This window comes from Streptomyces sp. NPDC014882, assembly GCF_043081325.1.
In the GTDB taxonomy this organism is placed as follows: Bacteria; Actinomycetota; Actinomycetes; order Streptomycetales; family Streptomycetaceae; genus Streptomyces.
Genome location: NZ_JBIBWL010000017.1, coordinates 1 through 57,448 on the forward strand (window position 1 = coordinate 1; position 57,448 = coordinate 57,448).

The 57,448-nt window shown below is 72.1% G+C and carries 44 protein-coding genes and 3 pseudogenes (1 of these 47 cut by a window edge); 24 read left to right on the top strand and 23 right to left on the bottom strand.

All coding sequences use genetic code 11. From position 1 onward, the window contains the following. Positions 1-192: 192 nt before the first annotated feature. From pulA to ACF09K_RS29780, 6 genes are all read right to left on the bottom strand, one after another. Complete coding sequence (pulA, locus tag ACF09K_RS29755; protein WP_392248408.1) at positions 193-5,595, bottom strand: pullulanase-type alpha-1,6-glucosidase; 5,403 nt, start codon at positions 5,593-5,595, stop codon at positions 193-195. Positions 5,596-5,782: 187 nt separating this feature from the next. Further along, the gene (locus ACF09K_RS29760; protein ID WP_392248409.1) at positions 5,783-7,156 is read right to left on the bottom strand and encodes an alpha-amylase family protein; all 1,374 of its coding nucleotides are present in this window, start codon (positions 7,154-7,156) and stop codon (positions 5,783-5,785) included. A gap of 284 nt (positions 7,157-7,440) precedes the next feature. Then, a complete protein-coding gene (locus tag ACF09K_RS29765) occupies positions 7,441-9,135 on the bottom strand; it encodes a glycoside hydrolase family 13 protein (protein ID WP_392248410.1) in 1,695 nt (564 codons plus the stop codon). A 304-nt stretch (positions 9,136-9,439) separates the two neighbouring features. Then, the gene (locus ACF09K_RS29770; RefSeq protein WP_392248411.1) at positions 9,440-10,351 is read right to left on the bottom strand and encodes a sugar ABC transporter permease; all 912 of its coding nucleotides are present in this window, start codon (positions 10,349-10,351) and stop codon (positions 9,440-9,442) included. Positions 10,352-10,364: 13 nt separating this feature from the next. Further along, positions 10,365-11,369: a carbohydrate ABC transporter permease gene (locus tag ACF09K_RS29775; RefSeq protein ID WP_392248412.1), complete on the bottom strand. Its 1,005-nt coding sequence runs from the start codon at positions 11,367-11,369 to the stop codon at positions 10,365-10,367. A 96-nt stretch (positions 11,370-11,465) separates the two neighbouring features. Then, positions 11,466-12,737: an extracellular solute-binding protein gene (locus ACF09K_RS29780; protein ID WP_392248413.1), complete on the bottom strand. Its 1,272-nt coding sequence runs from the start codon at positions 12,735-12,737 to the stop codon at positions 11,466-11,468. 380 nt (positions 12,738-13,117) lie between these two features. Between ACF09K_RS29780 and ACF09K_RS29785 the strand changes: the two genes are divergently transcribed. Next, positions 13,118-14,152, top strand: a complete 1,035-nt coding sequence (locus tag ACF09K_RS29785; RefSeq protein WP_392248414.1) for a LacI family DNA-binding transcriptional regulator — start codon at positions 13,118-13,120, stop codon at positions 14,150-14,152. A 243-nt stretch (positions 14,153-14,395) separates the two neighbouring features. Next, a complete protein-coding gene (locus ACF09K_RS29790) occupies positions 14,396-15,226 on the top strand; it encodes a phosphatase PAP2 family protein (RefSeq protein WP_392248415.1) in 831 nt (276 codons plus the stop codon). A gap of 221 nt (positions 15,227-15,447) precedes the next feature. Here ACF09K_RS29790 and ACF09K_RS29795 read toward each other — a convergent pair whose 3' ends face one another. Then, positions 15,448-18,444: a bifunctional [glutamine synthetase] adenylyltransferase/[glutamine synthetase]-adenylyl-L-tyrosine phosphorylase gene (locus ACF09K_RS29795; protein WP_392248416.1), complete on the bottom strand. Its 2,997-nt coding sequence runs from the start codon at positions 18,442-18,444 to the stop codon at positions 15,448-15,450. Between the two features lie 168 nt (positions 18,445-18,612). Here ACF09K_RS29795 and ACF09K_RS29800 point away from each other — a divergent pair, with 168 nt between their 5' ends. Next, positions 18,613-19,056, top strand: coding sequence for a VOC family protein (locus ACF09K_RS29800; RefSeq protein ID WP_392248417.1), 444 nt, complete (start codon positions 18,613-18,615; stop codon positions 19,054-19,056). 45 nt (positions 19,057-19,101) lie between these two features. On the opposite strand, the pseudogene ACF09K_RS29805 reads toward ACF09K_RS29800, so the two are convergent. Continuing rightward, positions 19,102-19,233, bottom strand: a pseudogene (locus ACF09K_RS29805) (site-specific integrase); the annotation flags it as partial. A gap of 242 nt (positions 19,234-19,475) precedes the next feature. On the opposite strand from ACF09K_RS29805, the gene ACF09K_RS29810 reads away from it, so the two are divergent. Beyond that, on the top strand, positions 19,476-20,195 hold the full coding sequence (locus ACF09K_RS29810) for a pentapeptide repeat-containing protein (RefSeq protein WP_392248418.1): 720 nt from the start codon (positions 19,476-19,478) through the stop codon (positions 20,193-20,195). 488 nt (positions 20,196-20,683) lie between these two features. After that, positions 20,684-21,469 (top strand): hypothetical protein, encoded by a 786-nt coding sequence (locus ACF09K_RS29815; protein WP_392248419.1) that lies wholly within the window; start codon positions 20,684-20,686, stop codon positions 21,467-21,469. 253 nt (positions 21,470-21,722) lie between these two features. Here the strand turns inward: ACF09K_RS29815 and glnA are convergent, their stop codons facing one another. Continuing rightward, on the bottom strand, positions 21,723-23,084 hold the full coding sequence (glnA, locus tag ACF09K_RS29820) for a type I glutamate--ammonia ligase (RefSeq protein ID WP_392248420.1): 1,362 nt from the start codon (positions 23,082-23,084) through the stop codon (positions 21,723-21,725). Positions 23,085-23,403: 319 nt separating this feature from the next. Here glnA and ACF09K_RS29825 point away from each other — a divergent pair, with 319 nt between their 5' ends. After that, the gene (locus ACF09K_RS29825) at positions 23,404-24,588 is read left to right on the top strand and encodes a globin domain-containing protein (RefSeq protein ID WP_392248421.1); all 1,185 of its coding nucleotides are present in this window, start codon (positions 23,404-23,406) and stop codon (positions 24,586-24,588) included. Between the two features lie 147 nt (positions 24,589-24,735). Here the strand turns inward: ACF09K_RS29825 and ACF09K_RS29830 are convergent, their stop codons facing one another. Then, a complete protein-coding gene (locus ACF09K_RS29830) occupies positions 24,736-25,440 on the bottom strand; it encodes a class F sortase (RefSeq protein ID WP_392248422.1) in 705 nt (234 codons plus the stop codon). Between the two features lie 129 nt (positions 25,441-25,569). Further along, positions 25,570-26,061 carry a sortase gene (locus ACF09K_RS29835; RefSeq protein WP_392248423.1) on the bottom strand — a complete coding sequence of 164 codons (492 nt, stop codon included), beginning with the start codon at positions 26,059-26,061 and terminating at the stop codon, positions 25,570-25,572. 360 nt (positions 26,062-26,421) lie between these two features. On the opposite strand from ACF09K_RS29835, the gene ACF09K_RS29840 reads away from it, so the two are divergent. Next, positions 26,422-26,955 (top strand): DUF4232 domain-containing protein, encoded by a 534-nt coding sequence (locus ACF09K_RS29840; RefSeq protein WP_392248424.1) that lies wholly within the window; start codon positions 26,422-26,424, stop codon positions 26,953-26,955. A gap of 275 nt (positions 26,956-27,230) precedes the next feature. Here the strand turns inward: ACF09K_RS29840 and ACF09K_RS29845 are convergent, their stop codons facing one another. Further along, a complete protein-coding gene (locus ACF09K_RS29845) occupies positions 27,231-27,668 on the bottom strand; it encodes an RrF2 family transcriptional regulator (protein ID WP_392248425.1) in 438 nt (145 codons plus the stop codon). A gap of 243 nt (positions 27,669-27,911) precedes the next feature. Here ACF09K_RS29845 and ACF09K_RS29850 point away from each other — a divergent pair, with 243 nt between their 5' ends. From ACF09K_RS29850 to ACF09K_RS29860, 3 genes are all read left to right on the top strand, one after another. After that, positions 27,912-28,571, top strand: a complete 660-nt coding sequence (locus ACF09K_RS29850; protein WP_392248426.1) for a DUF3105 domain-containing protein — start codon at positions 27,912-27,914, stop codon at positions 28,569-28,571. Further along, positions 28,568-29,182: a DUF305 domain-containing protein gene (locus ACF09K_RS29855; protein ID WP_392248427.1), complete on the top strand. Its 615-nt coding sequence runs from the start codon at positions 28,568-28,570 to the stop codon at positions 29,180-29,182. The genes ACF09K_RS29850 and ACF09K_RS29855 overlap by 4 nt, the downstream gene beginning before the upstream one ends. A gap of 296 nt (positions 29,183-29,478) precedes the next feature. Beyond that, on the top strand, positions 29,479-31,524 hold the full coding sequence (locus ACF09K_RS29860) for an NAD(+) synthase (RefSeq protein ID WP_392248428.1): 2,046 nt from the start codon (positions 29,479-29,481) through the stop codon (positions 31,522-31,524). Between the two features lie 52 nt (positions 31,525-31,576). Here ACF09K_RS29860 and ACF09K_RS29865 read toward each other — a convergent pair whose 3' ends face one another. Further along, positions 31,577-31,855, bottom strand: coding sequence for a DUF397 domain-containing protein (locus tag ACF09K_RS29865; protein ID WP_392248429.1), 279 nt, complete (start codon positions 31,853-31,855; stop codon positions 31,577-31,579). Then, positions 31,827-32,690, bottom strand: coding sequence for a Scr1 family TA system antitoxin-like transcriptional regulator (locus ACF09K_RS29870; RefSeq protein WP_392248430.1), 864 nt, complete (start codon positions 32,688-32,690; stop codon positions 31,827-31,829). The genes ACF09K_RS29865 and ACF09K_RS29870 overlap by 29 nt, the downstream gene beginning before the upstream one ends. Before the next feature lie 171 nt (positions 32,691-32,861). Here ACF09K_RS29870 and ACF09K_RS29875 point away from each other — a divergent pair, with 171 nt between their 5' ends. The 7 genes and pseudogenes from ACF09K_RS29875 to ACF09K_RS29905 all read left to right on the top strand — a co-directional run bounded on the left by ACF09K_RS29875 (position 32,862) and on the right by ACF09K_RS29905 (position 39,677). Continuing rightward, a complete protein-coding gene (locus tag ACF09K_RS29875) occupies positions 32,862-33,242 on the top strand; it encodes an ATP-binding protein (protein WP_392248431.1) in 381 nt (126 codons plus the stop codon). 98 nt (positions 33,243-33,340) lie between these two features. Next, the gene (locus tag ACF09K_RS29880; RefSeq protein WP_392248432.1) at positions 33,341-34,411 is read left to right on the top strand and encodes a DUF6215 domain-containing protein; all 1,071 of its coding nucleotides are present in this window, start codon (positions 33,341-33,343) and stop codon (positions 34,409-34,411) included. Between the two features lie 349 nt (positions 34,412-34,760). Beyond that, on the top strand, positions 34,761-35,000 hold the full coding sequence (locus ACF09K_RS29885; protein ID WP_392248433.1) for a hypothetical protein: 240 nt from the start codon (positions 34,761-34,763) through the stop codon (positions 34,998-35,000). Between the two features lie 73 nt (positions 35,001-35,073). Continuing rightward, complete coding sequence (locus tag ACF09K_RS29890) at positions 35,074-36,348, top strand: PucR family transcriptional regulator (protein WP_392248434.1); 1,275 nt, start codon at positions 35,074-35,076, stop codon at positions 36,346-36,348. Positions 36,349-36,563: 215 nt separating this feature from the next. Next, positions 36,564-38,162 carry a CocE/NonD family hydrolase gene (locus ACF09K_RS29895; RefSeq protein ID WP_392248435.1) on the top strand — a complete coding sequence of 533 codons (1,599 nt, stop codon included), beginning with the start codon at positions 36,564-36,566 and terminating at the stop codon, positions 38,160-38,162. A 99-nt stretch (positions 38,163-38,261) separates the two neighbouring features. Beyond that, positions 38,262-38,846 carry an ATP-binding protein gene (locus ACF09K_RS29900; protein ID WP_392248436.1) on the top strand — a complete coding sequence of 195 codons (585 nt, stop codon included), beginning with the start codon at positions 38,262-38,264 and terminating at the stop codon, positions 38,844-38,846. Positions 38,847-38,858: 12 nt separating this feature from the next. Continuing rightward, a pseudogene (locus ACF09K_RS29905) lies at positions 38,859-39,677 on the top strand (IS5 family transposase). A 19-nt stretch (positions 39,678-39,696) separates the two neighbouring features. On the opposite strand, the gene ACF09K_RS29910 reads toward ACF09K_RS29905, so the two are convergent. From ACF09K_RS29910 to ACF09K_RS29930, 5 genes and pseudogenes are all read right to left on the bottom strand, one after another. Continuing rightward, a complete protein-coding gene (locus tag ACF09K_RS29910; protein ID WP_392248437.1) occupies positions 39,697-40,911 on the bottom strand; it encodes an MFS transporter in 1,215 nt (404 codons plus the stop codon). A gap of 239 nt (positions 40,912-41,150) precedes the next feature. Then, on the bottom strand, positions 41,151-42,080 hold the full coding sequence (locus ACF09K_RS29915) for an SMI1/KNR4 family protein (RefSeq protein ID WP_392248438.1): 930 nt from the start codon (positions 42,078-42,080) through the stop codon (positions 41,151-41,153). A 298-nt stretch (positions 42,081-42,378) separates the two neighbouring features. Next, positions 42,379-43,437: an endonuclease/exonuclease/phosphatase family protein gene (locus tag ACF09K_RS29920; protein WP_392248439.1), complete on the bottom strand. Its 1,059-nt coding sequence runs from the start codon at positions 43,435-43,437 to the stop codon at positions 42,379-42,381. A 306-nt stretch (positions 43,438-43,743) separates the two neighbouring features. Continuing rightward, positions 43,744-44,346: pseudogene (locus ACF09K_RS29925) on the bottom strand (TetR/AcrR family transcriptional regulator); the annotation flags it as partial. Between the two features lie 369 nt (positions 44,347-44,715). Next, a complete protein-coding gene (locus ACF09K_RS29930; RefSeq protein ID WP_392248440.1) occupies positions 44,716-46,308 on the bottom strand; it encodes an MFS transporter in 1,593 nt (530 codons plus the stop codon). Positions 46,309-46,476: 168 nt separating this feature from the next. On the opposite strand from ACF09K_RS29930, the gene panB reads away from it, so the two are divergent. From panB to ACF09K_RS29945, 3 genes are all read left to right on the top strand, one after another. Next, positions 46,477-47,343, top strand: coding sequence for a 3-methyl-2-oxobutanoate hydroxymethyltransferase (gene panB / locus ACF09K_RS29935; RefSeq protein ID WP_392248441.1), 867 nt, complete (start codon positions 46,477-46,479; stop codon positions 47,341-47,343). A gap of 271 nt (positions 47,344-47,614) precedes the next feature. Further along, on the top strand, positions 47,615-48,643 hold the full coding sequence (locus ACF09K_RS29940; protein WP_392248442.1) for an ATP-binding cassette domain-containing protein: 1,029 nt from the start codon (positions 47,615-47,617) through the stop codon (positions 48,641-48,643). Further along, complete coding sequence (locus tag ACF09K_RS29945) at positions 48,640-49,467, top strand: ABC transporter permease (RefSeq protein WP_392248443.1); 828 nt, start codon at positions 48,640-48,642, stop codon at positions 49,465-49,467. The genes ACF09K_RS29940 and ACF09K_RS29945 overlap by 4 nt, the downstream gene beginning before the upstream one ends. Positions 49,468-49,475: 8 nt before the next feature. On the opposite strand, the gene ACF09K_RS29950 is transcribed toward ACF09K_RS29945, so the two are convergent. After that, entirely contained in the window at positions 49,476-53,177 is a 3,702-nt protein-coding gene (locus ACF09K_RS29950) for a BTAD domain-containing putative transcriptional regulator (protein WP_392248444.1), read from the bottom strand. A 182-nt stretch (positions 53,178-53,359) separates the two neighbouring features. Between ACF09K_RS29950 and ACF09K_RS29955 the strand changes: the two genes are divergently transcribed. Then, positions 53,360-54,160, top strand: a complete 801-nt coding sequence (locus tag ACF09K_RS29955) for a site-2 protease family protein (protein WP_392248445.1) — start codon at positions 53,360-53,362, stop codon at positions 54,158-54,160. On the opposite strand, the gene ACF09K_RS29960 is transcribed toward ACF09K_RS29955, so the two are convergent. Continuing rightward, positions 54,150-54,329, bottom strand: coding sequence for a hypothetical protein (locus tag ACF09K_RS29960; protein WP_392248446.1), 180 nt, complete (start codon positions 54,327-54,329; stop codon positions 54,150-54,152). The genes ACF09K_RS29955 and ACF09K_RS29960 overlap by 11 nt on opposite strands. A 97-nt stretch (positions 54,330-54,426) precedes the next feature. After that, positions 54,427-55,143, bottom strand: a complete 717-nt coding sequence (gene npdG, locus ACF09K_RS29965) for an NADPH-dependent F420 reductase (RefSeq protein WP_392248447.1) — start codon at positions 55,141-55,143, stop codon at positions 54,427-54,429. A gap of 138 nt (positions 55,144-55,281) precedes the next feature. Between npdG and ACF09K_RS29970 the strand changes: the two genes are divergently transcribed. Further along, the gene (locus ACF09K_RS29970) at positions 55,282-55,881 is read left to right on the top strand and encodes a hypothetical protein (RefSeq protein WP_392248448.1); all 600 of its coding nucleotides are present in this window, start codon (positions 55,282-55,284) and stop codon (positions 55,879-55,881) included. 61 nt (positions 55,882-55,942) lie between these two features. On the opposite strand, the gene ACF09K_RS29975 is transcribed toward ACF09K_RS29970, so the two are convergent. Continuing rightward, positions 55,943-56,173, bottom strand: coding sequence for a hypothetical protein (locus ACF09K_RS29975; protein WP_392248449.1), 231 nt, complete (start codon positions 56,171-56,173; stop codon positions 55,943-55,945). A gap of 57 nt (positions 56,174-56,230) precedes the next feature. On the opposite strand from ACF09K_RS29975, the gene map reads away from it, so the two are divergent. Together map and ACF09K_RS29985 are read left to right on the top strand one after the other, a co-directional pair. Further along, the gene (map, locus tag ACF09K_RS29980) at positions 56,231-57,088 is read left to right on the top strand and encodes a type I methionyl aminopeptidase (protein WP_392248450.1); all 858 of its coding nucleotides are present in this window, start codon (positions 56,231-56,233) and stop codon (positions 57,086-57,088) included. A gap of 152 nt (positions 57,089-57,240) precedes the next feature. Further along, positions 57,241-57,448, top strand: the beginning of a protein-coding gene (locus ACF09K_RS29985) for a heme oxygenase (biliverdin-producing) (RefSeq protein WP_392248451.1). It continues 440 nt past the right edge of the window; 208 of the gene's 648 nt are visible here — the first part of the coding sequence; the start codon lies at positions 57,241-57,243; its stop codon lies off the right edge, out of view.

The window sequence follows — 57,448 nt, forward strand, 5'->3', positions numbered from 1 at the left end:
CCCGTGTACTGGGTGTACTCGGGTGATCCGACAACGCGGCGAGGTGCCGTGCCAGGCGTCGCGCGCCCGGCGGGAATTGTCAGACACGCCCTAGGGGGCAGGCCGCGGGTCGGTGGCCGGTGTGTCGCCCACCGGACACCCCGGTGGAGCGGACCCGGGTTCGAGGTCCGCTCCACCGGGGCGGTGCGGTTCTCAGGGAGTGCGGGTGAACACCGCGACGGTCCGTGCCGGGACGGTGAAGGTGCCGGTGCCCGTCGCGTAGGCGGCGGCCTTGACGGTGCCGTCGGCCCCGGCGGCCTGCACCGGGTGCAGGCGGTAGCCGGTCCCGGCGAGCGCGTCGACCCGCTGGTCCTGTGCGTCGGGCGTCGCGTTGAACACGACGACCAGGTCACCGAGTCGCATGGTGATGACGCCGGGCGTCTCGTCCTCGCCGGAGAGCGGGAAGGAGAGCGCCGACTGCACCCGCTCGGCCGTGCCGAGGGAGAACGCCTTCTCCGCCGTACGGATCCTCAGCAGGTCCTGGTAGGCGGCCGAGGCGCCCGTGATCTGGGCGCAGCCCACGCCGATCCGGGTCAGCAGGGGCTTGGCGTAGGACCACTTGGCGGCGTTGTCGGCGGCCGGGGGCAGTCCGCGGGCGAAGCCGTTGCCGTCGGCGCAGTTCCAGTGGATCGCGTTGAACCAGTCGCCGCTGTCGTAGGAGTTGCGGTCCAGGGACTTGGAGCGCAGCAGGTCGGTGCCGGCCTGGGAGAGCGCCGGGCCCTGCGAGAGGGTGGCCGTGGCCATCGCCAGGACCTGCATGCGGGCCCGCTCGGCGGCGGAGGTGCCCGCCGGGAGCTTGAAGGCGAGGGCGTCGAACAGCGACTCGTTGTCGTGGGCGTCGGCGTAGGCGAGGGCGTCGCCGGGGGCGTCCGCGTAGCCGGCCGGGGCGCCGTTGTAGTCGACCCGGGCGCCGGTGACCTCCTTGCCGGACGTGTCGGTGAACCGGTAGGCGGCGAGGTTGCCGCTGAGCCCGACCTTGATCAGGTCCTGGTAGTGCAGCAGGCGGGCCTTCTGCTCGGCGGGGGTGCCGTTGGCGGTGGAGGAGTTGGGGTCGGTGTAGAGGCCGGAGGCGAAGCCCTGGACGCCCGGGTCCTCGTCGAAGGGGCCGCCGCCGCGGACGGCGTCGCGGGCGCGGTCGGAGAAGGTCGCGACGCCCGTGCCGGCCATGTTCTTCTGGGTGGCCTGCACGAAGCGGGCGTCGTCGGCGACCTCGCCGAAGTTCCAGCCCTCGCCGTAGAGGATGATCTTCTTGCCGTCGACGCCGTCCCTGGCGGGGGTCAGCGCGTCCAGGGCCTCGCGGACCGCCAGGATGTTGGCCTTGGGGTGGTGGCCCATGAGGTCGAAGCGGAAGCCGTCGACCTTGTACTCCTTCGCCCAGGTGACGATCGAGTCGACGACCAGCTTGCCCATCATGGCGTTCTCGGTGGCGGTGTTGGCGCAGCAGGTGCTGTTGGCGACCGAGCCGTCGGCCAGCAGCCGCTGGTAGTAGCCGGGCACCACCTTGTCCAGGACGCTGGTGGACGCCTGTCCGGCCGCGGCGGTGTGGTTGTAGACGACGTCCATGACGACGCGCAGGCCGTCCTGGTTGAGCGCCTTGACCATCTCGCGGAACTCGACGGTACGGGCCGTGCCGTCGGGGTCGGTGGCGTAGGAGCCCTCGGGGACCGTGTAGTGGTAGGGGTCGTAGCCCCAGTTGTAGGCGTCCTTGGCGGCCGACTTCGCCACGCACTCCTGCTGCTGGTCGGAGTCGGCCGGGTAGGAGGCGAGGTCGCAGCCGGGGGCCGCCTGGTCGGCCTTCTCCTCGGGGACGGTGGCCATGTCGAAGACGGGCAGCAGGTGGACGTACGACGTGCCGGACCTCGCCAGTCGCCGCAGGTGCGCGGAGCCGTCGCTGTCCTTGTCGGTGAAGGCGAGGTAGGTGCCGGGGGCGTCGGCGGTCGGGTCGGCCACCGAGAAGTCCCGGACGTGCAGTTCCTGGATCTGGGCGTCCTTCAGGGGGACGGCCGCGGGTTTGGCCAGCTTCGACCAGCCCTCGGGGGCGAGCGCCCGGTCGTCGAGGTCGACGACCAGGCTGCGCGCGGAGTTCGCGGTCAGGGCGACCGAGTAGGGGTCGGTGACCTTGTTGGTGACGACCCGGCGGACGCCGGGCGCCCACACCGTGACGGCGTAGCGGTAGGGCTTGTTCTTCCAGGACCTCGGGCCGGTCACGGACCAGACGCCGGTGGCGTCGTCGCGCTTCATCCGGACGGTGGAGCCGTCGATCTCCAGGGACACCTTCTGCGCGGTCGGCGCCCAGACGGCCAGGGTGGGACGGCCGTCGCGGAACGTCGGGCCCAGGTCTGCCTTGGTCGCGGCCGCGTAGAGGTCGTCGAGGACGCCCGCGGTCTGCACTCCGGTGGCGGTGAGCACGGCGCCGTTCGCGGCCCGCTGGGAGGCGACGACCTGGCCGCGCAGCGCCTCGCGGACGCGGTCGCGGTCACGCGGGTCGACGGTCCAGGCGGTGGAGGCCTTCAGGTGCGGGAACCTCGCCTTCTGGGCGTCGGTCAGGGTGCTCTTCGCGAGCCGCAGCCAGCGCTGGTCGGCGCCGGTGAGCGCGCCGCCCTCCGCCGTGATCGAGCCGGTGCGGGAGTACAGCAGCTGGGTGGAGGCGGCCGCGTCGGAGCCGTTCCAGGCGACGGTGTCCCGGTCGATCCAGACCGCCTTGGAGGTGGTGAGGTCGAGGGCGGCGGCGGAGCCGGCGGGCTGCGGCAGGAGGTGCTTCTCCTGGCCGCCGATCAGCCACACCTCGTGGCCGTCCGCCGTGAGGTCGAGCGACCGGTCGGTGGGGAGGTCCTTCTCGTCGCCCTTGTGGAGGATGTAGCTGAGGCTGGTGGCGCCCTCGGTGAGCGGCACCTCGAAGACCGCGCCGTAGCCGTCGGTGCGCACCGGCTTCAGCGGGTTCGACCACTCGGTGGGGTTCGCGGCACCGGTCCAGGTGTGCAGGCCCCAGCCGTCGTAGTTCCCGTCGGCCCGGTGGTAGTGCAGGACGGCCTTGCTCCTGTCCGGCGCCGGGTAGGCGGGCCGTTCGGTCAGGACGGTCTCCTTGCCCTGCTCGATCCAGACCTCGCCGGTCTTCGTGACGTCGATCGTGCGGTCGGCGGTGACGTCCTTGTTGCCCTGCTTGTCGATGACGAGGAAGCTCACGCCGGACGCGCCGGGCTTGAGCTTGACGTAGGCGAAGGCGCCGTAGGCGTCGCGGCCGGTGAAGGGGTGGCTGTCGGGCCAGTTCGTGGACTCGCCGTCGGCGAGGTCGCCCCAGGCGTACAGGCCCCAGTCCGCGTAGTCGCCGTCGGTGCGCTTGTAGTGGACGACCGCATGATCGCGGGAGGAGGCGGTGGGGACCTCGGGGGCGGGCGGGGTGCCGGTGGTGGAGGCGGCGGTGGCGCTCGCCGTGCGGCCGGCCGAGTCGATCACCACGGCCTTGTAGCGCAGGGCGGTGCCGGGGGGCACGTCCTCGCCGACGACCTGCGTGACCTTGTAGGGGGCGTGGTCGGCGGAGCCGAGCGTGCGCCAGGCGCCGTTGCCCACCTGGGCGGCGAAGACGACGCGGTTGAGCCCGCCGCCGTCCACGTCGGCGCCCAGTTCGACGGTGCCGGTGGCGCCGGCGGCCGGGGCCCGGAGGGTGACGGTGGGCTTCACGGCCGGCGCGGCGGGCCTCCCGGCCGCCTCGAGGACGATCGCCGCGCCCGCGGGGACGGTCACGGTGATCTTCTTGCCGGCGTCGGAGGTGACGGTCGCGGAGGTGCCGTGGAGGCCGCGGAAGGCCGTCTTCGCCGAGCCGGTCGCGAAGGTGGCCGACGTGGCCTCGTCCGCGTTGTTGAAGGCGACCACGTACTCGGTGCCGGTCCTCGCGTCCGTGCGGGAGAAGGCGTAGACGCCCGCGCCGTCCGCCGCGTACCGCTCGGTCTGGATGCCGTCGGTGAGCGCCGGGTGGGCCTTGCGGAGCTTCGCGAGGGCGCTGATCTGCCGGTAGAGCGGGGCGTCGGTGTCGTAGGCGTCGGACGCGTGGGTGCGGTCGGTGCCGATCCGGTCGTCGTCGAGGTAGTCGGCGGTCTTCGAGGCGAACATCGTCTGGCGGGCGTCCTTGTCGCCGCCGGCGCCGGTGAAGCCCTGTTCGTCGCCGTAGTAGACGACGGGGTTGCCGCGGCTGAGGAACATCAGCTCGTTGGCGAGCTTGTCCTTGGCGAGGAGTTCGGCGTCCGTGGCCTTCGGGTTGTCCTGGTTCAGGAAGGTGCCGATGCGGCCCATGTCGTGGTTGCCGAGGAAGGTGACCTGCTCGTAGGCGTTGGCCTTGTCGGTGGTGTACCGGTAGTCGTCGCCGAAGACGGCGGCGAGCTTCTTCGCGCTGCCGCCCTGGGAGGCGTACTGGCGGGCCGCCTCCTGGAAGGGGAAGTCGAGGGTGGCGTCGAGGCGGCCCCGGGTGACGTACGGGGAGGTGACGGCCGTGTCGGCGGAGTAGACCTCGCCGAACATGAAGAAGTCGTCGCGGCCCCGCTTCGCGGCGTAGGCGTCGAGGGCCGTGGCCCACTGCGTCCAGAACTCCATGTTCACGTGCTTGACGGTGTCGATGCGGAAGCCGTCGACGCCGAAGTCCCGCACCCAGCGCTGGTAGATCCTCTCCATCCCCCGGACGACCTCGGGACGCTCGGTCCACAGGTCGTCGAGGCCGGAGAAGTCGCCGTGCGTCGAGCTCTCGCCGGCGAAGGTCGAGTCGCCCCGGTTGTGGTACATCGTGGGGTCGTTGAGCCAGGAGGGGACCTTGAGGTCCTTCCTCGCCGGCGGCACGACGGGCGTGCGCGGGAAGGAGCCGGCGTCGACCTCGGGGAAGTCCTTCGTGCCCGCGTGGTCGGCGTCGTCGAAGGGCTCGCCGTCCTTCGTCAGGTACGGGAAGGCGCCCTTGGCGAGGTAGCCGTAGGACTTCTCCTGGTAGTCGACGACGTCGGCGGTGTGGTTGGTGATGACGTCGAAGAAGACCTTCATCCCCTTGGCGTGCGCCTTGTCGATGAGGGTCTCGAGGTCCTCGTTGGTGCCGAAGTGCGGGTCGACCTGGGTGAAGTCGGTGATCCAGTAGCCGTGGTAGCCGGCCGAGGCGTCCTTCCCGGTGCCCTGGACGGGCTGGTTCTTGAAGAGGGGCGCCAGCCACAGGGCGGTGGTGCCGAGCCCCTTGATGTAGTCGAGGCGCCGGGTGAGGCCCTTGAGGTCGCCGCCCTGGTAGAAGCCCTTGTCGGTGGGGTCGTAGCCGGTGGCGAGCCGGGAACCGGTCAGGCCTCCCCGGTCGTTGGCGGTGTCGCCGTTGGCGAAACGGTCCGGCAGGACGAAGTAGAACTGCTCGCGGGTGAGGTCGTGCCGGGCGGCGGTCTTCGCCAGCGCCGCGTCGGAGGGCGGCGGGGGCGGGGTGGCGGCGCGGGCCGCGAGCGGCTGCACGAGCGCTGCCGCGAGGGCTGCCGCGGTGACCGCGGCGACCCGTCCGGCACGGGTGGTGCGGCGCGTCCCGGGCGCCGGCCATCTCGGTGTCACAGGTGTGAACTCCTTGCGATTACGGCTCATTGGGTCCGACCCCTGCGCCACGGGACGACTGCGTCGCCGGGCGCCGGCGTGACCGTAACCCTGACGAAAGGTTTACAGCAAGGGTCGTGAAAGACTCGGCAAGAAATTTCACGACCCTTGCTGTCATACGCTCATGTCACGCGGTCAGGTCACGCGGTCAGCAGCTGGACTTGCCCGCGTAGATCGCCAGCGCGGTGTTCGCGCCCAGGGTGGCGGTGAACTGGCCGCTGGAGTTGACCGTCACCGTCGTGTTGCTCTGCACGTTGCAGTACGTCCCGGCGGGCAGCGAGGTCTGGTAGGTCCGGCTCAGGGAACCGCTCTCGTGGTTGATCGCGACGAAGCCCTTGGAGCCCCGGCCGAAGGCGATCGCGTCGCCGCCGTTGTCCCACCAGTTGGTCACCGACTGGCCTCGGGTGGCGTTGCGGAAGGCGACCATGCGCTGGATCTCGGGCCAGGCGTGCTGGCACTTCCAGCCGTTCTGCCAGCAGGCGCTCACGGAGCCGCCGTTGGGCGGGCCGGCGTCGGTGTCGGAGAACTCGTAACCGGAGTTGACGTCCGGGGCGCCGTAGGGCCAGGCCAGCATGAAGACGTTGGCCAGCGTGTAGGTGGCGCCGTCCTTGTAGCTGAGCGTGGAGCCGTTGCGCTCGGTGTCGTGGTTGTCGACGAAGACGCCGGAGACGGAGCTGTTCATGTAGCCCCAGCCCTCGCCGTAGTTCTTCAGGTAGGCGAGGTTCTCGTTGTTGAAGACCCGCTTGAGGTCGTAGGCGTACCGGAACTCCTGGACGTCGCCGTTGCCGGTGTACTCGGTGGGCTGGACGGCCTCGCCGCTGCCGTAGATGACCTCCTGCTTCCAGTAGGCGTTCGGGTTGGTCAGGCGGGACTTGATGTTCGCGAGGTCGGCGGCCGCGATGTGCTTGGCCCCGTCGACGCGGAAGCCGTCGACGCCGAGGGAGAGCAGGTCGTTCAGGTACTTGGCGATGGCCCCGCGGACGTAGTCCTCGCCGGTGTCGAGGTCGGCGAGGCCGACCAGCTCGCAGTTCTGGACGTTCCAGCGGTCCTGGTAGTTGGTGACCTGCGAGGTGCAGTTGTCGAAGTCGTACGAGGAGTACAGGCCGGGGTAGTTGTACTTCGTGTACGACGAGCCGCCGGTGCCGGTGCCGTTGCCCGCGGACATGTGGTTGACGACCGCGTCGGCGACGACCTTCACACCGGCCGCGTGGCAGGTGTTCACCATGTTCTGGAAGGCCGCGCGGTCGCCGAGGCGTCCGGCGATCTTGTAGCTGACCGGCTGGTACGACGTCCACCACTGGGAGCCCTGTATGTGCTCGGCGGGCGGGGAGACCTGCACGTATCCGTAGCCGGCGGGGCCGAGGGTGGTGGTGCACTCCCGGGCGACGGAGGCGAAGTTCCATTCGAAGAGGACGGCGGTGACGTCCTTGGTGCCGGGCGGGGAGGCCTGCGCCAACGACGGGGTCATGACAAGGGCGGCGGCCGAGAGGGCCAGCGCCCCGGAGAGGGTCCTGCGTGCCATGTGGGGTTCCTTCGACGTTGAAGGTTCTTGCTGAAAGATTCCAGCAACCTTGCGGTGACGCAGATGTTAAAGGCCCGCTGCCTGAAAAGGCAGCGGGCCGGGAGAAGTTGATGCAAGAAGTTTCGCGGGACCGTCGGGCCGTGGCGGCCGGGCCGTCGGGTCACGTAGGAGCGGACCGGACCGAATCGGTCCGGTCCGCTCCGGTCCGGTCCGCTCCGACCTGGTCCGGTTCGGTTCGGTCCGGACCGGCAGGCCGCAGCGAACCGCCAGTCCGCGGCGAACCGTCAGTCCGTGGCGAACCACACCGTGGTGTCCGCCGGAAGCCCCGTCCCGCCGTCCGTCTCGCTCAGCTCACCGCTGGCGAGCAGGACACGGCCGTAGGACGGCACGGTCACCGGCGCACCCGTGGTGTTGGCGACGCACACGAACGCGCCGCGCCGGAACGCCAGGACGCCCTCGGGGGCACGCAGCCACTCCACCGAGTCGCCCGCGCCGAGGTCCGGCCGGGACCGGCGCAGCGCCAGTGCCGAGCGGTACAGCTCCAGCGTCGAACCGGGCACGCCCTGCTGCGCCTCGACGCTCAGCTCGGCCCAGCCCGCGGGCTGCGGCAGCCAGCTGCCGCCGCCGCCGAAGCCGTACGACGAGCCCTCGCGGGTCCACGGGATCGGGACCCGGCAGCCGTCGCGGAAGCCGTCCTGGCCGGCGCCGCGGAAGTACGCCGGGTCCTGGCGGACCTCGTCGGGCAGGTCGACGACGTCCGGCAGCCCCAGTTCCTCGCCCTGGTAGACGTAGGCGGAGCCGGGCAGCGCCAGCATCAGCAGGCTGGCCGCGCGGGCGCGCCGCAGGCCCAGGTCGCGGTCGCCCGCCGTGCGGATCTGGGTGCCGAGACCGGGCGGGTTGGCGAAGCGGGTGGCGTGCCGGGTGACGTCGTGGTTGGAGAGCACCCAGGTGGCGGGGGCGCCGACCGGGCGCATGGCCTCCAGGGTGCGGTCGACGACCTCGCGCAGCTCCTTGGCGTCCCACTCGGTCGCCAGGTACTGGAAGTTGAAGGCCTGGTGCAGCTCGTCGGGGCGGACGTAGTGGGCGGTCCGCTCGACGGTCGGGGTCCACGCCTCGGCGACGAAGATGCGCTCACCGGCGTACTCGTCGAGAACCAGGCGCCACTGCCGGTAGACCTCGTGCACGCCGTCCTGGTCGAAGAACGGCATGACATCGTTGCCCAGCAGCTTGAGCTGGTCGTGGGAACCCAGGTCGGGCAGGCCCTCCGCCTTCACCAGGCCGTGCGCCACGTCGATGCGGAAGCCGTCGACGCCCATGTCGAGCCAGAACCGCAGGATGGAGCGGAACTCGTCGCCGACGGCCGGGTGTTCCCAGTTGAAGTCGGGCTGCTCGGGCGCGAAGAGGTGCAGGTACCACTCGCCGGGCGTGCCGTCGGGCTCGGTCACCCGGGTCCAGGCCGGGCCGCCGAAGATGGACTCCCAGTCGTTGGGCGGCAGCTCGCCGTCCGCGCCCTTGCCGGGGCGGAAGTGGTAGCGGTCGCGCAGCGCGGAGCCGGGGCCCTCGGCGAGCGCCCGCTTGAACCACTCGTGCTGGTCGGAGGAGTGGTTGGGGACCAGGTCGACGATGATCCTGAGGCCCAGCCCGTGGGCGTCGCGGATCAGGGCGTCGGCGTCCAGGAGGTTGCCGAACATCGGGTCGACGGCACGGTAGTCGGCGACGTCGTAGCCGGCGTCGGCCTGCGGCGAGGCGTAGAAGGGGCTCAGCCACACGGCGTCCACGCCGAGGTCGCGCAGGTACGGGAGTCGGGAGCGTACGCCCTCCAGGTCGCCCATGCCGTCGCCGTTGCTGTCGGCGAAACTGCGCGGGTACACCTGGTAGATGACCGCGTCCCGCCACCAGTCGCCGCGCTGCGCGACGGTGGCGACGGCCGGGGCGGGCCGGGTGGTCGGGGCCGGGGCGGCGGAGTGCTGCTGGCTCATGGCTTCCTTGAGGCGGTGGGTGTCCCGCGCCCGAGCGAGGTCGGGCGCGGGAGAGGAGTCATCGGGTTCGGGCGGATGTGCGGCGGTGCCGGAGGTACGGCGGTGGCTGACGAGGCGGCCGCGGTCACAGCGGGGTCGGATGGTGACCGCGGCCGCCTCGGGTCTTCGGTGGCAGCGCCCTCGGCGGGGCGCGGGCCGGGTCCGCCCGCGGGCTCGGCCCGCCCGGGGCGGCGCCGGGAGCGGCCGCGGCGGGACCGCGGCCGGTGGTCGACGGCGGTCGCGCGACCGTCCTCCCGGCGGGGCGTCACCCCTTCGTGCCCCCGGCGGTCAGGCCGGTCACCAGGTTCTTCTGCACGAGGTAGAAGAACGCGGAGACGGGTATCGCGATCAGCACCGCGGTGGCGGCCATCAGGTTGCGCTGCGCGTCGTGCTCGCTGACGAAGCTCTGCAGGCCGACGGCGAGGGTGTACTTCTCGTCGTCGAGCATGAACGTCGTGGCGAAGGCGACCTCGCCGAACGCCGTGATGAAGCTGTAGAACGCGGCGACCGCCAGCCCCGGCTTGGCGAGCGGCAGGATCAGCCGCGCGAACGTGCCGAAGGGGGTCAGTCCGTCGACGCGTCCCGCCTCGTCGATCTCGAACGGGATGGTGTCGAAGTAGCCCTTCATCAGCCAGGCGCAGTACGGCACCGCCGTCGAGCAGTAGACGAGGACGAGTCCGAGGTAGCTGTCGATGAGCCGCAGGTCCGAGAGGATCTGGTACATCGGGACCATCAGGACGGCCACCGGGAACATCTGGGTGAGCAGGAGCACCCACATGAACTTCCGGTAGCCCGGGAAGCGCATGCGGGAGACTGCGTAGCCGGTGGTGGCGGCGACCAGGACGCCGATGACCGTGGTGCCGAGCGAGACGATCAGCGAGCTCTTCAGCCAGTCGAAGAAGTTCGTGTTCTGCAGGATGAACGTGTAGTTGTCCAGCGTCATCTTGCCCCAGATGCCGCCGGGACGCAGGTAGTCGTCCTTGTCGGGGCCGAGGGACAGGAAGACCAGCCAGGCGACCGGGAACAGCGCGATCAGTCCGGCCACGGTCAGCAGGCCGTGCGAGGCGAGGCGCGCCAGCGGGCTGCTCTCGCTGCGCCGGCGCGACCCGCGGGCCGGGGTCCCGTCGTCGGCGGGCCGGTCCGCCGGAGCGGTCGGGGTGACGGTGGAGGTGCTCATGGGGACTCCTGCCTCAGATCGCGAGCTGCTGCTCATTGCGGTTCAGCCAGCGGCGGTAGAAGGAGGTGAAGACGACCAGGATGGCCAGCAGCAGCATGCCGTAGGCCGCGGACTCGGCGAACTCGCGCGGCTGCTGTCCGAAGCCGAGCTGGTAGGCCCAGGTCACGAGGATCTGCGCCTCCGGGGCGGTGTTGCCGAACAGCAGGAAGATGACGGCGAACTGGTTGAAGGTCCAGATGACGCCGAGCAGGACCACGGTGGAGCTGACCGAGCGCAGGCCGGGCAGGGTGACGTGGCGGAACCGCTGCCAGGCGTTCGCGCCGTCCATCTCGGCCGCCTCGTACAGGCTGGCGTCGATGGACTGCAGGCCGCCGAGCAGGGAGATCATCATGAAGGGAACACCACACCAGGTGTTGACCGTGATGGCGGCGACGCGCTGCCAGAAGGTGTCCTCCAGCCACTGCGGCGTCGGCAGGCCGAGGGAGTCCAGGGCGGTGTTGACGATGCCGGCGTCGGCGAGCATGAAGCGCCAGCCGAAGACGGTGACGAAGGTCGGCACGGCCCACGGCAGGATCAGGACCAGCCGGTAGAGGGTGCGCCCGCGCAGCTTCTGGTTGAGCAGCAGGGCGAGGCCCAGGCCGATGCCGTAGTGCAGGGCGACGCAGGCGGCCGTCCACACGATCGTCCAGAGGAAGTGCGACCAGAAGCGGTCGTAGGCCGTCTCGCCCCACAGGATGTCGGCGTAGTTGTCGATGCCGATGAACTTGTAGGTGGCCTCGATCTCGTTGACGCCGATGGTGCGGGCCGAGTTCAGGCTGTCCGCGTCGGTGAGGGTGAGGTAGAAGCCGTACGCCAGGGGGTACAGCACGATGACACCGAGCACCAGGGCCACCGGCGCGATCATGGCGTAGGCGTACCAGTGCTTCTGGAAACTGCGCTTCAGGCGGCCTGCCGGGCCGGGGCGGGGCGCGCGGTCACCGCGGCGCTTGCCGGTCGCGCGATCGATGGCGACTGTCATGTTCGGCACCTTCTGGATGATCAAGGAGTACGGCACACAGGCCGGCGGCCGCCGGACCCTCCCCTGCGGGAAGCGGGTCCGGCGGCCACGCGGGCATTACTTGCTGAAGTCCGGCACCAGCTTGACGATCGCGGTCTCCGCGTCGCCCAGGCCCTTGTCCAGGGACTCCTTGCCGCTCGCGATCTGCGGGAGCTCGTCGTCCAGCGGACCCCACAGCGAGCTGTACTCGGGCAGGGCCGGGCGCGGCTGGGCGGCGGAGAGGACCGTCTGGTAGCCGGCGATGCCCGGGTCGGCCTTGACCTGGTCGGTGTAGGCGTCGTCACGCGTGGGCAGCGTGGAGTTCTTCAGCGCGATGGTCTCCTGCGCCTTGGCCGAGGTCATGAAGTTCACGAACTTCAGCGCGGCCTCCTGCTTCTCCTTGGTGGAGCCGGCGTAGACCGAGAGGTTGTGGCCGCCGGTCGGGGCGCCCGCCTTGCCGGCGGAGCCGGCCGGGACGGTGGCGATGCCGAGGTTGTTCTTGTCCTTGAAGGCGGAACCCTTGTAGAAGTTGGTGATCTCCCACGGGCCCTGGACGATCGAGGCGACCTTGCCGTTGACGAACGCGTCCTGGATGTGGGCGTAGGCGTCGGCGGTCACGTCGGCCTTGTGCAGGCCCTTGCCGTCGAAGAGGCCCAGCCAGGTGCCGTACGCCTTCTGGGCCTCGGCGGACTTGACGGTGATCTTCTTGGCGTCGGCGTCGACCATGTCGGTGCCCTCGCCGTACAGGAACGGCTGGGCGTAGTAGCCGGCGGTGGAGCCCCAGTAGCCGTCGACGCCGGTCTTGTCCTTGACGGTGGCGGCGGCCTTCTTCAGGTCGTCCCAGGTCTTGGGGACCTCGACGCCGGCCTTCGCGAACAGTTCCTTGTTGTAGACGAAGGCGAGGGTGTCCGTGGTGAAGGGGACGCCGTACGTCTTGCCCTCGTACTTCGCCTGCTCGATCAGGTTGGACTTGAACTTGTCCTGCTCGGCGAGGGCCTCGGTGCCGTCCAGCGGCAGGAAGAAGCCCTTCTTGGCGAAGGCGGGGGTCCAGCCGACCTCGGAGCGCAGCACGTCCGGGGCGCCCTTGGAACCGGCGGCGGTGTCGAACTTGTTCTGCGCCTGGTCGAAGGGGACGTTGACGAACTTGACCTTGACGTCCTTGTTGGCGGCCTCGAACTCCTTGACCAGGGCCTGGTACGTCGGCGCCTCGTTGGTCGCGTTGGAGGTGTCCCACCAGGTGATGGTGACCGGGCCGCCGGCCGAGTCGCCGCTGTCGCTGTCTCCGCCGCAGGCCGTCGCCGCGAGGGCGAGGGACGCCACCAGCGCGGTGGCCGCTATGCCACGCCGCATTGAGTTCTCCTTGAGGGTGAAAGCCCGTGTAGCCCAGGAGCGGCCCCGTCCGCCGCCCCTGTCGACTTGCCGACTGCGCCTTTGCGGCCGCCGGGCGTCCAGAACGTAACAGCGATGTAAGCGTTGCGAAAGACCTTGCAGAAAAGAAGTGCAAGGGATCTCCGAAGTTATTCGGACGTGACCTCTCAGCGACCGTCATGAGACGCTTGTTTCCAACGGTGGAGCGGTCAGGGGCGGGTTGTGCAAGACTCTGCAAGCTCTTGCCATCACTTTCACGAGGGAGCGCGATGACGCAGCAGACCGGCCGGGGCCGTCCGACAGGTCGCCCGAGGCGTCCGTTCGGTGTGCAAGGGGACACCTGGCCGGTACAGTCCAACCCTGTGACCACACGGCTTGCCGACATCGCCGCGCAGGCGGGGGTGAGCGAAGCGACCGTCAGCCGCGTCCTCAACGGGAAGCCCGGCGTCGCCGCCACCACCCGCCAGTCCGTGCTCGCCGCTCTGGACGTCCTGGGCTACGAGCGCCCCGTCCGCCTGCGCCAGCGCAGCGCCGGCCTGGTCGGCCTGATCACTCCCGAGCTGGAGAACCCCATCTTCCCGGCCCTGGCCCAGGTCATCGGCCAGGCGCTGACCCGCCAGGGCTACACCCCGGTGCTCGCCACCCAGACGCCGGGCGGCTCCACCGAGGACGAGCTGACCGAGATGCTGGTGGACCGCGGGGTCGCCGGCATCATCTACGTCTCCGGCCTGCACGCGGACACCACCGCCGACATGCAGCGCTACGAGCAGCTGCGCGCGCAGGGCGTCCCCTTCGTGCTCGTCGACGGCTTCTCCCCCAAGGTGCAGGCGCCGTTCATCTCCCCCGACGACCGGGCGGCGATGGCCCTGGCGGTCACCCACCTCGCGTCCCTCGGCCACACCCGGATCGGCCTGGCCCTCGGCCCGAAGCGCTTCGTGCCGGTGCAGCGCAAGATCGAGGGCTTCGTCCGCGCCATGCAGGAGAGCCTCGGGCTGAGCGCGGAGACGGTCGAGCAGGACCTGGTCCAGCACTCCCTCTACACCCTGGAGGGCGGCCAGGCCGCCACCATGGCCCTCATCGACCGCGGCTGCACGGCGGTGGTGTGCGCCAGCGACATGATGGCCCTCGGCGCGATACGGGCGGCCCGCCAGCGCGACCTGTCCGTCCCCCACGACATCTCCGTCGTCGGGTTCGACGACTCCCCCCTGATCGCCTTCACCGACCCGCCCCTGACGACGGTCCGCAAGCCGGTCCCCGCGATGGGGCAGGCCGCGGTGCGCACCCTGCTGGAGGAGATCGGCGGTACGCCGGCCCCGCACAGCGAGTTCGTGTTCATGCCGGAGCTGGTGGTCCGCGGCTCGACGGCCTCGGCGCCGGGCGACCGGTCCCGGCCATAGGGGGCGGGCCCCGGCAGCGGGGCCTGACTCCGGTCGCAGGACCTGGCCCCGTCCGCGGGGCCGGGCCGTCCGCAGGGCCGGCCCCCTCCGCAGGGTCCGGGCCCGTCCACGGAGCGGAGACGTCCGCTTCGGGGCGGTACGTCCGCCGTGTCCCCCCAGGGGTTCCGAGGGGGAAGAACGTGCGTGCCCCATCGGACCGGGGGATGATCGGAGGAGAAGGCTTTTCTGGCAGACTCTGTGTCCATGGGTGAATCGACCGTGACGTCTCTGGAAGGCCATGACCAGGCCGTCCCGGTGCCTGTCACGGCCCCGCAACGCCCTGGTCGGTTGCAGCGGCTGCGCACTCCGCGCCGCCCGCGCCTGTGGTTCGAGATCCTGCTGATCGCGGTGAGTTACTGGACGTACTCGCAGATCCGCAACGCGGTCCCCGAGCAGCGGACCGAGGCGCTGCGCAACGCCGACTGGATCTGGCGGATGGAGCACCACCTGGCCATAGCCGTCGAGGAGTCCGTCAACCACGCGGTCAACTCGGTCACCTGGCTCGTCGTCGGCATGAACTACTACTACGCCACCCTGCACTTCGTGCTGACCCTGGGCGTCCTGGTCTGGCTCTACCGCGCCCATCCCGGCCGCTACGGGGCCGTCCGCCTCGCCCTGTTCGCCACCACGGCCGTGGCCCTGGTCGGCTACTACCTGTATCCGCTGGCCCCGCCCCGCCTGATGAACGGCGGCGTCTTCATCGACACGGTGGTCGTCCACCAGACCTGGGGCTCGATGGCCTCCGGCGATCTCAAGAACATGTCGAACCAGTACGCCGCGATGCCCTCCATGCACATCGGCTGGTCACTGTGGTGCGGCCTGACGATCTTCGCCCTGGCCACGCTCCCCTGGGTGCGCGTCCTGGGCCTGCTCTACCCGGCGGCCACCCTGATCGTCATCGTCGCCACCGCCAACCACTTCTGGCTGGACGCCGTGGGCGGCCTCGTCTGCCTGGCCTTCGGCTACACGGTGGCCCGCGTCTGGTACGGCGCCCTGCCGCACGCCCTGCCGCGGCATCCACCGTCGAGACCGTAGCCACGCCGTGGCCGCGAGCCGCGCCGAGGACGCCGTCTCCCCGGCCCGCGGACCGGCCGCGGCCGGGCACCGCGCCGACGGCGTCCGCGTGCTCCACCGGCCGCCCGCCCGCCGGTCGGCGTGACCCGGACCCCGCCCGGCCCGGCCCGACCCTGACCCCGCTCCGTTCCGGCGGCGCGGTACCGGCCGCCCGGGCCGTCACGCCCCGCGACACCCCGCCGTCACGCCCCGTAGAACAGCGCGTCCACGACCTGCCGGGCCAGCCGCCCGGTCCGCCGGTAGTCGTCCAGCATGTCCCCCACGTGACCGGGCCCGTACCCCAGGTACCGCCCCACGGCGGCGAGCTCGCGGGGAGCGGACGGGAAGGTGTCCCCGGCCCGCCCCCGCACCAGCATCACCGCGTTGCGCACCCGGGTGGCCAGCACCCAGGCCTCGTCCAGCGTCGCCGCGTCCTCCCGCGACAGCAGCCCGCAGTCCCGGGCGGCGGCCAGCGCCCCGCGGGTGCGCGTGGTGCGCAGCCCCGCCTCCCGCGCCCCGTACCGCAGCTGGAGCAGCTGCACGGTCCACTCGACGTCCGACAGGCCGCCCGGCCCCAGCTTGGTGTGCAGCTTGGGGTCGGCCCCGCGGGGCATCCGCTCCGACTCCATCCGCGCCTTCAGCCGCCGGATCTCCCGCACCGCGTCGTCCCCGAGCCCGTCCGGCGGGTACCGCAGCGGGTCGATCAGCTCGACGAACCGCCGCCCCAGTTCCTCGTCCCCGGCCACCGGCTCGGCCCGAAGCAGCGCCTGCGACTCCCACCCCAGCGACCACCGCCGGTAGTAGGCCGCGTACGAGTTCAGCGTCCGCACGAGCGGCCCGGACTTCCCCTCCGGCCGCAGGTCGGCGTCGACGAGCAGCGGCGGGTCGGCGCTGGGCACCTGCAGCAGCCGCCGCATCTCGGCGACGACCGCGTTGGCCGCCCGCCCGGCCTCGTGCTCGTCGGCCCCCTCGCGGGGCTGGTGCACGAACAGCACGTCCGCGTCGGACCCGTAGCCCAGCTCGTGGCCGCCGAACCGCCCCATGCCGATGATCGCGAACCGGGTGGGCAGCGTGTCGCCCCAGCCCTCGCGCACCACGGCCCGCAGGGTGCCGGCCAGGGTGGCCGCGGTGATGTCGGAGACGGCCCCGCCGACCAGGTCGACGAGGGCGCCCTGGTCGGCCTCGACGGGCTGCGCCTCCGTGCCGTAGGAGGCGACGATGTCCGCGGCCGCCGTGCGGAACAGCTCCCGGCGCCGCACCCCGCGCGCCGCGGTGACCGCCTGCACGGCGCCGTCCGCGCGCTTGACCGCGGCGAGGATCTCCTGTTCCAGGTGGGCCCGGCCGCGCGGGGCCAGCCCGCCGCCGTCGCCGTCCCCGAGCAGCGCGACGGCCTCGGGAGCCCGCATCAGCAGGTCGGGGGCGAGCCGGCCGGCCGACAGGACCCGTGCCAGGTTCTCCGCGGCCGCGCCCTCGTCGCGCAGCAGCCGCAGGTACCAGGGCGTCTTCCCCAGCGCGTCCGACACCTTGCGGAAGTTGAGCAGTCCGGCGTCGGGGTCGGCGGAGTCGGCGAACCAGCCGAGCAGCACGGGCAGCAGCGTCCGCTGGATCGCCGCCTTGCGGGTCACCCCGGACGCCAGCGCCTCCAGGTGCCGCAGGGCCGCGGCCGGGTCGGCGTAGCCGAGCGCGACGAGCCGCTCGCGGGCGGCCGCGGTGCTCAGCCGCGCCTCGCCGGGGGCGAGCTGGGCCACCGCGTCCAGCAGCGGCCGGTAGAACAGCTTCTCGTGCAGCCGGCGTACGACGGCGGCGTGCCGCTTCCACTCGCGGTTCAGCTCGGCCACCGGGTCGGCCCGCAGCCCGAGGGACCGGCCGAGCCGCCGCTGGTCGCCCTCGGCCTCGGGGACGAGGTGGGTGCGGCGCAGCTGGTGGAGCTGGATGCGGTGCTCCATGGAGCGCAGGAACCGGTAGGCGGCGTCGAGCTGGACGGCGTCGGCCCGCCCGACGTAGCCGCCGGCGGCGAGCGCCCGCAGGGCGTCGAGGGTGGTGCCGCTGCGCAGCGACGCGTCGGCCCGCCCGTGCACCAGCTGGAGCAGCTGGACGGCGAACTCGACGTCGCGCAGCCCGCCCGGCCCGAGCTTGAGTTCGCGCTCGACCTCGGCGACGGGGATGTTCTCGACGACCCGCCGCCGCATCCTCTGCACGTCGGCGACGAAGTTCTCCCGCTCGGCGGCCTGCCACACCAGCGGCTCGACGGCGGCCACGTACTCCGCGCCCAGGGCGAGGTCGCCGGCGACGGGGCGGGCCTTCAGCAGGGCCTGGAACTCCCAGGTCTTGGCCCAGCGCCGGTAGTAGGCGAGGTGGCTGCTGAGCGTGCGCACCAGGGGGCCGTTGCGGCCCTCGGGCCGCAGGTTGGCGTCGACGGGCCAGATGGAGCCCTCGACGGTGGTCTCCGAGCAGATCCGCATCATGTGCGAGGCGAGCTTGGTGGCGGCGCGCAGTGCCTTGCCCTCGTCGGCCCCGTCGACGGCCTCGCCCACGAAGATGACGTCGACGTCGGAGACGTAGTTCAGCTCGTGTCCGCCGCACTTGCCCATCGCGATCACCGCGAGCCGGCACAGCGCGGCGTCGTCGGGGGCGGCGGCCCGGGCGAGACCGAGGGCGGACCGGAGCGTGGCGGTGGCCAGGTCGGCCAGTTCGGCGGCGGTCTCGGCCAGGTCGATGGTCCCGCACACGTCGCGGGCGGCGATGGACAGCAGGCAGCGCCGGTAGGCGACGCGCAGCGAGACCGGGTCGTCGGCCCCGGCGAGTCCGCGTTCGAACTCCTCCACCCCGGGGTGCAGGTCGCGCGGCTCGTAGGTGACCAGGGCCTCCCAGTCCCGGGGGTGCCGGGCGAGGTGGTCGGCGAGGGCGGCGGAGGCGCCGAGGACCCCGAGCAGCCGGTCGCGCAGCGGCTTGGCGGCTATCACGGTGTCGATCAGCTCGCGCCGGGCGCTCTCGCCGGGCTGTGCCTCCAGCAGCCGGGCGAGTCCCCGGAGGGCGAGGTCGGGGTCGGCGGTGCGGCCGAGGGCCTCCAGCAGCACGGGGTCGTCGCGCACCGCGGACAGCTCGGCGCCGTCCAGGAGGCGTTCGGCGGCGGAGGCATCGGTGAAACCGTGCCGCAGCAGCCGCGTGAAGGTACTGCTCCTGCGCCCCGGCCCCGTCATCCCCGGCCTCCTCGACTGCGATCAAGGTCGTACGGACCCGAGCCTAACCCGCGCCGGCACGGTGGCGCCCGGGCCGGGTTTCGGGTTGTGTGGGGGCAGCCATGCGCCTCGGGGCTGCCCCGGGGGGCCGTACGGCGCGCACGACGGTCGCGACGAAGGAGTTGCTCCATGGACATGACCCTCGAAGTCATCCTGTTGCCGGTGTCCGACGTGGACCGGGCCAAGGAGTTCTACCGGGACAAGGTCGGCTTCCACGTGGACCTCGACGGCGAGGTGATGGAGGGCGTGCGGATCGTGCAGCTCACGCCGCCCGGCTCGGGCTGCTCGATCGCCCTGGTGGACGGGCTCCAGGTCCCCACGGGCACGCCGAGCCCGGGGACGTACCACGGGATGCAGCTGTGCGTGACGGACGCGAAGGCGGCCCACGAGGAGCTGACCGCCCGCGGCCTGGAGGTGAGCGAGCCGCAGCAGTTCGCTCCGCGGGACGGCGCGACGCTCATGTACTTCAAGGACCCCGACGGCAACGGCTGGGCGATCCAGGAGTACCGCCGCCGCGCGACGGAACCCCTGCACCAGGTCCTCGCGAACCTGGCCGGACAGCACTCGGAGTAGCCCCGCACGGCACGGGCGGCCGGGGGCCGGCGGCTGCCCGCAGGCCCCCGGGGCGAGCAGGCTGGTCAGCCCGGCGATGCCCTCCGGGGAGGGCTTGAAGTACCGGCGGACGTTCTCCTGCCTCTTGTGCCGGGACTTCGCCATCGGCATCAGCAGGGACGCCCCCGCCTCACCGAGGTGGGCGGGCAAGGTCACCCGATCGTGCCCTGGTCCGGGAGGCACGCGCGCCCCGCCTTCCCTATTGCGATCATGCGCCCCCAGGGATAAGGAGGAGGAGAGAGCGGCTTCCAGTCATTCGCATCACGTGACGGTCGAAAAGGGTCGCACCACGCTGTGGTTCGCGCGTCCACGCCCTCTCTCCGCCCGGCGGGCGTTCATGGTGAAGGAAGTCCCCGCATTCAGGCAAGGGGTGGATTTCCGTGCCCACTGCAGGCCCTTGGCAATGGGCCCTCATCGCCGCACTCGTGGTACTCGGCAGCCTCTTCGCGGCGGACGCCTGGCGAATGGCCGTTCACCAGCGGGACACCGAGTCGAGGATCGGGGTCCTCTCGGCCATCGGCGGAGGCCTGATCACCGGTCTCGCCGTGGGGCTCGCCGTCCTGTTCCTTCAGGCTTCTTTCGAGGAATCCCAGAAATACGCCGCATGGCGAGCGAACGTCGAGGCCGCGGAGAGCATCCCGGGATTCTCGCCCGGAAAGCGCGACATCCATGAAATCAACTTCAGCGGGAAGATCCTGCGTGATGCGGACTTCACCGGCGTCGACCTCAGGGGCGTCAAATTCCGCGATGCCGTGCTCGTAGGGGCGGTGTTCGACGGCGCCAACCTGCAGGGAGCCGAACTGATAGGGGCGGATCTGGAGGCCACCAGCTTCAGGAAAGCCGACCTGAGGGAGGCGAAGCTGCAAAGCGCGGACTTCACCCACGCGGCCATAAACATCTCCGCGAAATCCTTTGCGGACGCAGAGGTGAACGCGCGCACCTGCTGGCCCAAGGACCTCTCCCCCGACATGCTCAGAACGGTGGAGGTGAAGGAGTTCTGGAACAGAGACGGGCGCCTGATCACGCCGCAGCAGGAATGGAGGGAAGACGGGTTCAGGGGCGGGGAGAGGGCTCCTCACTGCCATCCGGAGGAGCGATGACTTCGCGCGTCCCGCGCCGCTCCGGGCGGACGGCGCCATGACGTACCCGGACACCGGGACGTGTACGGTCGCGGCGCGGCCGGGCACATCGTCACGAGGCGCGCGCTCCCGGTCCTCCCGTGCCGCTCGGCACGAACGCGGAGGCCGGGTCCACCGGCCGCCGACGAACGCGCCGCTCAGCGACACGTCGTCGGACGACCGGGTGCGGCATCCGGTCACGGCAGGACTCCCCGCACCCCGGAGGACGCCGACGGCCGGCGGTGGACGCAGCCCCCGGCGGTGGACGCCGACGAGTCGGGGCGGGCGCGGCCCCGGGAGCCGGGCACTGCACTCTTCCGGCCGTCCGGAGCTGGACCGGGCCACTCCCGTGGTTCACGGTGGGAAGCAGTACGGCGGCGGCGTGGAGCCGGACCACGAGGGAGGTGGGCATGCCTCGCTTCGCCCGGCGGCCGCGACGGACGGGCACGCCTCCCCCGAGTACGGAGCAGGTGTCCACCAGGGCCGCGGTCGCCAGTGCCGTCATCGCCGCCGTGTCCGCCGTCGCCTCCACGGTTTCCGCGGTCTACGGCGTCGACGCGTCGAGGGATCTCGGCAACGCACAGCGGCGGGACGCGGCTCAAGCCGCGATCTCCCAATACGTGGTGCAGATGAGCGAACTCGACCGCACAGGTGGGTCCTCGCGCCGCAACGAGATCGTCACGCTGGCCACTCAGGTGGACAGCCTGATCGCGCAGTACGGTCAGAGCGAGCTGCATCTGAGCGCTTCCACTTATCGGTTGACAGGCCTGTTCCTGACGCTTTCGACCACGGACCTCGAACTCGCGGAACACATGGCCCGGGAATCATTGAAGTTGTCCGCCCGAATGGAACCCGACGGAGCCGGCGGCTCGCGCATGGCGGATCCTCTGGAGGCGCTGCAGGCACATCGCGTGATCGCCGATGTCGCCGCACAGAACCTGGACTTCACCAAGATGAACAGAGAGTACGAGACGGCCCTCGAGATCACCGGATCGGAAGGGAAGCGGAACCGGTACATCAGGACGGAAGCACGCCAGTTCACACGCGTCTACTGGGCCTTGAGCGCCATGATGCTGGTCGATGACCTGGGGAAACCCAGCGCCGCGCAGTGCGATGAAGTACGGCGCCGCGCGGATGCGGCACGTGCAGATTTCGAGGCATTGGGCAAGAATCCGGAGATCGTCCGCCGAGCGAACAGGATCGAGAGCAACAAATGCTCGACCTGGATCGATCTCAGCGCCCTGCAGAAGTACTGAACGCCCACGGCGCCGGGAGCCCTGACGGAAGTGCCCGCCACTCCTGGCGGGGCTGCCACGCCGGTCCGTCTCCGCTGCTCCTGGCGCCCTCGGCACATCCACCGAAAGCGTCGCGACCGCATTCGACGCGACCGCGTTCAAGGGGAGCCGGCCGGCCCGGGGACGCTCCGGCAGCAAGGGGGCCCGGCGGGCCGACGGTCCACGGCCGTCGGCCCGCCCGCCGGACGAGCGGGACGACCGCTGCGACCTCCCCCTACAGCACCGGCAGGTTCTTCCGCAGTTCGAAGGCCGTGACCTCGGAGCGGTACTCCTCCCACTCCGACTTCTTGTTGCGCAGGAAGAAGTCGAAGACGTGCTCGCCGAGGGTCTCGGCGACCAGGTCGCTGCGCTCCATCAGGGTCAGGGCCTCGCCGAGGTTCTGCGGGAGGGGCTCGATGCCCATCGCGCGGCGCTCGGCGTCGGAGAGGGCCCACACGTCGTCCTCGGCGCCCGGCGGCAGCTCGTAGCCCTCCTCGACGCCCTTGAGGCCGGCGGCCAGCAGCATGGCGTAGGACAGGTAGGGGTTGGCGCCGGAGTCGAGGGAGCGGACCTCGATGCGGGCCGAGCCGGTCTTGCCGGGCTTGTACATCGGGACGCGGACCAGGGCCGAGCGGTTGTTGTGGCCCCAGCAGATGTACGAGGGGGCCTCGCCGCCGGCGCCGGCGGTGCGCTCGGAGCCGCCCCAGATGCGCTTGTAGGAGTTGACCCACTGGTTGGTCACGGCCGAGATCTCCGCCGCGTGCTTGAGCAGGCCCGCGATGAAGGAGCGGCCGACCTTGGAGAGCTGGTACTCCGACCCGGACTCGTAGAACGCGTTGCGGTCGCCCTCGAAGAGGGAGAGGTGGGTGTGCATACCGGAGCCGGGGTGCTCGGAGAACGGCTTCGGCATGAAGGTCGCCTGCACGCCCTGCTCCAGCGCGACCTGCTTCATCACCAGGCGGAACGTCATGATGTTGTCGGCCGTGGAGAGCGCGTCGGCGTACCGCAGGTCGATCTCCTGCTGGCCGGGGCCGCCCTCGTGGTGGGAGAACTCGACCGAGATGCCCATCGACTCCAGCATGGTGATCGCCTGGCGGCGGAAGTCCATGCCGATGTTCTGCGGGGTGTGGTCGAAGTAGCCGGAGTTGTCGGCGGGGGTGGGGCGCGAGCCGTCGAGGGGGCGGTCCTTCAGCAGGAAGAACTCGATCTCGGGGTGGGTGTAGAAGGTGAAGCCCAGGTCGGAGGCGCGGGCGAGGGCGCGCTTGAGGACGTACCTCGGGTCGGCGAAGGACGGGGAGCCGTCCGGCATGAGGATGTCGCAGAACATGCGGGCGGTGCCGGGGGCCTCCGCGCGCCAGGGGAGGACCTGGAAGGTGGACGGGTCCGGCTTGGCGATCATGTCGGACTCGTACACCCGGGCGAAGCCCTCGATGGCGGAGCCGTCGAAACCGATGCCTTCATCAAACGCCTGTTCGAGTTCGGCCGGGGCCACGGCGACGGACTTGAGGAAGCCCAGCACGTCCGTGAACCACAGGCGTACGAACCGGATGTCGCGCTCCTCCAACGTCCGGAGCACGAACTCCTGCTGCTTGTCCATCTTCCGCTTCCCCATCCTTGCCGGTCAGGCCGCCTGTCTCCTGCATCACAGGAGGCGGTCGGGCACCTGAGCATCCCACCACAACACCATTTCACGCGCGTTGCGCACCTCGATCATGCCGCTGACCTCGGGGTGAACGCCTCGCGTGCGGCAGGTGTACCGCTCGTGGCCCATCTTGCCCGCTCGCCCCGCCATCCGTAATGCCCGGCCCCCCTCCCTCCGCCCCCGGACAGTTAATTTGCATCTCAGATGAAAGTTTTACTACCGTGCCGTCCAGTCGAGCGCCGTCCGGTGGCGCAGGCGAGTCCGAGGAGACCTCATGCTGTCCGCATCATCCGCAGCGACCGTCCGAGCCACCCTCCCCGTGGTGGGCGCCGCGATCGGTGAGATCACCGAGCGCTTCTACGCGGGGCTGTTCGAGGCCCACCCGGAGCTGCTGCGGGACCTGTTCAACCGCGGCAACCAGGCCGCCGGGACCCAGCGCCAGGCCCTGGCCGGTTCCATCGCCGCCTTCGCCACGCACCTGGTCGAGCACCCGGACAGCCGCCCCGACGCGATGCTCTCCCGCATCGCGCACAAGCACGCCTCGCTCGGCATCGCGCCCGAGCAGTACGCCGTCGTGCACGAGCACCTCTTCGCCGCCATCGTCGCCGTGCTCGGCGAGGCGGTCACCCCGGAGGTGGCGGCCGCCTGGGACGAGGTCTACTGGCTGATGGCGAACGCGCTGATCGCCGTCGAGAAGCGGCTGTACGAGGAGAGCGGCGGCGCCGACTGGCGCGCCTGGGAGGTCGTCGAGCGCGTCCCCGAGACCAGCGACGTCGTCACCTTCCGGCTGCGCCCGGTGGACGGCGGCCCGGTCCGCGACTTCCGCGCCGGCCAGTACGTCTCCGTCCGCGCCGAACTCGCCGACGGCGCCCGCCAGATACGCCAGTACAGCCTTTCCGGCGCACCCGGTGACACGCTGCGCCAGATCAGCGTCAAGCGGGTGCCGGGCGGCACGACGCCGGAGGGCGAGGTCTCGAACCACCTCCACGCACACGTGACGGAGGGCAGCGTGCTGGAACTGTCGGAGCCGTACGGCGACCTCGTCCTGGCCGACGCCCCGCAGACCCCCCTGCTGCTCGCCTCCGCCGGCATCGGCGTGACCCCGATCACGGCGATGCTGGCCCACCTGGCGGCCGCCGGGCACCGCGCCCCGGTCACCGTGGTGCACGCCGACCGCTCCCCCGCCGAGCACGCGCTGCGCTCCGAGCACGCGGCGTACGCGGAGAAGCTCCCCGAGGCGACGGTCCACCTCTGGTACGAGCAGGACGCCCCCGAGGGCGCCCGCACCGGCCTCGTCGACCTCACGGACGTCCCGGTCGCGCCCGGCACGCACGCGTACCTGTGCGGCCCGCTGCCGTTCATGCGCGCGGTCAGGGCCCAGCTGATCGAGAAGGGGGTCGCCCCGGCGGACGTGCACTACGAGGTGTTCGGCCCGGACCTGTGGCTGGCGGCGGCCTGACGACGGCCCGCGACCCGGAGGGGAGTCCCGCGGACCCGTGATCTCGTGATCGGCGGTCCGGGGGGCTCCCCTCCGGCGTGCGGACGAGCCCGTGGATGAGGGCGGGGACGGGGGCGGGGTGCGGGGGCCCGCCCCGACGGCGGCCGCCTACCTCACCGCGGTGAGCGTCGCGTAGACGACGACGTTGCCCTGGTATCCGGTGCGCTCGGTGTAACCGCCGCCGCAGGTGATCACGCGCAGTTCGGCCCGGTCGGAACTGCCGTAGACCTTGTCGTCGGGAAATCGTTCCTTGTCGTAGACCTCCACGGCGTCGACGGTGAAGACGGCCGTGCGCCGGTCCGCCCGGTCGACCTCGACCGTGTGGCCCTTGACGACGGAGCCGAGGCCGTAGAAGACCCCGGGGGCGCCGGTGGGCAGGTCCACGTGTCCGGTGGTGACGGCCGTCCCGGCGGATCCGGGGGGCGTGCCCCCGCCGTACCAGCCGACGAGGCCGGGGGCGTCGGCCGGTGGGGGCCGGAGTGCCCCCGACGCGTCGAGGTGCAGTTCGCCCATCGGCGCGTCCACGCCGATGGCGGGGATCCGGAGTCGCACGGGTGGTGAGGGTCGCAGCGGCCGGACGGCCGGATCCGCCGCCGGGGCGGTGGGGCCGGTGGTGGGAGCCGCCGGGGCGGTCGGGTCGGCGGCGGGGGCTGCCGGGGCGGAGAAGGCCTGGCCCGCCGAAGGCTGCGGTGGCTGCCCGTCGCGCAGCGCACCGGTCACCAGCAGCGTGCCTGTCACCACGGTCCAGGCCAGGAGTTTCGTCGAAGGGATGTACGAGGGTGTGGAAGCGCGGGTCGGGTGGCCGGGAGCCATCGGGTTCGTGCCTCTCGCTGACGACGGGGGAGAGACGGACAGCCGTGCCGCGCGGTTCCCGGTGAGCCCGGTGAGCCCGGTGAGCCGGATGAGGGGGCGCCGCGAGCCGGTGGGGTGGTGCGCGGGCGGTCAGGCGCGGTTCGCGTGCGTGCGGTGACGCGCTCGCACCAGCCAGCCGGCGGCACCCGCGGCCAGCAGCGCCCCGCCCAGGGCGAGCTGTCCGGCCGTGTTGCCGGAGTCCCCGAAACCGGCCTCGACGGCACCGTTGGGCTGACGCGTCGTCAGCGTGTAGGAGTCCGTGAGCTTGATCCGCGGCGGGCATTTGACGGTGACGGTGTCGGTGGTGGCCCCGGTCCCGGCCGGCACCGTGAACCGGCCGGTGAGCACGCCCTTGCGCTCGCCCTCGAAGAGGTGGAACGCCCCCGCCAGCTCGGACTCGCCCTTGCCGTAGGTCACGTCCGCGCCGCAGGCGTCGGTGCTGACGGTGACCGTGGAGCCGGACGAGCCCGACCGGGAGCGGATGTCGAGACTCGCGTCACCGGCCGCGGCGGCGGCCGGGATCTGCAGCGCCAGGGCACCGACCATCAGTCCGATGCCTACGCCGACACGTGTGTTGCCCAAGGGGTCCTCCAGTGAAGCTTCGTCAGGCCTGCCGTTACGGCGCCTCTTTTCTCCTCAACTGATAAGGCGATCAACGCCCCGTCACCTCCGCGACGTGGCAGTTGGACACGGGTTTCACCCGCCAGGCTTACCCGGCACCCTCCGGCACCCTCCGGGAGGGCCCGGGACCGGGGCCGGAGCCGGGGCCGCGGCTCCGTCGTGGAAACGACGGCGCGAACGATGGCGGGAACAGTGCCGGGAACGACGGCGGGAAAACGTCCCACAGGGCGCCGAACCTCCCCCGGGCATCGCGCATCTTCAGGTACGCAGGCGCGCACTGACCCGCGCGCCGATCCGTACGCGAGGGGAACCCGACACTTCATGAACAGCAAGCTCACCGCCGTGGCCCTTGCGGCCGTCGTCGTCGCCGGTGCCGCCGTCACCGCCGCACCGGCCTCGGCCGCCGCCGCACCGACCCGCTGCCACACCGTCGACCTGAAGGCCGGCTTCGCCCTGGGGGACGACGCGAAGCCGGAGATGGGGCAGAGCGAGAAGCAGACCCGGGCGTACGTCTGGTTCACCAACCGGAGCGAGCGCACCTGCACCCTGTCCGGCTTCGCCGGTGTCGACATGGTCGGCGCGCAGAAGACCGACGGCACCTGGTCGCTGGTGCGCTCCTCCAGGAAGCCCGTGAAGGTGACCCTGGAGCCGGGGGACACGGTGGACTTCGGCATCACCCTGCTCCCGGTGGCCGCGTCCACGCCGCAGACGGAGAAGTTCGTCCCGTCGAAGTTCCTGGTGACCCCGCCGAACGAGACGGAGCACTTCACCCTGAAGTGGCCGTTCGGGGGCCAGATCCTCAAGCAGGACGGCGCCACCCACCCGGCCACCTACCTCGACCCGGTCGGCCTGTGACCGACCGGACGGCCGCCGGGCCTCCCTTCGGAGGCGGACGCGGCCACCGCGGGATCTCCCTGAGGGACTGAAACCCGCGAGCCGGCCGGCGGGCCGGAGACCTGCCGGCCGCCCGGGCCGCGCGCCGATCGGAAACCGGCGTGCCGGAAGCCCGCCGGCCGGAAACCCGCCGGCCCGACCCCCACCGGCCGCTCCGGCCGCCCGGACCGCCTACCGATGCGCCCCACGGGGGGGGCGGGCCGGCGCGGGCCGCCGCGGCGGGTCCGGCGGTCCCGTCAGACCCGCCCGGAGATCCCCAGCAGCAGCGGTCCCGTCGGGGTCGCGACGATGTCGGAGACCGTGATCGGGTCCAGTGAGGCGTAGAAGGCCTCCTGGGCCCGGCGCAGGGCGCCGCGCAGACGGCAGCCGTCGCGCAGGGGACAGGGGGTGGCCCCCTCGCACTCGACGACGTCGTCGTCGCCCTCGAAGACGCGGACCACGGCGCCCACCGACGCCGTACGGCCCTTCTCCGTCAGGGCGAGGCCGCCGCCCCGGCCGCGACGGGCCTCCAGGAGACCCATGTGCTGGAGTTCCGCGACGACCTTGGCCGTGTGGGTGTACGGGACCTCCATGGCGGCGGCCACGTCCCGCGTCGTCGGAGTGGTGGTCGCGTCCACCACCGCGAGCCGCATCAGCACGCGCAGTGCCAGGTCGGTGGATCGCAAGAGCCGCATGCGGTGAAGGGTAGAGGAGACGCGCGCATAATGCGCATCTCGGCTACCGATTATCCGGGCCGTCCCGGCGCCGTCCGCGCCCGGCCCCGGCTGCGACCTGTCTAGGGGTTCACCCGGTTGCCGCACTACGATCAGGGGAAACGAACGAATCGAACAACGCCCGGACACCGCGACCGCCCGCGGGCCCCGTGCGCACCGCACGCCCCGACCTTTCCGCCCCCTTTCCCCCGAAGGACAGGCCCCATGGGTTCCGCCAAGAAGGACACCAGCGCGGCGCGCAAGGCGCGCATAGAGGAGATGCGCCGTGCCGAGCAGTCGCGCGAGCGGCGCAACCGGATCCTGACGATCACGGGCGCCACCGTCGCGGTGGCCGCCCTCGTCGCCGGCACCGTGTTCCTCGTGCGGTCGCAGTCGGACGACACCCCCTCCGCCGACGCCAAGACCTCGGGCAGCTTCGTCACCGGCTCGGACGGCGTGAAGACGTGGAAGGGCACGCTGGGCCGCAACCACGTCACCAAGGCGGTCGCCTACCCGATGGAGCCGCCGGTCGGCGGTGACCACCACCAGGCGTGGATGAACTGCGACGGGGACGTGTACGACAAGGCCCTGAACAACGTGAACGCGGTGCACTCGCTGGAGCACGGCGCGGTCTGGGTGACGTACAACAGCAAGGCGCCGAAGGCCGACGTGGAGGCGCTGGCGGCGAAGGTGGAGAAGACGCCGTACACGCTGATGAGCCCGGACGACAAGCAGGCCGATCCGATCGTGCTGACCGCCTGGGGGCACCAGCGGACGGTGACCGGGGCGAGCGACCCGAACGTGGCCGCGTTCTTCGAGAAGTACGTGCAGGGCGAGCAGACGCCGGAGCCGGGCGCCGCGTGCACGGGCGGTCTGTCGAAGTGAGGTACGCGGGAGTCGCCGTGGCCGTGGCCGGGGTGCTGGTCGCGGCCGGGGCGATCGGTTGCTCCGTCGCCGGGGACGACGGCTCCGAGGTGCCCTCGGCCGCGTCCGCGGACGCCGGTTTCGCCCGGGACATGGCGGTGCACCACCAGCAGGCCGTCGAGATGTCGTACATCGTGCGCGACCGCACGAAGGACGAGGAGGTGCGGCGGCTCGCCTACGACATCGCGCAGACGCAGGCCAACCAGCGCGGCATGATGCTCGGCTGGCTCGACCTGTGGAAGCTGCCCAAGGTGTCCTCGGACGGGCCGATGGCCTGGATGGACATGGCCGGCATGGCCTCCGGCGAGGACGGCGCGCTGATGCCGGGCATGGCCACCGACACCGAGATGGAGAAACTCGGCACGCTGAACGGCCGGCAGGCCGAGGTCCTCTACCTCCGGCTGATGACGGACCACCACCGGGGCGGCGTCCACATGGCCGAGGGCTGTGCCGACAAGTGCACGGTGGGCGTGGAGAAGCGGCTCGCGCGGGGCATGGTCGAGGCGCAGCGGTCGGAGATCGAGCTGATGGACGACATGCTCGCGGCACGGGGGGCCACGCCGCGTCCGTAGGACGTGGGGCGTGGGGCGTGGGACCTGGGACACGGCACCGCCCGACCGGGAGCGCGGCCCCGGGGTGTTTCGCGGCGGGCCCCCGGGGGACGCGTGGTGCGTGCGGTACGGGCCCCGGGGAACGGCATCCAGGGGGCGCGGGAACTCAGGTCCCGCGCCCCCTCGCCACGCGGCCTCGCACCCCCATCGCGTCGCTCTGACGATTACACTGCCCGTGTGTCCGGAACCCGCCCCGTGCCGGCGGGATGCCGCGCGCTCGTCCGCCGTGTCCGTCCCCTTCACCCGAGGAAGCCCCGTTGAACTTCTGGTCGATCTACCAGCACGGCTTCGCGCGCGTCGCCGCGTGCACGGGCCACACCGTCATCGCGGATCCGCACGCCAACGCCGAGGCGGTGCTGCGCCAGGCCCGCCGGTGCGCCGACGAGGGCGTCGCCGTCACCGTGTTCCCCGAGATGGTGCTGTGCGGCTACTCCATCGAGGACCTGCTGCTCCAGGACGCGCTGCTCGACCAGGTCGAGGAGGCGCTCCGGGAGGTGGTGGCGGGGTCGGCGGAGCTGCTGCCGGTCCTGGTCGTCGGCGCCCCGCTGCGCCACCGCAACCGGGTCTACAACTGCGCGGTGGTCGTGCACCGCGGCCGGGTGCTCGGCGTCGTGCCCAAGTCGTACCCGCCGAACTACCGGGAGTTCTACGAGCGCCGGCAGATCGCCGGGGGTGACGACGAGCGCGGCGGGACGATCCGGGTCGGCGGCCGGGCCGTGCCGTTCGGCGTGGACCTGCTGTTCGAGGCGGCGGACGTCCCCGGCCTGGTGCTGCACGCCGAGGTCTGCGAGGACATGTGGGTGCCGGTGCCGCCGAGCGCCGAGGCCGCGCTCGCGGGCGCGACCGTCCTCGTCAACCTCTCGGGCAGCCCGATCACGGTCGGCAGGGCCGAGGACCGCAAGCTGCTGTGCCGTTCGGCGTCCTCGCGCTGCCTCGCCGCGTACGTCTACGCGGCGGCCGGGCTCGGCGAGTCGACCACCGACCTGTCCTGGGACGGGCAGACCCTGATCTACGAGAACGGGATGCTGCTGGCGGAGTCCGACCGCTTCGCGCTCGGCGAGAGCCACGCGGTGGCCGACATCGACCTCGACCTGCTGCGGCAGGAGCGGATGCGGATGGGCACGTTCGACGAGAACCGCCGTACGCACGCCGCGCGGACCGGCGACTTCCGGACGGTGTCCTTCACGCTCGCCCCGCCGGCCGCCGACCTGGGGCTGCGCCGGCGCGTCGAGCGGTTCCCGTTCGTGCCCGCCGACGCCGAGCGGCTCGCCCTGGACTGCTACGAGGCGTACAACATCCAGGTCGCCGGCCTCCAGCAGCGGCTGGCCTCGATCGGCGGCCCCAAGGTCGTCATCGGGGTGTCCGGGGGCCTCGACTCCACGCACGCGCTGATCGTCGCCGCCCGCGCGATGGACCGCGCGGGCCGGCCGCGCAGCGACATCCTGGCCTGGACCCTGCCCGGGTTCGCCACCGGCGACCACACCAAGGGCAACGCCCACAGGCTGATGCGGGCCCTCGGGGTCACGGCGGCCGAACTGGACATCACGCCGACCGCGCGGCTGATGCTGAAGGAGATGGGCCACCCGTTCGCCTCCGGCGAGCCGGTGTACGACGTCACCTTCGAGAACGTCCAGGCCGGCCTGCGCACCGACTACCTGTTCCGGCTCGCCAACCAGCGCGGCGGCATCGTGCTGGGCACCGGCGACCTGTCGGAGCTGGCGCTCGGCTGGTCCACGTACGGCGTGGGCGACCAGATGAGCCACTACAACGTCAACTCGGGCGTGCCGAAGACGCTGATGCAGCACCTGATCCGCTGGGTCGTCAGCAGCGGGCAGTTCGACGAGGAGACCGGCGAGGTGCTGACCGCGATCCTCGACACCGAGATCAGCCCCGAGCTGGTGCCGGGCGAGGAGATGCAGTCCACCGAGTCCAGGATCGGCCCGTACGCGCTGCACGACTTCACCCTCTTCCAGGTGCTGCGCTACGGCTTCCGGCCGTCGAAGATCGCCTTCCTGGCCTGGCACGCCTGGCACGACCCGGAGGGCGGCGCCTGGCCGCCGAACTTCCCGGAGGCCAAGCGGGTGGCGTACGACCTGCCGGAGATCCGGCGCTGGCTGGAGGTGTTCTGCCGCCGCTTCTTCGCGTTCGCGCAGTTCAAGCGCTCGGCCATGCCGAACGGGCCGAAGGTGTCGGCGGGCGGTTCGCTCTCCCCGCGCGGCGACTGGCGAGCGCCGTCGGACAGCACGGCCGAGGCCTGGCTGCGCGACCTGGCCCGCGTCGACGAGGCGGTGGCGGAACGCTGACCGCGCCCTGGTGAGGGACCGGGCGCCGGGGACCTCCTTCCCGGCGCCCGGTTCAGCCCTTGAGCGACGCGACGAAGGGCGCCCAGGCGGCGGCGCCGAGGAGCAGGGCGGGACCGTGGGGGACCTTGGAGTCCCGGACGGGGACGAGGCCGGGGATGTTGTCGGCGACCTCGACGCAGTTGCCGCCGCTGCCGTTGCTGTAGGTGGACTTGCGCCAGAGGGCGGCGCCGGGGAAGTCGGTGGCGACCTCAACGCAATCCCCGCCGTCACCGTTGCTGTAGCTGCTCTTGCACCAGAGCGCTTCACTCAAGTCGATCCGGTCGACTGCCATTTCGGTAATCCCCTGCCGCTGCCTTAACGATCGTCAGGGACGTCTCCGGTGACAGCGCGACGGCCCTGAGCCGATCGTATGCCTTGCGGTACTGCTTCACGAGGGCCGGATCGTCGATGGTGTCACCGCTGTAGGACGCCTCGATGTAAATCAGCGGCGGCGCGTCCGGGAAGGTCATGACCTTGGTGGAGGCAGCCATCAGGGGATACGCCCCGCACGTTCGCGGGACGATCTGCGGAACGATCCGTCGCTGCTCGGCCAACACCATGATTCGGTCAAGTTGTTCCGCCATCTCCAACGGCGAGAGGATCGGTTCGGTGAGCAGCGACTCATGCAGGATGACCCAGTACTCCGGAGTGGAATGGTCGTCCTCGAAGAGGCGAGCACAGGCGAGGCGGGCGGCCACTTTCTCCTCGACCCACTCGTCGGCCGCCGCCGGATGGGCGGCCCGGACCAGCGTCCGCGCGTACGAGGCCGTTTGAAGCAACCCGGGGAAAGCGATCGGGCACCACTCCTCGATGGACTCCGCGTGCTTCTCCGCCTCCAGGACCTTCTCGAAGTACGCGGCGTGCGGTCCCCGCCGCGCCCTCCGCACATCCTCACAGTGCCGTTCGAAGAAGCCGTCGGTCCCCAGCGCCCGGTCCACGTGCCGGGCCAGGTCCAACGGCATGCGGCGCTCGCCGCGTTCGATGTCGCTGAGGTAGGTCTTGCCGTAGAAGCTGCCCTGGAGCAGTCCCTCCAGCGAGAGTCCCGCCGCCTCCCGCTTCCACCTCAACTCCTTGCCGTAGAACGTCGGGACGCTCATCGAGCCGTCGATGTCCTTGCGCCGTGCCACTCGCACACCTTCCGCCGTACCGGTCGCGGACGCGCGACCCCTTCCACCGTAGCCAGCGCGGCGACATTCTGTGAGGAGTTCGTCACACACCGCACAGAAGGTGGCCGCCCCCATGCCCGACCGCTCCCCCACCCCTCACGACGTCAGCCCTCGCAGGACGGCGACCGGACGATGACCTTCGAACTCGACCTGCTCGCCACCCCGAAGTCCGTGCCCGAACTGCGCCACCACCTGCGCGCGCTCGACTTCGACGTCCTCCTGTGCGCGACGGAGCTGCTGACGAACGTCATCGACCACCTCGGCGAGGGCACCCCGGTGACGGTCCGCGTCACCGGCACGCCCCACGGGCACACTCGCGTCGAGGTCACCGACCCCGACGCGCGCGTCCTCCCCGTCCTCCTGCCGGCCGCCGGCACCGCCGAGTCCGGCCGCGGCCTGGCCCTGATCGACGCGCTCGCCCGGCGGTGGGGCGTGGACCAGGGAGCGGACCACAAGACGGTCTGGTGCGAACTGGCCGCACCGGGGCGCCAGTCGGAGGTGCCCGTCCGGTAGGGCCCTGCCGGGAAGGCGACTTGAACAGGGACACGACAGCTCCCGGAATTGTGGCTTCCACCATGGCGGACGCGGGCTCGACCTGGTGGGATCGCCGGATGCTCGGTCTCCTCCTGCGCGTTCTGCCCTTCTGGGTCCGCGAACCGCTGCTCATCGCCCTCGGGTCCGTCCTCGGCGTACGCCTCACGTACCTCGCCGTCCACGACCACGACCTGGTCACGGCCGGTATCGGCGCGGTGTTCCTCGTGTTCACCGCGGTACGCGTTCACCTGGTGGTCCGGGCGCTGCGCGCGCGCCGGAACCCTGCTCCGGCGGCCTCCGCGGACGGGACGCCGCCGACCGACGCCGTCGCTCAGGCCTGGGCCCAGGCACAGGTGGCACCGGCACCGGCTGGAACGGCACCGGCACCGGCACCCGCACCGATCGGAGCCGGCTCGCCTCCCGGCCCGGCCGCCACCGAGAAGGAGCCCAACCCGTGGGGCCAGGCCGTCGCGGCCGTGGCCGTGTTCGCGGCACTCGGGGCCGTGCTGTGGCTGGCCCCCGACGTGCTGCCGGCGGACGACGACACACCGCGGCCCGCGTCGTGTTCGGAGACGGAGGACGAGACGCTGCCGCCGGTCTACGAGAAGAAGCCCCGGCCCGTGACCGGTGACGAGCTGTGCGAGGCGCTCAACCGGCCCGACCTGGCGCGGCTCCTCGGAACGCCCGCGGAGATCGCGACCTCGGCCTCCGGCAGCAACAACACCGCCGCCCTGACGGACGGGAAGGTCGCCGAGCCGGAGGCCAAGGTCTCCTTCGACACGTACACCGTGGACCTCTCGGCCACGTACAACGACCTGTCGACCGCCCAGTACGCGAAGCTGGTGAAGATCGCGGGGGACGAGGACGAGAAGGACCTCAGGACGCTCACGGTCCTCGGCCGGCCCGCGCTCCTCTCCTCGGAGCACACCATGAAGTTCGAGTTCAGCCTCGGGGGCGAGGGTTCGAGCGGGCCGGTGCAGCAGGGCCCGTTGGCCAGGACGCTGTCCGTGGCGCTCGACCCCGAGGACCGGGGCGGCTCCTACGACCTCACCGTGTGGAGCGAGTCCGGGGCGCTCCCCACCGACCAGGCCCTCCTCGACATCGCCGAGAAGGTCCTTCCGGCGATCCCCGGACGGAGCGGCCGCTGAGGCGTGCGGGACGTCCAAGCGGAGAGAGCGAGTTCGGTTCTCGTCACCCGCTCCATGATCAAGGCCCAGGTCGGACACCTGGTCCTTGTTGGTCGATGAGAGCTTCGGCTCGCGCCTCAGGCGACGGTGTACTCCGCGTCCCCGAAGTCTGCGACCACGCGCAGTCGGCCGCAGAGCGCTTCGACGTAGGCCCGGAGGGTCGCGACCTCCGCGCGACCCAGCTCACCGTGCTCGATCGCGGAGACCCGAGGTGCCGAGCCCCCCCCATCGACACGGCCACTTGGCGCTGAGTCAGCGCCCGTTCACGCCTGACCTCCGCGAGCTTGTGAGCGCGCACTGCGGAATGTTGATGTCGTACCAGCGCTGCCAGGACGCCCGGTTCGCCCTCCCGCGCGAGAGGCTGGGCGACTCGTTCGTCGCGGTCGAACTCGACGACAGCGCGGCAAACCCGAATAGCCTGATTCCCCCGCACTCGGTCCTGACCGAGCACCTGATCGACGAACCCTGCCGACCCACCCGCCAGGTCCTCGACCTCTTCCACCGACGGCTCCTCGCCCCAACCGAGGCCTCCGGAGCAACCGACCACTGAACCTTGGTCTCCGCCACTGTGACCATCACCTCAAATCCGCCACCGCATGATCGCCGTCTGCGACAGTCGTCGTGTGACCGATCCTCACCTCGCGGACATCTCTTTCGGCGGAGTACCGGTGCACCGGCAGCTCTCGGCAAACGCCCGTGACCTCGCCAGGCGTGTGGTGGACGAGCTCGTGGGCCAGCTGCCCGCGTACGGCGCGCTGCCTCCGGAGGAGCTGCGCAAAGAGATCATGGGGGTGGCGTACCAAGGCATCCACGGCTTCGCCGAGGTGCTGCGCACCGGGGAGCTGCCGGGGCGTGAGCGGCTCGCCGTCATCCGGGAGGCGGCGGCTCACCGTGCCGAGGAGGGGCTGATGCTCGACTCGGTGATCAGTGCCTACCACCTGGGCGCGCAGGTGGTGCTCGACACGTTGGCGCCGTCGGTGAGGCCTCAGGACGTACAGGACGCCCTCGCGCTGAACCGGGTGCTGATGCAGTACCTGCAGCGCGTCACGGCGGCCGGCGTGGGAGGTTATTTCCAGGAGCGGCAGGCGGCGTTCGGCGTCGAGCACTTCGCCCAGCAGGCGCTGCTGGAAGCGCTGCTGGCGGGCTCGCCCGCGCGGGAAGCGGCCGACCGGGCCGGTATCGCTCTGCCGGCGCGGTTCCTTGTGCTGAGCCTGACCGTCGACGCGCACCGGGACGAGCGGACGCCCGGCGTGGACCCGGTGATCGCCGGGCGTCGCAAACTGCGGCGGCTGCGGAGGGAACTGGAGCGGCACGTGAGCGGTGTGGTGCTGTCGGCGCTGTCCGTGGACGGTGGTCTGGCCCTGCTGCCGGTTCCGGGCGAGCCGACCGGCGAAGACGCGGCCGGGTTGGCCGGTGACGTACCGGAGACCGTGGCGGAGTGGGTGGACGGCGTCCTCGGGCACATGATGCGGGTGTCGGGTGCGGCGATCACCGCGGGGGTCGTGATCGCGGCGCCGGACGGTGTGCGCAACGGGGCACTGCTGGCCGCCGACGTCCGCAAGGTCGCCGAGGCCGTGGGCCGCCCACCGGGACCGTACCGGCTGGCGGACGTGCTGCTGGAGTACCAGCTGACCCGTCCCGGGCCCGCACTGGCACAACTCTCCTCGCTGCTCGCACCGCTGGCCGGGAAGCCGGAACTGCTGGCCACGCTCAAGGCCTATCTGTCCAGCGACATGGACCGGCGCGGCGCTGCGGAACGGCTGAGCGTCCATCCCAACACCCTGGACTACCGGCTGCGGCGGATCACTGCTCTGACGGGCCTCGACGCGACCCGGCCAGCGGATCTGGCACGGGTGCAGGCGGCTGTGGCGGCGTATGACGCCCCCGATTTTTTGTGACCTGTCACCAACTCCCCCGAATACTTCTAACGGTGGAACCAAGCGGATCTTGGCCGACTCGGCCCCATTCTTGAGCGACGACTTACCTGCCGGTAACCCTTGGTTCGAGGGCGGGTAACGAGGCGAGAACCCGTCGGCATCGGGCCCGGCGGGCGTACTTCCGCTGCGTGCCGATCCTCACCTGTCGACGGCACCGAGTCCAGGAGTCGCGTCACATGAGCCGCATCACCCCCACCACCCCTCTCCGTCCCTACAGATCCCGCATCGCCGCCGTCGCGTTGACGGTCGCCATCGTGACGGGAACGGGGATCAGCCTCGCACCCGTCACGCAGGCCGCCGAGGCCCCGACGGCCGCCACCGCCTCCCAGACGCTTCCCACCACGACGCGTTTCGTCGACATCGCCGGCTACGAGGGCGTGACACTCGCCGCGAACGTCGTCGCCCCCACCGACACCAGCCGCGACTACCCCGTCATCGTGCTCCCCACGAGCTGGGCGATGCCACAGATCGAGTACATCGCGCAGGCGACGAAGCTGGCCGAGAAGGGCTACGTCGTCGTCTCGTACAACGTCCGCGGCTTCTGGCAGTCCGGCGGCGAGATCGAGGTGGCCGGTCCCAAGGACGTCGCCGACGCCCGCAAGGTCATCGACTGGGCCCTGGCCAACACCGCCGCGGACCCCGAGCTGATCGGCATGGCCGGGGTCTCCTACGGCGCGGGCATCAGCCTGCTCACGGCCGCCCAGGACGCCCGCGTCGACGCCGTATCCGCGCTGAGCGGCTGGGCGGACCTCGTCGAGTCCCTGTACAAGGGCGAGACACAGCACACGCAGGCCACCGCGATACTCGCCAGCCTCGGCTACGCGACGGGCCGGCCCAGCGCGGAGGCCGCCGAGAAGATGGAGATCATGCTCAGCGGGAAGACCGACCGCATCGACGAGGTCATCCCCTGGGCAGAGCAGCGCTCCGTCGCCCACCAGGTGGACCGGCTCAACGCCAACGACACCGCGGTCATGCTGGCCAACGCATGGGGCGACTCGTTCTTCGCCCCCAACCAGTACGCGTCCTTCTACGAGAAGCTGAGCGGCCCCAAGCGCCTGGAGCTGCGCCCCGGCGACCACGCCACCGCGGAGGGCCTCGGCCTGCTCGGGCTGCCCAACGACGTCTGGAACAACACCTTCCGCTGGTTCGACCACCATCTCAAGGGCGTCCAGAACGGCATCGACGCCGAGCAGCCCGTCCAGCTCAAGTCGCGCTCCGGCGGCGAGTACGAGGGCTACGCGAGCTGGGCCGCCGTCCCGAGCCGCACGCAGAACCTCCGGTTCACGGACGACGAGGACATCCTCCCGCAGCTGGAGTCCGGCGCGAACGCCGGCATCTCCTTCCTGTCCAGCATGCTGGACCAGTTCGCCCGGGTCTCCCCGACGGTGTCCATCCCGTTGCTGCCCAGCATCAGCGCGGCCGTCTGGCAGACCGAGCGCTACGACACCGTCCAGAAGGTACGCGGCACGCCGACCATGCGCGCGACCGTCACCAGCAACCGGTCCGACGGCACGGTGGTCGCCTACCTCTACAGCGTCAACGGGCTCGGCATCGGCGAGCTGGTCACCCACGGCCCCGTGAGCTTCCACGGCAAGACGCCGGGGCAGCCGTTCACCCTCGACGTCGAGATGCTCTCCACCGCCTACGACGTCCCCGCCGGAAACCGGCTCGCCCTCGTCATCGACGGTGTCGACACCCTCTACAACAACTACAACATCGCGTTCCAGGCGATCGACTTCGCGGGCGGCGCGGAACTGAACGTCCCCCTCCGCTGACCGGTGTCGCCGGACTGAGAGGCCTGCAGGCGTGCATCCTGGCCGGACCTGGCCCGGGTGGCCGGAATGCGCGCCTGCGTGGGCCCGTAGCGGTGACCGATGGCCCGTTGCGGCACCGCACGGGGTGCGGATGCGGCGCCGCCCGGGACAATTGTGGCGCGAAAGGAACGGCCCGTCCTCTCCGGAAGCGGGAATTCACGGATACGCAATCAATCAGAATCCGCAGCAAGGGCCTGCACGAGCTTCTTGCGGGAGGGCGCACCGGTCTTCACCAACGTGACTTGCACCAGGCAGGTCCTGGCTGTGGCCGTCCTGCCGTCGTGTCCGCGAGGCGTACCCCGCCTCCGCCTGCTCACTCACGCCCTGGCCCAGAGCCATCGGCTGTCCGAAGCTGCGCAGAAGGCACTCTCCGTGGTGATCAGCGAACTGAGTACCGACGTCGTTCTGCACAGCGGCAGTCCGGACCTGGCAGTGACGCTCGAAATCGACGGCGCCTCGCCGGCCGTGGCGGTACGCGACCGCGGACGCCGGCAGGACCGCCCCATACCGCGCTGTGAGGCGATGGACATGGACGCCGACTTCGGCCGCGGGCTCGCCCTGGTTGACGCGTACTGCGTGGACAGGTCCGCGCGGTGCTCCGCCGAGGGCACGGTTATGCGGGCCGTGATCGTCTTCGAGTCGTAGGCGCCACAGGCCATGGGGATTGTTGAGCGGCTGGTGCCGGACGAGTTGTGCGAGCTGTTCGAGCGGGTGGTGCCGGAGGCACCGTCGCGGCCTCAGGGCGGTGGTCGGCGCCGGCATGGCGACCGGGAGGTGCTGGCGGCGATCGTGTTCGTGGCCACGTCGGGCTGCACGTGGCAGCAATTGCCGACAGCGTCGTTCGGGCCGTCAGGGGCGGCGGCCCACCGACGGTTCAGTGAGTGGTCGAAGGCCCGGGTGTGGGCCAAGCTCCACCGCGTGGTGCTCGACGAGCTCGGTGCCCGCGGAGAGCTGGACTGGACTCGCTGCGCGATCGGCTCGGTCACCATACGGGCCTTGAAAAGGGGGACCTGACAGGTCCGAATCCTGTTGACCGGGGGGAAGTACGGCTCGAAGACCCACTTGATCACCGAGCGGACCGGTCTGCCCATCTCTGCCGGAATCTCGGACGCGAACCTGCACGACAGCCAGGCCCTGATCCCCTTGGTCAAGGGCATACCGCCGATCCGCTCCCGCCGCGGACGCAGGCGACGCAAGCCGGGAAAGCTCCACGGCGACAAGGGCTACGACTACCCCCACCTGCGGCGATGGTTACGTGGACGCGGCACCACCCACCGCATCGCCCGCAAAGGGATCGAAAGCTCACAACGGCTCGGACGACACCGGTGAACCATCGAGCGAACCATGTCCTGGCTCGTCGGCTGCCGCCGCCTCCACCGTCGCTACGAACGCAAGGCCGACCACTTCCCCGCCTTCACCAGCATCGCCTGCACCCTCATCTGCTACCGCAGGCTCACCAAATGGGATGACGTCTAAGGAGCAACGCTGAAAACGCTCAGCGGTGCAGCACGCCCGGCCGCTCGGGCGTGTGGGCGGCGACCACGTGGCCGGCCCGGACGGACTCGCGGCGCCGGTCCACCGCGTACGCCACTCCCGCCACCCCGAGGCCCAGGGCCGCGAGCACCGCGCCCGCCGACGCGGGCGACGTCACGCCGAAGCCCGCCGCGAGGGCCAGGCCGCCGGTCCAGGCGCCGCCGGCGTTGGCCAGGTTGAACGCGGCCTGGTTGGCGGAGGATGCCAGTGAGGGGCCCGCGGCCGCCTTCTCCATCACCGTCATGGTGAGCGGCGAACCCGTCACGAACGCCGCCACGCCCAGCAGGAGCACGGCCAGCGCCCCGCCCCACACCGTCGTCATCAGCAGCGGGAACAGGGCCAGTACGGCCACCAGGGACGCCAGGCCGCCGAACAGGGTCGGACGCATCGCGTGGTCGGCGAGCCGTCCGCCCAGCAGGTTGCCGATCGTCGCGCCGACGCCGAACAGCGCCAGCAGCAGGGTCACGCTGGAGTCGGCGTACCCGGCGGCGTCCGTCAGCATCGGCGTGATGTAGCTGTAGGCGGAGAACAGCGCGCCGAACCCGGCGACCGTCGTGCCGAGCGCCAGCCACACCGGCAGCGAGCGCAGGGCGGCCAGCTCGCCGCGCAGGCCGGTCGTGGGGGCGGCGGCCCGGTCGCGCGGGATCAGCAGGGCCAGCGACGCTATCGCCACCAGGCCGATCACGCTCACGCCCAGGAAGGTCGCCCGCCAGCCGAGGCGCTGGCCCATGAGCGTGGCGACCGGGACGCCCGCGATGTTGGCCACCGTCAGGCCGAGGAACATCAGCGACACCGAACGGGCCTTGCGCTCGGGCGCGACCATGTTCGTGGCGACCACCGCGCCCACGCCGAAGAAGGCGCCGTGCGGGAGGCCGCTGAGGAAGCGGGCGGCGAGCAGGGAGTCGTTGCCGGGCGCGAGTGCGGACAGCGCGTTGCCGGCCACGAACAGCACCATGAGGGAGATCAGGACCGTGCGGCGGGACATCCGCGCCGTGGCGGCCGCGAGCAGCGGGGCGCCGATGACGACGCCGAGCGCGTAGGCGGAGACCAGGTGCCCGGCGGCCGGGAGCGAGATGCCGAGGTCGTCGGCGACGTCGGGCAGCAGGCCCATCATCACGAACTCGGTGGTGCCGATGCCGAAGGCACCCACGGCGAGGGCGAGCAGGGCCAGGGGCATGGGAGAGCCTGTGCCTTTCGGGAGAGGGTTCCGCCCATTGTATGTTCAATTACGGAACAAAACCTCTCCCGTCCGGTACCGGCCCCGTTCCCCGAAGCCACGGCGAAGCGACCAGTAGCTCTCTGCCATCAGAGCGACGCTCGGCCGGGGAGAGCGAGGCGGGGCTCAGGAACTTCACCGACCACTCGTTCGCCGCCGCCGGGTCGCCGAGGCCCGAAGGAATTTCGTCGCTGCTCGGGTCAGCCGGTGAACGGCCGCCACAGTGCCGCCTCGTCCGTGTCGAGCGGAGGGCCCCACACCAGCCTTTCCCCGATCAGGCCGGGCTTGCAGCCCGGGGCCAACCGCGGGTTCTCCAGCTTGTCGGCGATCTCCTCCAGCAGCATCGTCAGTGACTTGTCCTCGACGGTCCGCACGGCAGTGTCGTCCCAGTGCCCGACCTCGCCCGTCACAGCGTCGACGAACAAGCCGTAGCTGGTGTCGGTCACCGACCACGAGCAGAACGGAATCCAGGACGGCTTCCACGTCCACGGCTCTTCACCGTCGTGTTCCTGCTGCCGGCGCGACTGCCGGCGGTAGACCGCGCGAACCGAGTCCAACGGCATCAGCGCCCACCCGAGATCCGGGAAGAAGCCGGCCCCCGGGACGTCCTGGTTGCCGGAGCACAGAAGCCACAGCGCTCGCAGCTCCACGGGCACGCGCACGCCCAGCTCCTGCTCCAGGGCGTCGATGTCCTGCTCGGCCGCGGCCGGCAGCAGCGCCGCGTGTGAGGCCGGCGCGTTCCGCTCGAGCCATGTGGTGATGCTCCGCCATGCCTCGGTCACCTGCCGTGCGGCGATCTGTTCCAGGCGGGGATCGGGGGGCGGGGCGGGGACCTGGTCGTCGTCGCCGGTGGCGGGCAGCGGGCCGGTGGCTTCGACGTCACGGATCTGGAGCTGCCCCTCCGCCATCAAGGGCGGGCCGTAGGCGTAGCGCACGGTCAGGGGCGGGCAGTCATCGAAGGTGTCGCCGTCGATCGGCGCGGCGTACAGGCCGAGCCTGCCGGTGCGCTTGCCCAGACGAGGGTCGTCAGCCAGCTGCCGGGCGAGGACCTTGACCGCGTAGGGGACACCGTCTCCGAGGCGGGCGCAGAGGTCGCGTACGTGGTCGGGTATGTCCACGCTCACGGTCACGGGTCCGTTTCCCCTCCGGGTCGCCGGGTGCTGTCTGCCAGGATGCCAGCCGTGGTGCCGCCCTCACAGTGATCTGCGGGATCCTCCCGTGCGCCTGGAGCCCGGCCGGGAACGGCGCGCCGCCCCTGCCGCGCCCCGCGCTCCCTTCGGTCGCCATGACCGGGCCGACCTCGCCGAGTACGGCCCTCGATGGCCTCAGAAGATCAAAAAACGCTGACGAGCACACCCTGGATCCGCTGCGGAGAGCCGCTCGTCACTTCGCCGGGGCTTCGGGAGAACGGGGCCGTGTTCCGGCAGATCACGGTGTGGTGACCTTCACGCGAGCCGCGACCGGCAGGTGGTCGCTGCTCGTCCGCGGCAGCGTCCACGAGGTGACCGGCTCCACGCCCGTCACCATGATCTGGTCGATGCGCGCCATCGGGAACGACGCGGGCCAGCTGAAGCCGAACCCGCTGCCCGCGGCGCCCTGCGCGGAGCGCATCTGCGACGTCACGGCGTTGAGCGAGCGGTCGTTCATCGTGCCGTTGAGGTCGCCGAGCAGGACCTTGCGGCTCAGCGGGTCGGCGGCGATGGCCTCGCCCAGCGCGTCCGCGCTCTTGTCGCGCTGCCGGGCGGTGAAACCGGCCTGGAGCTTCACCCGGACCGAGGGGAGGTGGGCGACGTAGAAGCCGACCGGCCCCTCCGGCGTGGTCACCGTGGCGCGCATCGCGCGGACCCAGCCCAGCTTGATGTCGACGGCCGCCACGCCGCTCAGCGGGTACTTGCTCCACAGCCCGACCGTGCCCTGCACGGAGTGGTAGCGGTACGTCGCCGCGAGGGCCTTCTCGTAGACCGGCGCCGCCGACTCGGTCAGCTCCTCCAGGGCCACCACGTCCGCGCCGGAGGCGGCCACGTCGTGCGCGGTGCCGGAGGGGTCGGCGTTGTCGGCGTTGACGTTGTGCGTGGCGACCGTGAGGTCGCCGCCGCCGCCGGTCTTGTCGCCGATCAGCCCGCCAAAGAGGTTCAGCCAGACCACCGCGGGCAGCACGAGGGCGATCAGGGCGGTCGCCGACCTGCGCACGAACGCCAGCAGCAGCAGCAGCGGGACGAGGACGCCGAGCCACGGCAGGAACGTCTCCGTGAGGCTGCCGAGGTTGCCGAACCGGTTGGGGATGCGCGCGTGCACCAGCATCACCAGGGCGAGCAGCAGCGCGAGCGCGGCGACGACGAGGCCGCGGCGCCAGATCCGCGGATCGCCGCGCCAGCCGGCCGACAGGCGTCCGGCCAGCCGCGCGAACAGGCGCCGGAAGCGGGCTTCCCGACGCTCGGGCCCCGGGTCGCCGTTGTCCGTCTCCGTCGCATACGCCTGTTGCGCCATACCGTTGCCTCACTACCTGCCGTGCACACCGTCTCTCCCCCGTGCGTACGACCCTAGGGGATGAACGGCTCGGTTCCCGCCGTCCCATGACGGCCCGACGGGCACGAGGACGAACGGAGCGCCGCCCCGGGTTGCGGTCCCGGCCCGTCAGGGGCGGTCTGTGACGAAACGCGCACATTCGGGTGAGCCCGGCGGGGAACTGACGGCCCGTGCGCCGGCGGCCGGCCCGCCGGACTGCGAACCGCCGGGCTGCGGCCCGCCGGACCGTGAACCACCCGGCTGCGAACCACCGGACCGTGGACGGCCGGGGGCGCCGGCGGGCCGCAGGCCGTCGAGCAGCGTGTCGACGATCCGCTCGGGGAGTCCCTCGGTGAGGTCGGCGTCGGGCCGCAGGACGGAACGGACCAGCATGGGCCCGACGAACAGGTCGTTGACCAGCTCGACGTCGAGGTCGGCGCGCAGTTCGCCGGCGCGCTGACCGCGCCGCAGCACCTCGATGCCCAGTCGGCGCCGGGGCGCGACGACCGCGTTGTGGTAGGCCTCCCAGATCCGGGGGCTGCTCTTCATCTGGGCCTGGGCGGCGCGCAGGACCGCCGAGGAACGGTTGGCCAGTCCGCGCCGGCGCATCCACTCCAGCAGCTCCACGAGGTCGTCGCGCATGGAGGTGCCGGGGAGTTCGGGCTCGTCCGGCTCGATGGCCCGCAGGGCGTCGACGAACAGTTCCTCCTTGCCGCTCCACCGGCGGTAGATGGCCGCCTTGCCGACCCCGGCGGTGCGGGCGATCCGCTCGATGGACAGCTCACCGAGCGGCACCCCCTCCTCCAGCAGCTTCATCGTCCCCTCGATGATGGCCCGCTCGACGGCCTCGCTGCGCGGCCGTCCCCTGACGGGCTGCGCGGGCGGCCGCACGGCGGCCCCGCCGCCGGCGGAGGGGCCAGCGGAGGGGCCGGCGGGAGCCGCCACAGGGACCGCGGCGGTGGCCTCGGCGGGAGACCCCCCGGGGGTTCCGGCGGGGACCCCTGCGGAGGTCTCGGCGGGAGACCCGGCAGGGGTGCCCGCGGGGGGCTCGGCAGGTGTCCCCGCCGGGGTCTCGGCTGGGGTCTCGGCAGAACTCACGACCGTCCTTTCGTCACGCTCGCAGCATTCTCGCCCGGAACCGGGGGGGGGGGGGGGGGGGGGGGGCCCCCGCCCCCGGCCCCCCCCCCGCGGCGCCGCCCCCCCCCCCCCCCCCGCCCCCCGGGGGGGGGGGGGGGCCCCCCCGCCCCCCCCCCCCCCGGTCTACGAATCGGTGCGCACCAGCTCCCCCTCGTCCGCCGCCTCCTCGGCCTCCTTCGACCGGCCCGGCAGGTACACCGCCACGACGACCGCGCCGACGAGCGCGACCCCGGCCCCGCACAGCGCGGTGACGTGCATGGCGTGCAGGAACGCGTCGTTGGCCGGGCCGACCAGGGCCTCGCCGCGCGGGCCGAGCTTCGCCGCGACGCCCAGGGTCGCCTCGATGGACTCCCCCGCCGTGTCGCGCAGCCCGGCCGGCACCGCGCCGAGGTCGTCCTCGATGCCGGTGCGGTACGCCGTCGACAGCACGGAGCCGAGGACGGCGATGCCGAGCGCGCCGCCGACCTGGCGGAAGGTGTTGCTGAGCGCGGACGCGGACCCGGCCTTCTCGCGGGGCAGCGCCTGCATGATCACGACGCTGGTCGGGGTCATGATGTGGGCCATCCCGGTGCCCATGAGGAAGAAGATGACCTCCAGCAGCCAGATCGGCGTGTCCTGGTCCAGCGTGGCGAACGCGACCAGGGTGGCCGCGATGAGGAGCATGCCGCCCGTGGTCGTCGCCTTGTTGCCGAAGCGGTCCACGACCAGCCGGGCCCGCGGCGCGAAGACGAGCTGGGCGACGGCCAGCGGCAGCATCAGCAGGCCGGTCTGGAGCGGGGAGTAGCCGCGCACGCTCTGGGTGTAGAAGACGGAGAAGAAGGTCACGCCCATCAGCGCGAAGAAGACCAGCGCGATGACGCCGATCGCGGCCGAGAACACCTTGTTGCGGAAGTAGCCGACGTCGATGGACGGATGGTCGCTGCGCTTCTCGAACACCACGAACGCGGCGAGGACCACGAGTCCGGCGGCGATCGTCGCCAGCACGGTCGGATCGGTGAAGTCCGCCAGCTCGCCGCCCTTGATGATGCCGTAGACGAGCAGGACCAGGCCGACGACGGACAGGGCGACGCCGACGGGGTCGATCCGGCCGGGCGCGGGGTCGCGCGAGTCCGGCACCAGCCACACCATCAGCACGATGGCGGCGATCACGATCGGCACGTTGACGAGGAAGACCGACCCCCACCAGAAGTGGTCGAGGAGGAGGCCGCCGGTGATGGGCCCGATGGCGATGGCGAGGCCGACGCCGCCGGCCCAGATGCCGATCGCCTTGGGCTGCTCGTCGCGCTCGAAGACGTTCATCAGGACGGCGAGGGTCGCCGGCATCACGAAGGCCGCGCCGAGGGCCATCAGGGCGCGGAAGGCGATGAGCTGGGCCGGCGAGCCGGACTCGGCGGCGAGCGCGGAGCCGATGCCGAAGACCGCGAGGCCGCCGAGCAGCACCTTCTTGCGGCCCAGCCGGTCGCCCAGCAGACCGGCGGAGAACAGCAGGCCCGCGAAGACGAGCGTGTAGGAGTTGATGGCCCACTCCAGCTCGCTCTGGGTGGCGCCGAGGCCGACCGGGGCGGGGGTGGAGATGGTCTTGATCGCGACGTTCAGGATCGAGTTGTCGAGCACCACGATCAGCAGGCTCAGCATCAGCGCGCCGAGGATCGCCCAGCGACGCCGGTGCACTGCTTCCGGTACGCGAGGGGTCGCGGGGACGGTGGGAGTGGTCATGCACCCGAGGGTAGGCCCATTCCGATACGAGACCGTCTCGTATCGAATTCTCTTACTGAGGTCTTACCCACAGGGGGCGCTCTGGCCCTCCCCGGCATGAGGTGCCACCATGGACGTGGTCCGGGGACGCCGTGAGGGCGCCTCGAGATGACGTAAGGAGCCGTTGCAATGACGCAGCTTTCGGCTGCCCAGACGAAGCCTTCCGACGGCAGCAAGGCGCTGTACGGAGGCAAGGGCACACGCCGCATCACCGTCCGCGACCTCGCCGCCGCCAAGGAGCGGGGCGAGAAGTGGCCCATGCTCACCGCGTACGACGCGATGACCGCGTCCGTCTTCGACGAGGCCGGGATCCCCGTGATGCTCGTCGGCGACTCGGCGGGCAACTGCCACCTCGGGTACGAGACCACCGTGCCCGTCACCCTCGACGAGATGACCGTGCTCTCGGCGGCCGTCGTCCGGGGCACCCGGCGCGCCCTCATCGTCGGCGACCTGCCCTTCGGGTCGTACCAGGAGGGCCCCGTACAGGCGCTGCGCAGCGCCACCCGGCTGGTCAAGGAGGCCGGGGTCGGCGCCGTGAAGCTGGAGGGCGGCGAGCGGTCGCACCGGCAGATCGAGCTGCTCGTCGAGTCCGGCATCCCGGTCATGGCGCACATCGGGCTCACCCCGCAGTCCGTGAACGCCATGGGGTACCGCGTCCAGGGGCGTGGCGAGGAGGCCGCCGCGCAGCTGCTGCGGGACGCGAAGGCCGTCCAGGACGCGGGGGCGTTCGCCGTCGTGCTGGAGCTGGTGCCGGCGGAGCTGGCGGCCGAGGTGACGCGCGTGCTGCACATCCCCACGGTCGGGATCGGGGCCGGTGCGGCCACGGACGCCCAGGTGCTGGTCTGGACGGACATGATGGGGCTGACCGGCGGCCGCGTGCCGAAGTTCGTGAAGCAGTACGCCGACCTGCGCAAGGTCATGGGCGACGCGGCGAAGGCGTTCGCGGAGGACGTCGTCGGCGGGACGTTCCCGCTGGAGGAGCACTCCGTCCACTGAGCCGGCTTCCGGCCCCACTGAGCCATCCCGGCACCACGGGCAGCCCGCCGATCTTCCCCCGTCGGCGGGCTGCCCCCTTTCGTCTCCCGCCCCCGCCGCCCCTTCCCGACCCGACCCCCGGGGGCTGCGCCCCCGGACCCCCGATCGGCGCTTCGCGCCTCGTCCTCAAACGCCGGACGGGCTGGGGTGTCCGGCCGTCGTGTCGGTGCGCTGTCGGGGCTGTCGGTCGGGTGTCGGCGGTCTGTCGGTGGGGGCTGGCACCTTCGGTGGCATGACACGCATCGACATGAACCCCGGCGGCGCGGACCACGCCGTCACCGTGCGGGGACTGGTCAAGCACTACGGGGAGACCAGGGCACTGGACGGGGTCGACCTCGACGTGCGGGAGGGCACCGTCATGGGGGTGCTCGGGCCGAACGGCGCCGGCAAGACCACCCTCGTGCGGATCCTGTCCACCCTGCTCGCCCCCGACGCCGGCCGGGCGACCGTCGCCGGCCACGACGTCGTCCGCCAGCCCCGCCGGCTCCGCCGCGTCATCGGGCTGACCGGCCAGTACGCCTCCGTGGACGAGAAGCTCGCCGGCTGGGAGAACCTGTACCTCATCGGCCGGCTGCTCGACCTGCCCCGCAAGGAGGCCCGGTCCCGCGCCGACGAACTGCTGGAGCGGTTCTCCCTCACCGAGGCGGCCCGGCGGCCGGCGGGGACGTACTCCGGCGGCATGCGACGGCGGCTCGACCTCGCCGCGTCGATGATCGGCCGGCCCGCCGTCCTCTTCCTCGACGAGCCCACCACCGGCCTCGACCCCCGCACCCGCAACGAGGTGTGGACCGAGGTGAAGTCGATGGTCGGCGAGGGGGTGACCGTGCTGCTGACCACCCAGTACATGGAGGAGGCCGAGCAGCTCGCCTCCGCACTGACCGTCGTCGACCGGGGCAAGGTCATCGCCACGGGCGGCATCGAGGAACTGAAGGCCCGCGTGGGAGGGCGGACCCTGCGGGTGCGGCCGGCCGACCCGGCGCACCTGCGCCCGCTGGCCCACGCGCTGGACGGGATGGGCATCACCGGCCTGGCCTCGACCGTCGTGGACACCGAGCGCGGCTCGGTGCTGGTGCCGGTCCTGAGCGACGAACAGCTCACCGCCGTGGTCGGCGCGGTCACCGCGCGCGGCCTCACGCTCTCCTCCCTCACCACCGAACTGCCCAGCCTCGACGAGGTGTTCCTGTCCCTCACCGGTCACCGCGCCGGTGCGCCGCAGGACACCGCCCCCGCCGACAGCCCCCTCGAGGAGGTCGCCGTATGAGCGCCGCCGCCACTCCCGCCCCGGCCGGTCCCCGGGACGCCGACGCACCCGTCCCGCTGCGGGCCCACCTGCGGCACACCGGCGCGCTGGTGCGCCGCAACCTGCTGTGGATCCGGCAGGACCCGGAGTCGATGTTCGACGCGGTCCTGTTCCCGGTCGTCTTCACCCTGCTGTTCGTGTACGTCTTCGGCGGCTCCATCGGCCGGTCGCTGGGCGGCGGGCAGGAGGAGTACGTCCAGTACGTCATCCCCGGCCTGCTGGCCATGATGGGGATGAACATGGCGCAGGGCGTGGGCACCGGGTTCAACCAGGACTTCAACTCCGGTGTCATGGACCGCTTCCGGTCCCTGCCGATCGGGCGCGGCTCGGTGCTGTTCGCGAAGATCGCGGTCGAGCTGATGCGGATGCTGTTCGCGACGGTGGTGCTGGTGGTCGTCGCGGTGCTGGTCGGCTTCGAGATCACCAGCTGGCCCGGGCTGCTGGCCTCCGTGGCGCTGTCCGCGGCCTTCGGGTTCGCGCTGATGTGGGTGTTCCTCACGCTCGGCGTGGTGATGAAGAACGCGCAGTCCGTGCAGGCGATGGGCTTCCTGGTGCTGATGCCCCTCCAGTTCGGCTCGTCGATCTTCGCGCCGACCGCCTCGATGCCGGGCTGGCTGCGCAACTTCACCGAGTTCAACCCGCTGTCGGGCCTCGCGGACGCCGCGCGCGGGCTGATGATCGGCGGTCCGGTCGCGCACGGCCTGTGGGTGACGCTGGCCTGGTCGGCGGGGCTCACCGCGGTGATGGCGCCGGTCGCGATCCACAAGTTCCGCACCAAGAGCTGACCGGTGCCTCACACCAGGGCGGCGGCCTCCTCGTAGGAGAGGCCGCCGCCCTCGGCGCGGGCGGCGGTGTACGCCTCCTCGCCGAGCACGGCACGGACCCGGGCGCGGGCCCGCTCCCGGCACACGGACTCCATGCGCGGCGAGACGTGCCGGGGCGGCAGCAGGGCGTCGGCGGCGCCGAGGCAGCGGGCGGCGCGGGCGGCGGCCTCGGCGCGGGCGCCGTCGCCGGCGGTCCGCCCGGTGCCGGTGAGGGCGATCGCGGCGATGGTCAGGTAGAAGGAGCGCAGGTACGGGGCGACGATCATGGACAGCGGGTCGTCCGCCCGGCCCAGGGCCTCGCGGATGGTGACCAGGGCCTCTTCGTAGCGCTCGTCCACCGTGTCCAGCCAGGCCTCCGTGCCGAGGATCAGGGCGTCGAAGACGACGAAGTGCGCGAGGGCGAACTCCTTGCGCAGCAGCCGCAGCTGCTCGCGGGCCTCGGTGCTGCGGCCGGTCAGGGCGAGGTGGCCGCAGAGGAAGATCCGGGCGGCGGGCATGGCCTCGTTGACGGTGCCCTCGACGCGGTCGAGGACGTCGCGCAGGACGCGTTCGCCGCGCTCCTCCTCGCCGCTCTCCAGCAGCGCGCTGCCCAGCCGGGCCGCCAGGACCGCCGACTGGCTGCGGGCGTCGAGTTCCTCGGCGTGGACCATGGCCGCCTCGTAGTCGGCGGCGGCCAGGCGGTAGGCGCCCATCCGCTCGTGGGCCTCGGCGCGCGCGGAGAGGGCCTCGGCGGTTCCCCAGGCGTCGCCGAGGCGGCGGAAGATCTCCAGGGACTCGTCGGCGTCCCGGGCCGCGTCGCCCGCCCAGTCGGAGCGGTTGGCCAGCACGTTGGCGCGCATCTGGAGGCAGACGGCCAGCTCCCACTCGTAGCCGGGGGTCTCGCGGGCGGTGCGGATGTTGGCGTCGACGATGAGGCGGACGCGTTCCATGTCGCCGGTGAGCATGACGGCGTAGAACCAGAGCAGGCCGGGGGTGCGGCAGGTCTGCGGGAGGCCGGGGGCGTACGTGTCGACGATCGCCCGCAGTTTGGCCTGGGCCGCCGGGTTCTGCCAGGCGTCCAGCTCGGTGTCCATGCAGGCGAGGTGGGCGAGGTGGACACCGCGCCGGGCCTCCGCGAGGACCTCGCCGGTCATCGGCGGCGGGGCGTCGGTGCAGGGTTTCCAGAGCGGGGCGGCGGGGCGTACCGGACCGGCGAAGGGGTCGGGGCCGAGGGACATCACCTCGCGGCACCAGGTGCGGGCCTCGATGCGCAGGTCGCGCATCTGCCAGTACGTGACGAGGGACAGGACGAGGCAGAGCGCCTCCTGCTCGTCGCGCTCGGCGACGGCCCGGCGCAGCGCGGTGCGCAGGTTCTCGTACTCGAGCTGGAACCGGTCGATGGCGGCGCGCTGCCCGCGGCCGCGCAGTGACGGCTCGGTGGTGCGGGCGAGTTCGCGGTAGTGCGTCAGATGGGCGCGCTCGGCGCGGGGGCGGGCGCCGGTCTCGTCGAGGCGGGCGGCGGCGTACTCGGCGACGGTCTCCAGGAGCCGGTAGCGCATGGTGCCGTCGGGCGCGGGGGCGGCGACGACGAGGGACTTGTCGACGAGGGAGCCGAGCGCGTCGAGGGCGGCCGGACCGCAGACGGCCTCGGCGGCGGCGAGGTCGCAGCCGCGGGCGAAGACCGACAGCCGGCCGAGGACCTCGCGCTCGTCCTCGTCGAGCAGGTCCCAGGACCAGTCGACGACGGCCCGCAGGGTCTGCTGACGGGGCAGGACGGTACGGCTGCCGGAGGTCAGCAGCCGGAAGCGGTCGTCGAGCCGGTCGGCGATCTGGCGCGGCGACAGCACGCGCAGCCGGGCGGCGGCCAGCTCGATGGCGAGCGGCAGGCCGTCCAGGCGGCGGCAGATCTCGGCGCAGGCCTCGGGGTCGTCGTCGACGCGGAAGCCGGGGCGGGCGGCCGCTCCGCGCTCGGCGAGCAGCCGCAGCGCGGCCGGCTCGGGCAGCGGCTCCACGGGCCGCAGCAACTCGCCGGGCACGCCGAGGGGTTCGCGGCTGGTGGCGAGGACGGTCAGTTCCGGGCAGCGCCTGAGCAGGTGCTCGACCAGGCGGGCGGCGCCCTCGACGACGTGTTCGCAGTTGTCGAGGACGATCAGCATGCGGCGGCGGGCGCAGTGCTCGACGAGGCGCTCCAGGGGGTCGTCGTGCCGTTCGGCGACCGCCACCCGCATCTCCTCCGCGCCGGCGCCGTAGAGCACGGTCTCGCGGGCTCCGACGGCGGTGAGGACGGCCTGCGGTACGGCGTCGGGGTCGGCGACCGGCGCCAGTTCGGCGAGCCACGCCCCGTCCCGGGCGGTCTCCCCCGCAGTCTCGGCGGCCTCCTGCGACAGCCGCGTCTTGCCGGCGCCGCCGGCCCCGAGGAGCGTGACGAGCCGGGCGCCGCGCAGGTCCCCGTGGATGGCCTCGATGTCCCCTTCCCGCCCCACGAAGGACGTGAGCCGGGCACGCAGGTTGCCGGGGGGCGGGGCGGAACGGACGGAGACCGGGGTGGGGTGGGGGGAGACGGGGCCGGGATCGGCGGAAGCCGGGCCGGGGTGGGCGGAAGCCGGGCCGGGATCGGCGGAAGCCGGGCCGGGGTGGGCGGAGACCGAGCCAGAACCAGCGGAAGCCGGGCCGGGATCGGCGGAGTTCCGGCCGGGGTAGGCGGAAGCCCGGCCGGGATCGCCGGAAGCCGGAACCGGACGGCCTGAAGCCCGACCGGGATCACCGGGGGCGGGAGCGGGACGGGGGGACGCCGCGTCGGGATGCGCAAAGGCCCGGCCGGAACCGGCGGACGCCGGAGCCGGAGCCGGAACCGAATCCGGAGCCGGAGCGGGGGAAGCCTCGCCGGAGCCGGCGGACGCCCGGTCCGGAGAGGCCGTGGCCGGGGCCGGGGCCGGGGCCGGGGCCGGGCGGACCGCCGGGGCCGGGAGCCCGGCCGGGGTGAGGAGTTCCGTGTGGAGGGCGCGGAGTCCGGGGCCGGGGTCGGAGCCGAGGCGGCCGGCGAGCAGGCGGCGTACGGACTCGTAGGCGGCCAGGGCCTCGGCGGTGCGGCCCGCGTCGCGCAGGGCGCGCAGGCGCAGGACCTGGAGCGGCTCGTCCAGGGGGTGGGCCTCGCACAGGGCGGTCAGCTCGGGCAGCGACTGCCCGGCGTGGCCGAGGGCGAGGGCCGCGGTGTGGCGGGCGCGTATCGCGTCCAGGCGGCGGGCCTCCCGGCGGGCCGCCTCGGCGGTGCGGTCGGGCAGGTCGGCGAGGGCCGGGCCCTGCCAGAGGGCGAGGGCGTCGTCGAGCAGCGCGGCCGCCCCGGCGGGATCGCCGCCGTCGAGCGCGCGCAGGCCGTCGGCGGTCAGCCGCTCGAAGCGGTGCAGGTCGACGGCGTCGGGCGGGGCGGCGAGCCGGTAGCCGCCGGCCGCCGAGGCGACGGCGTCGGCACCGAGGGCCCGGCGCAGTCGGCCGACCAGTGCCTGCAGCGCGGCGGGCGCGTCGGCGGGCGGCTCACCGGCCCAGACCTCCGCCACCAGCAGCCCCACGGGCACGCTGCGGCCGGCCCGCAGCGCCAGCACGGTCAGCAGGGCGCGCAGCCGGGCCCCGCCGACGGCGACGGGGGTGCCGTCGCTGCGGAGTGCCTGGGTGGTGCCGAGGATGCGGTAGCGCACGGGGTCATTCTCCCCGGTGGGGGCGGCCGGGGTCACGGCGCCCGGGCCGGTGGTGCGCCCGGGACGATCGTCCCGCTCCTCCCGGAACCGGCGACCGGTCGCGAGACGTTTCCCCCCTGCGCCCGGTACGGTCGGGCAGCCGGACACCCGGTCCCGACATCGCACCCCAGGAGCGTCCGCCGATGACCACCGCCCTCTCCCGCCGCAGCGACCGGCGGATCAGCCCCGTCTTCCTCGGGATACTGGCCGTCACGGCCGTCACGGGCTGGGCCACCTGGACCGGTTTCGCCGAGCAGCCCGGCGTGGCCGTGTTCCTGTTCGTGACCGGCGCCTGGATCGTCTCGCTCTGCCTGCACGAGTACGCGCACGCGCGCACCGCCCTGCACAGCGGCGACATCTCGATCGGCGCGAAGGGGTACCTGACGCTCAATCCCCTCAAGTACACGCACGCGTTGCTGAGCATCGTGCTGCCGGTGCTGTTCGTGATCATGGGCGGGATCGGCCTGCCGGGCGGCGCCGTCTTCATCGAGCGCGGCCGGATCCGGGGGCGCTGGCGGCACAGCCTGATCTCGGCGGCGGGCCCGCTGACGAACGTGCTGTTCGCGATCGTGTGCACCGCCCCGTTCTGGCTGGACGCGCTGGACGGCGTGCCGGCCGACTTCCGCTTCGCGCTCGCGTTCCTCGCCCTCCTCCAGGTCACGGCGGCGATCCTGAACTTCCTGCCGGTGCCGGGCCTGGACGGCTACGGCGTCGTCGAGCCCTGGCTGTCGTACGGCGTGAAGCGGCAGGTGGAGCCGTTCGCGCCGTTCGGCCTGCTGTTCGTGTTCGCGCTGCTGTGGGTGCCGGCGGTCAACGGCGCGTTCTTCGACGTGGTCGACTCGGTGCTGGGCGGTCTCGGCATCGGTGACTTCGAGACGTACTGCGGCGAGGCGCTGTACCGCTTCTGGGAGGGCGCCCCGGAGCTCTGCTCCGTCAGCCCGTGACGGAGCGGCGGGCCTTCCCGCGCTTGACGTAGTACCAGGTCATGTTGGACGACAGGCCGGCCAGCAGCACCCACACGACGCCCAGGAAGCTGCCCTGGACGAACGAGACGACCGCCGCCGCGACCGCGAGGAGGCAGACGATCAGGGAGTAGACGGCGAGACGGGGCATGGGGCTGGCTCCTGTCGGGGGACACTGCTGCACTGCGGGTACGCCCGGCCGCCGGGTCTGGTCGCACGGCCGGTGCCGTCCAGTGTCCCCCATCCGCTCAGACGTCGGTGACGCGGAGCCCGGCGTGCGCCTTGTAGCGGCGGTTGACGGAGATCAGGTTGGCGACCAGGGACTCGACCTGGTGGGCGTTGCGCAGCCGGCCGGCGAAGACGCCCCGCATGCCGGGGATGCGGCCGGCGAGGGCCTGCACGATCTCCACGTCGGCGCGCTCCTCGCCCAGCACCATCACGTCGGTGTCGATCTCGTCGATGTCGGGGTCCTGGAGGAGGACCGCCGACAGGTGGTGGAAGGCGGCCGTGACCCGCGAGCCGGGCAGCAGGGCGGCGGCCTGCTCGGCGGCGCTGCCCTCCTGCGGCTTCAGCGCGTAGGCGCCCTTCTTGTCGAAGCCGAGCGGGTTGACGCAGTCGACGACGAGCTTGCCCGTCAGTTCCTCGCGCAGCGCCTCCAGGGTCGCCCCGTGGCCCTCCCACGGCACGGCGACGATGACGACGTCGCTGCGGCGGGCGGTCTCGGCGTTGTCGGCGCCCTCGACGCCGTCCCCGAGTTCCTCCGCGGCGGCCCGCGCGCGGTCGGCGGCGCGCGAGCCGATGATCACCTTCTGGCCGGCCCTGGCGAGGCGGTGGGCGAGCCCCTTGCCCTGCGGCCCGGTCCCGCCGAGGACGCCGACGACCAGGCCCGAGACGTCGGGGAGGTCCCAGGGGTCCTTGGCGGGTGCCTTCGCGGGAGCGTTGTGTGCACTGTCGCTAGAGGTCATGGGCCGACCTTACGTGCGCGGGGGCCGTCCCACCGGGCCAAGTGGCGGCCGTCACGGCCGCCGGGCGGGTCCCCGGATCGGGGGAACCGTCGGCGAACACCGGGCCTCGGGAGCCCGGTTGGGGCAGGATGCGGTCGCATGGACGCCGTACGGGTCGCGCTGCTGCGCGACGTGCTCGCCGGGACGGAGTGGCTCGGGGCCACCCGTGGGTTCGCCGCGGTGCTGCGGGGGTCGGTGGTGTCGCACGGGGGCGGGCTGCTGCTGGTGGGCACCGCCGCGTACGAGCCGTGGCACCTGGCCGCCCACCTGGTCGACGAGGCCGCCTGGTCCGGTACGCCGGAGCTGGTCCCCACGCTGGTGCGGCACGGCGCCCGCCCCACGGACCCGGCGCATCTCGCGGTGGGCCTCGGCCGGATCACGGCGGCCCGGCGGGGCGAGACCCTGCTGGTGGCGGCGCCGGAGGGGGACGCCCCGCTGCTGGAGCGGGTGGCGGACGCCCGGCGGACCGGGGTGACCGTGCTGGCCCTGGGCCCCGGCGGGGGCGAGCTGGCGGGCCTGGCCCACGAGACGCTGCCCGTGCCGGACGGTTCGGAGCTGGACCTGGACACGGTGCAGCACCTGGTGAGCGCGGCGGCGGGCGAGCGGACGGCGCCCGCCCCGCGGGGCCCCCGCCGCCTGCGCGACCGGCTGTCCCGGCTGGCGGATTCCCTGACGGCGCCGCCCCCGGCTCCCTGGTGAGGCCGGGGGCCGGGGGCGGGGTGCCGTCGTGCCCGGTGGGGCACGGGCGGGGCGGGTCCGGTCAGTCGTCGTCCGGGGTGCCCGCCGGGGCGTCGTGCCACTTGGGGTCGTTCTCCCACTGCAGGTTGCGCTCCCGGGCGGTCTGCATGGCGTGCTCGGCCTCCGCGCGGGAGGCGTAGGGGCCGAAACGGTCCTTGGCCGGGCACTCGGGCCCTTCCTCGACCTTGTGGTGTTCCAGGCAGTAGTACCACTCGCCCGGCTTGCCGACCGTGCGCTTCTTGAACAGGGCCATGACCAGCTCCTCTCGCCACCGTCATGTTCCCCCATGGCCGCTGGTTAGACTCGCCGCATGTCTGGCCAGTCGCTGCTCGCGCCCGGGGAGCTGTCCCCCACCCGTTCCGTGCCCGGAAACATCCGCCGCCCCGAGTACGTCGGCAAGCCCGCGCCCACCCCGTACACCGGGCCCGAGGTGCAGACGCCCGAGACGGTGGAGGCGATGCGCCTCGCCGGGCGGATCGCCGCGCGGGCGATGGCGGCGGCCGCCGAGCGGATCGCGCCGGGCGTCACCACCGACGAACTGGACAGGGTGGCGCACGAGTACATGTGCGACCACGGCGCCTACCCCTCGACGCTGGGCTACCGCGGTTTCCCCAAGTCCCTGTGCACGTCGGTCAACGAGGTGATCTGCCACGGCATCCCGGACTCGACGGTGCTGCGGGACGGCGACATCGTCAACCTGGACGTGACGGCGTACATCGGCGGGGTGCACGGCGACAACAACGCGACGTACCTGGTGGGTGACGTCGACGAGGAGAGCCGGCTGCTGGTGGAGCGGACCCGGGAGGCGCTGGAGCGGGCGATCAAGGCGGTCCGGCCGGGCCGGCGGATCAACATCGTCGGCCGGGTCATCGAGTCGTACGCCAAGCGGTTCGGGTACGGCGTCGTGCGGGACTTCACGGGGCACGGCATCAACTCGTCGTTCCACTCCGGGCTGATCGTCCCCCACTACGACAGCCCGCACGCGACGACCGTGATCCAGCCCGGCATGACGTTCACGATCGAGCCGATGCTGACGCTCGGGACGCACGAGTACGACATGTGGGACGACGGCTGGACGGTCGTGACGAAGGACCGCAGGCGGACGGCCCAGTTCGAGCACACGCTGGTGGTGACGGACACCGGGGCGGAGATCCTCACGCTCCCCTGAGCCCGCCGCGCCCCGCCCGGAGCCCGTCCTCTCCCCCCGAGGGCGGGCTCCGTGCCGTCCGGGGGTTCCCCGCCGGCGAACCGCCGGCGAACTTGCCGACAAGGAGTCGGCAAGACATTGACTCCGGCACGCCTCACCATGAGACTCGCCCCATGGAGCCCTTCTCGACACTCATCCGGACCGCGTCCCACGAGCAGCACGTGGAGGCGGAGACCTCCACGTTCATGAGCGACCTGCTCGGCGGCCGGCTCGGCGTCGACGCGTACGCGCGCTACACCGAGCAGCTGTGGTTCGTGTACGGGGCGCTGGAGGACGAGGCCGGGCGGCTGGCGTCGGATCCGGTGGCGGGGCCCTTCGTCC

Excerpts from the sequence above, each read along its gene's own strand:
- ACF09K_RS29760 (WP_392248409.1), bottom strand. The coding sequence starts at position 7,156 with ATGGCACGCAGGACCCTCTCCGGGGCGCTGGCCCTCTCGGCCGCCGCC.
- ACF09K_RS29765 (WP_392248410.1), bottom strand. The coding sequence starts at position 9,135 with ATGAGCCAGCAGCACTCCGCCGCCCCGGCCCCGACCACCCGGCCCGCC.
- ACF09K_RS29770 (WP_392248411.1), bottom strand. The coding sequence starts at position 10,351 with ATGAGCACCTCCACCGTCACCCCGACCGCTCCGGCGGACCGGCCCGCC.
- ACF09K_RS29775 (WP_392248412.1), bottom strand. The coding sequence starts at position 11,369 with ATGACAGTCGCCATCGATCGCGCGACCGGCAAGCGCCGCGGTGACCGC.
- ACF09K_RS29780 (WP_392248413.1), bottom strand. The coding sequence starts at position 12,737 with ATGCGGCGTGGCATAGCGGCCACCGCGCTGGTGGCGTCCCTCGCCCTC.
- ACF09K_RS29790 (WP_392248415.1), top strand. The coding sequence starts at position 14,396 with ATGGGTGAATCGACCGTGACGTCTCTGGAAGGCCATGACCAGGCCGTC.
- ACF09K_RS29795 (WP_392248416.1), bottom strand. The coding sequence starts at position 18,444 with ATGACGGGGCCGGGGCGCAGGAGCAGTACCTTCACGCGGCTGCTGCGG.
- ACF09K_RS29800 (WP_392248417.1), top strand. The coding sequence starts at position 18,613 with ATGGACATGACCCTCGAAGTCATCCTGTTGCCGGTGTCCGACGTGGAC.
- glnA (WP_392248420.1), bottom strand. The coding sequence starts at position 23,084 with ATGGACAAGCAGCAGGAGTTCGTGCTCCGGACGTTGGAGGAGCGCGAC.
- ACF09K_RS29825 (WP_392248421.1), top strand. The coding sequence starts at position 23,404 with ATGCTGTCCGCATCATCCGCAGCGACCGTCCGAGCCACCCTCCCCGTG.
- ACF09K_RS29830 (WP_392248422.1), bottom strand. The coding sequence starts at position 25,440 with ATGGCTCCCGGCCACCCGACCCGCGCTTCCACACCCTCGTACATCCCT.
- ACF09K_RS29840 (WP_392248424.1), top strand. The coding sequence starts at position 26,422 with ATGAACAGCAAGCTCACCGCCGTGGCCCTTGCGGCCGTCGTCGTCGCC.
- ACF09K_RS29845 (WP_392248425.1), bottom strand. The coding sequence starts at position 27,668 with ATGCGGCTCTTGCGATCCACCGACCTGGCACTGCGCGTGCTGATGCGG.
- ACF09K_RS29850 (WP_392248426.1), top strand. The coding sequence starts at position 27,912 with ATGGGTTCCGCCAAGAAGGACACCAGCGCGGCGCGCAAGGCGCGCATA.
- ACF09K_RS29865 (WP_392248429.1), bottom strand. The coding sequence starts at position 31,855 with ATGGCAGTCGACCGGATCGACTTGAGTGAAGCGCTCTGGTGCAAGAGC.
- ACF09K_RS29875 (WP_392248431.1), top strand. The coding sequence starts at position 32,862 with ATGACCTTCGAACTCGACCTGCTCGCCACCCCGAAGTCCGTGCCCGAA.
- ACF09K_RS29880 (WP_392248432.1), top strand. The coding sequence starts at position 33,341 with ATGCTCGGTCTCCTCCTGCGCGTTCTGCCCTTCTGGGTCCGCGAACCG.
- ACF09K_RS29885 (WP_392248433.1), top strand. The coding sequence starts at position 34,761 with ATGTCGTACCAGCGCTGCCAGGACGCCCGGTTCGCCCTCCCGCGCGAG.
- ACF09K_RS29895 (WP_392248435.1), top strand. The coding sequence starts at position 36,564 with ATGAGCCGCATCACCCCCACCACCCCTCTCCGTCCCTACAGATCCCGC.
- ACF09K_RS29900 (WP_392248436.1), top strand. The coding sequence starts at position 38,262 with ATGGCCCGTTGCGGCACCGCACGGGGTGCGGATGCGGCGCCGCCCGGG.
- ACF09K_RS29910 (WP_392248437.1), bottom strand. The coding sequence starts at position 40,911 with ATGCCCCTGGCCCTGCTCGCCCTCGCCGTGGGTGCCTTCGGCATCGGC.
- ACF09K_RS29920 (WP_392248439.1), bottom strand. The coding sequence starts at position 43,437 with ATGGCGCAACAGGCGTATGCGACGGAGACGGACAACGGCGACCCGGGG.
- ACF09K_RS29930 (WP_392248440.1), bottom strand. The coding sequence starts at position 46,308 with ATGACCACTCCCACCGTCCCCGCGACCCCTCGCGTACCGGAAGCAGTG.
- panB (WP_392248441.1), top strand. The coding sequence starts at position 46,477 with ATGACGCAGCTTTCGGCTGCCCAGACGAAGCCTTCCGACGGCAGCAAG.
- ACF09K_RS29940 (WP_392248442.1), top strand. The coding sequence starts at position 47,615 with ATGACACGCATCGACATGAACCCCGGCGGCGCGGACCACGCCGTCACC.
- ACF09K_RS29945 (WP_392248443.1), top strand. The coding sequence starts at position 48,640 with ATGAGCGCCGCCGCCACTCCCGCCCCGGCCGGTCCCCGGGACGCCGAC.
- ACF09K_RS29955 (WP_392248445.1), top strand. The coding sequence starts at position 53,360 with ATGACCACCGCCCTCTCCCGCCGCAGCGACCGGCGGATCAGCCCCGTC.
- ACF09K_RS29960 (WP_392248446.1), bottom strand. The coding sequence starts at position 54,329 with ATGCCCCGTCTCGCCGTCTACTCCCTGATCGTCTGCCTCCTCGCGGTC.
- npdG (WP_392248447.1), bottom strand. The coding sequence starts at position 55,143 with ATGACCTCTAGCGACAGTGCACACAACGCTCCCGCGAAGGCACCCGCC.
- ACF09K_RS29970 (WP_392248448.1), top strand. The coding sequence starts at position 55,282 with ATGGACGCCGTACGGGTCGCGCTGCTGCGCGACGTGCTCGCCGGGACG.
- ACF09K_RS29975 (WP_392248449.1), bottom strand. The coding sequence starts at position 56,173 with ATGGCCCTGTTCAAGAAGCGCACGGTCGGCAAGCCGGGCGAGTGGTAC.
- map (WP_392248450.1), top strand. The coding sequence starts at position 56,231 with ATGTCTGGCCAGTCGCTGCTCGCGCCCGGGGAGCTGTCCCCCACCCGT.